Origin of the sequence: Microbacterium esteraromaticum, from assembly GCF_028747645.1 — a bacterium.
Taxonomy (GTDB): domain Bacteria; phylum Actinomycetota; class Actinomycetes; order Actinomycetales; family Microbacteriaceae; genus Microbacterium; species Microbacterium esteraromaticum_C.
In genome coordinates this window covers 1,085,860-1,143,530 of the sequence record NZ_CP118100.1, presented here as the reverse complement: position 1 = coordinate 1,143,530, position 57,671 = coordinate 1,085,860, and the positions used below count along the sequence as shown (strand labels likewise).

Annotated in this window: 50 protein-coding genes and 1 tRNA gene (2 of these 51 only partly in view); 11 read left to right on the top strand and 40 right to left on the bottom strand. The window is 67.4% G+C overall.

What is annotated here, in order from left to right:
• Positions 1-195, bottom strand: the 5' portion of a protein-coding gene (manA, locus tag PTQ19_RS05165; protein WP_274368709.1) for a mannose-6-phosphate isomerase, class I. Its footprint begins 924 nt before the window's first position; the window shows 195 of its 1,119 coding nt (coding positions 1-195); it begins with the start codon at positions 193-195; its stop codon lies off the left edge, out of view.
• A gap of 40 nt (positions 196-235) precedes the next feature.
• On the opposite strand from manA, the gene PTQ19_RS05160 reads away from it, so the two are divergent.
• Genes PTQ19_RS05160 through PTQ19_RS05140 form a run of 5 tightly spaced genes read left to right on the top strand, consistent with a single transcriptional unit; the run spans position 236 to position 6,458 of the window.
• Positions 236-1,645, top strand: coding sequence for an O-antigen ligase family protein (locus tag PTQ19_RS05160; protein WP_274368708.1), 1,410 nt, complete (start codon positions 236-238; stop codon positions 1,643-1,645).
• Complete coding sequence (locus PTQ19_RS05155; protein ID WP_274368707.1) at positions 1,642-2,961, top strand: O-antigen ligase family protein; 1,320 nt, start codon at positions 1,642-1,644, stop codon at positions 2,959-2,961. The genes PTQ19_RS05160 and PTQ19_RS05155 overlap by 4 nt, the downstream gene beginning before the upstream one ends.
• 10 nt (positions 2,962-2,971) lie before the next feature.
• A complete protein-coding gene (locus tag PTQ19_RS05150) occupies positions 2,972-4,882 on the top strand; it encodes a glycosyltransferase (RefSeq protein ID WP_274368706.1) in 1,911 nt (636 codons plus the stop codon).
• Positions 4,879-5,838: a glycosyltransferase gene (locus PTQ19_RS05145; RefSeq protein ID WP_179411293.1), complete on the top strand. Its 960-nt coding sequence runs from the start codon at positions 4,879-4,881 to the stop codon at positions 5,836-5,838. Before PTQ19_RS05150 ends, PTQ19_RS05145 begins: the two co-directional genes overlap by 4 nt.
• Complete coding sequence (locus PTQ19_RS05140) at positions 5,835-6,458, top strand: hypothetical protein (RefSeq protein WP_274368705.1); 624 nt, start codon at positions 5,835-5,837, stop codon at positions 6,456-6,458. Before PTQ19_RS05145 ends, PTQ19_RS05140 begins: the two co-directional genes overlap by 4 nt.
• A gap of 29 nt (positions 6,459-6,487) precedes the next feature.
• Here PTQ19_RS05140 and PTQ19_RS05135 read toward each other — a convergent pair whose 3' ends face one another.
• The 9 genes from PTQ19_RS05135 to PTQ19_RS05095 all read right to left on the bottom strand — a co-directional run bounded on the left by PTQ19_RS05135 (position 6,488) and on the right by PTQ19_RS05095 (position 16,235).
• Entirely contained in the window at positions 6,488-7,225 is a 738-nt protein-coding gene (locus PTQ19_RS05135; protein ID WP_274368704.1) for an ABC transporter ATP-binding protein, read from the bottom strand.
• The gene (locus PTQ19_RS05130) at positions 7,225-8,040 is read right to left on the bottom strand and encodes an ABC transporter permease (protein WP_179411296.1); all 816 of its coding nucleotides are present in this window, start codon (positions 8,038-8,040) and stop codon (positions 7,225-7,227) included. The genes PTQ19_RS05135 and PTQ19_RS05130 overlap by 1 nt, the downstream gene beginning before the upstream one ends.
• 1 nt (position 8,041) lies before the next feature.
• On the bottom strand, positions 8,042-9,190 hold the full coding sequence (gene glf, locus PTQ19_RS05125; RefSeq protein WP_274368703.1) for a UDP-galactopyranose mutase: 1,149 nt from the start codon (positions 9,188-9,190) through the stop codon (positions 8,042-8,044).
• An 87-nt stretch (positions 9,191-9,277) separates the two neighbouring features.
• Positions 9,278-10,342 (bottom strand): hypothetical protein, encoded by a 1,065-nt coding sequence (locus tag PTQ19_RS05120; RefSeq protein WP_274368702.1) that lies wholly within the window; start codon positions 10,340-10,342, stop codon positions 9,278-9,280.
• Positions 10,343-10,380: 38 nt separating this feature from the next.
• Positions 10,381-11,514 (bottom strand): glycosyltransferase, encoded by a 1,134-nt coding sequence (locus PTQ19_RS05115; protein WP_274368701.1) that lies wholly within the window; start codon positions 11,512-11,514, stop codon positions 10,381-10,383.
• Between the two features lie 9 nt (positions 11,515-11,523).
• Positions 11,524-12,819 carry a nucleotide sugar dehydrogenase gene (locus PTQ19_RS05110; protein ID WP_206823466.1) on the bottom strand — a complete coding sequence of 432 codons (1,296 nt, stop codon included), beginning with the start codon at positions 12,817-12,819 and terminating at the stop codon, positions 11,524-11,526.
• A gap of 57 nt (positions 12,820-12,876) precedes the next feature.
• Complete coding sequence (gene wecB / locus PTQ19_RS05105) at positions 12,877-13,944, bottom strand: non-hydrolyzing UDP-N-acetylglucosamine 2-epimerase (protein ID WP_274368700.1); 1,068 nt, start codon at positions 13,942-13,944, stop codon at positions 12,877-12,879.
• 12 nt (positions 13,945-13,956) lie between these two features.
• Positions 13,957-15,096 carry a hypothetical protein gene (locus tag PTQ19_RS05100; RefSeq protein WP_274368699.1) on the bottom strand — a complete coding sequence of 380 codons (1,140 nt, stop codon included), beginning with the start codon at positions 15,094-15,096 and terminating at the stop codon, positions 13,957-13,959.
• Positions 15,093-16,235, bottom strand: a complete 1,143-nt coding sequence (locus PTQ19_RS05095) for a glycosyltransferase (RefSeq protein ID WP_274368698.1) — start codon at positions 16,233-16,235, stop codon at positions 15,093-15,095. The genes PTQ19_RS05100 and PTQ19_RS05095 overlap by 4 nt, the downstream gene beginning before the upstream one ends.
• Before the next feature lie 85 nt (positions 16,236-16,320).
• On the opposite strand from PTQ19_RS05095, the gene PTQ19_RS05090 reads away from it, so the two are divergent.
• Positions 16,321-17,649 (top strand): glycosyltransferase, encoded by a 1,329-nt coding sequence (locus PTQ19_RS05090; RefSeq protein WP_274368697.1) that lies wholly within the window; start codon positions 16,321-16,323, stop codon positions 17,647-17,649.
• Between the two features lie 17 nt (positions 17,650-17,666).
• The gene (locus tag PTQ19_RS05085) at positions 17,667-18,071 is read left to right on the top strand and encodes a hypothetical protein (RefSeq protein ID WP_274368696.1); all 405 of its coding nucleotides are present in this window, start codon (positions 17,667-17,669) and stop codon (positions 18,069-18,071) included.
• Here PTQ19_RS05085 and PTQ19_RS05080 read toward each other — a convergent pair.
• From PTQ19_RS05080 to PTQ19_RS04980, 21 genes are all read right to left on the bottom strand, one after another.
• Positions 18,055-18,486 (bottom strand): hypothetical protein, encoded by a 432-nt coding sequence (locus tag PTQ19_RS05080; protein ID WP_274368695.1) that lies wholly within the window; start codon positions 18,484-18,486, stop codon positions 18,055-18,057. The two genes, PTQ19_RS05085 and PTQ19_RS05080, sit on opposite strands and share 17 nt — an antisense overlap.
• On the bottom strand, positions 18,483-19,814 hold the full coding sequence (locus PTQ19_RS05075; RefSeq protein WP_274368694.1) for a glycosyltransferase: 1,332 nt from the start codon (positions 19,812-19,814) through the stop codon (positions 18,483-18,485). The genes PTQ19_RS05080 and PTQ19_RS05075 overlap by 4 nt, the downstream gene beginning before the upstream one ends.
• Positions 19,811-21,022 carry a hypothetical protein gene (locus tag PTQ19_RS05070; protein ID WP_274368693.1) on the bottom strand — a complete coding sequence of 404 codons (1,212 nt, stop codon included), beginning with the start codon at positions 21,020-21,022 and terminating at the stop codon, positions 19,811-19,813. The genes PTQ19_RS05075 and PTQ19_RS05070 overlap by 4 nt, the downstream gene beginning before the upstream one ends.
• A complete protein-coding gene (locus tag PTQ19_RS05065; RefSeq protein ID WP_222445599.1) occupies positions 21,019-22,809 on the bottom strand; it encodes an ABC transporter ATP-binding protein in 1,791 nt (596 codons plus the stop codon). Before PTQ19_RS05065 ends, PTQ19_RS05070 begins: the two co-directional genes overlap by 4 nt.
• Positions 22,806-23,813, bottom strand: coding sequence for a Gfo/Idh/MocA family protein (locus PTQ19_RS05060; protein ID WP_274368692.1), 1,008 nt, complete (start codon positions 23,811-23,813; stop codon positions 22,806-22,808). Before PTQ19_RS05060 ends, PTQ19_RS05065 begins: the two co-directional genes overlap by 4 nt.
• The gene (locus PTQ19_RS05055; protein ID WP_274368691.1) at positions 23,813-24,910 is read right to left on the bottom strand and encodes a DegT/DnrJ/EryC1/StrS family aminotransferase; all 1,098 of its coding nucleotides are present in this window, start codon (positions 24,908-24,910) and stop codon (positions 23,813-23,815) included. Before PTQ19_RS05055 ends, PTQ19_RS05060 begins: the two co-directional genes overlap by 1 nt.
• Complete coding sequence (locus tag PTQ19_RS05050) at positions 24,907-25,518, bottom strand: acyltransferase (RefSeq protein WP_274368690.1); 612 nt, start codon at positions 25,516-25,518, stop codon at positions 24,907-24,909. The genes PTQ19_RS05055 and PTQ19_RS05050 overlap by 4 nt, the downstream gene beginning before the upstream one ends.
• A complete protein-coding gene (locus PTQ19_RS05045; protein ID WP_274368689.1) occupies positions 25,515-26,747 on the bottom strand; it encodes a glycosyltransferase family 4 protein in 1,233 nt (410 codons plus the stop codon). Before PTQ19_RS05045 ends, PTQ19_RS05050 begins: the two co-directional genes overlap by 4 nt.
• Complete coding sequence (locus PTQ19_RS05040) at positions 26,744-27,163, bottom strand: DUF2304 domain-containing protein (protein WP_261393590.1); 420 nt, start codon at positions 27,161-27,163, stop codon at positions 26,744-26,746. The genes PTQ19_RS05045 and PTQ19_RS05040 overlap by 4 nt, the downstream gene beginning before the upstream one ends.
• Positions 27,160-27,888, bottom strand: a complete 729-nt coding sequence (locus tag PTQ19_RS05035) for a glycosyltransferase family 2 protein (protein ID WP_222445595.1) — start codon at positions 27,886-27,888, stop codon at positions 27,160-27,162. Before PTQ19_RS05035 ends, PTQ19_RS05040 begins: the two co-directional genes overlap by 4 nt.
• A gap of 32 nt (positions 27,889-27,920) precedes the next feature.
• Complete coding sequence (locus tag PTQ19_RS05030) at positions 27,921-29,846, bottom strand: DUF6541 family protein (RefSeq protein WP_274368688.1); 1,926 nt, start codon at positions 29,844-29,846, stop codon at positions 27,921-27,923.
• Positions 29,846-30,583, bottom strand: a complete 738-nt coding sequence (locus PTQ19_RS05025) for an ABC transporter ATP-binding protein (RefSeq protein ID WP_222445593.1) — start codon at positions 30,581-30,583, stop codon at positions 29,846-29,848. The genes PTQ19_RS05030 and PTQ19_RS05025 overlap by 1 nt, the downstream gene beginning before the upstream one ends.
• Positions 30,580-31,515, bottom strand: a complete 936-nt coding sequence (locus tag PTQ19_RS05020; protein WP_274368687.1) for an ABC transporter permease — start codon at positions 31,513-31,515, stop codon at positions 30,580-30,582. The genes PTQ19_RS05025 and PTQ19_RS05020 overlap by 4 nt, the downstream gene beginning before the upstream one ends.
• 100 nt (positions 31,516-31,615) lie before the next feature.
• Entirely contained in the window at positions 31,616-33,688 is a 2,073-nt protein-coding gene (locus PTQ19_RS05015) for a cell wall-binding repeat-containing protein (protein ID WP_274368686.1), read from the bottom strand.
• Positions 33,689-33,790: 102 nt separating this feature from the next.
• Entirely contained in the window at positions 33,791-34,864 is a 1,074-nt protein-coding gene (locus PTQ19_RS05010) for a glycosyltransferase (RefSeq protein ID WP_274368685.1), read from the bottom strand.
• Positions 34,865-34,924: 60 nt separating this feature from the next.
• A complete protein-coding gene (locus PTQ19_RS05005; RefSeq protein WP_274368684.1) occupies positions 34,925-36,376 on the bottom strand; it encodes an LCP family protein in 1,452 nt (483 codons plus the stop codon).
• Positions 36,373-36,840 carry a 5-(carboxyamino)imidazole ribonucleotide mutase gene (gene purE, locus PTQ19_RS05000; protein WP_179411911.1) on the bottom strand — a complete coding sequence of 156 codons (468 nt, stop codon included), beginning with the start codon at positions 36,838-36,840 and terminating at the stop codon, positions 36,373-36,375. Before purE ends, PTQ19_RS05005 begins: the two co-directional genes overlap by 4 nt.
• A gap of 116 nt (positions 36,841-36,956) precedes the next feature.
• Positions 36,957-38,081: a 5-(carboxyamino)imidazole ribonucleotide synthase gene (locus PTQ19_RS04995; protein WP_206823428.1), complete on the bottom strand. Its 1,125-nt coding sequence runs from the start codon at positions 38,079-38,081 to the stop codon at positions 36,957-36,959.
• Positions 38,082-38,132: 51 nt separating this feature from the next.
• Complete coding sequence (locus tag PTQ19_RS04990) at positions 38,133-38,672, bottom strand: PH domain-containing protein (protein ID WP_179411315.1); 540 nt, start codon at positions 38,670-38,672, stop codon at positions 38,133-38,135.
• Positions 38,673-38,735: 63 nt separating this feature from the next.
• Positions 38,736-39,521, bottom strand: coding sequence for a biotin--[acetyl-CoA-carboxylase] ligase (locus tag PTQ19_RS04985; protein WP_274368683.1), 786 nt, complete (start codon positions 39,519-39,521; stop codon positions 38,736-38,738).
• Positions 39,522-40,805: a CDP-glycerol glycerophosphotransferase family protein gene (locus tag PTQ19_RS04980; protein ID WP_179411912.1), complete on the bottom strand. Its 1,284-nt coding sequence runs from the start codon at positions 40,803-40,805 to the stop codon at positions 39,522-39,524.
• A gap of 95 nt (positions 40,806-40,900) precedes the next feature.
• Between PTQ19_RS04980 and PTQ19_RS04975 the strand changes: the two genes are divergently transcribed.
• Positions 40,901-41,965, top strand: a complete 1,065-nt coding sequence (locus PTQ19_RS04975; RefSeq protein ID WP_274368682.1) for a glycosyltransferase family 2 protein — start codon at positions 40,901-40,903, stop codon at positions 41,963-41,965.
• 16 nt (positions 41,966-41,981) lie between these two features.
• Here the strand turns inward: PTQ19_RS04975 and PTQ19_RS04970 are convergent, their stop codons facing one another.
• The 3 genes from PTQ19_RS04970 to PTQ19_RS04960 are packed head-to-tail and all read right to left on the bottom strand — an operon-like array spanning position 41,982 to position 46,298.
• A complete protein-coding gene (locus tag PTQ19_RS04970) occupies positions 41,982-43,418 on the bottom strand; it encodes a CDP-glycerol glycerophosphotransferase family protein (RefSeq protein ID WP_274368681.1) in 1,437 nt (478 codons plus the stop codon).
• Entirely contained in the window at positions 43,415-44,668 is a 1,254-nt protein-coding gene (locus PTQ19_RS04965; RefSeq protein ID WP_274368680.1) for a CDP-glycerol glycerophosphotransferase family protein, read from the bottom strand. Before PTQ19_RS04965 ends, PTQ19_RS04970 begins: the two co-directional genes overlap by 4 nt.
• Positions 44,669-44,717: 49 nt before the next feature.
• Entirely contained in the window at positions 44,718-46,298 is a 1,581-nt protein-coding gene (locus PTQ19_RS04960; RefSeq protein ID WP_274368679.1) for a S1C family serine protease, read from the bottom strand.
• 96 nt (positions 46,299-46,394) lie between these two features.
• On the opposite strand from PTQ19_RS04960, the gene PTQ19_RS04955 reads away from it, so the two are divergent.
• Positions 46,395-47,612 carry a pyridoxal phosphate-dependent aminotransferase gene (locus tag PTQ19_RS04955; RefSeq protein WP_274368678.1) on the top strand — a complete coding sequence of 406 codons (1,218 nt, stop codon included), beginning with the start codon at positions 46,395-46,397 and terminating at the stop codon, positions 47,610-47,612.
• Here the strand turns inward: PTQ19_RS04955 and PTQ19_RS04950 are convergent.
• Entirely contained in the window at positions 47,588-48,394 is an 807-nt protein-coding gene (locus tag PTQ19_RS04950; protein ID WP_274368677.1) for a carbon-nitrogen hydrolase family protein, read from the bottom strand. The genes PTQ19_RS04955 and PTQ19_RS04950 overlap by 25 nt on opposite strands.
• 137 nt (positions 48,395-48,531) lie before the next feature.
• Here PTQ19_RS04950 and PTQ19_RS04945 point away from each other — a divergent pair, with 137 nt between their 5' ends.
• Positions 48,532-49,932, top strand: a complete 1,401-nt coding sequence (locus PTQ19_RS04945; protein ID WP_274368676.1) for a glutamate decarboxylase — start codon at positions 48,532-48,534, stop codon at positions 49,930-49,932.
• A gap of 64 nt (positions 49,933-49,996) precedes the next feature.
• Here PTQ19_RS04945 and PTQ19_RS04940 read toward each other — a convergent pair.
• The 4 genes from PTQ19_RS04940 to PTQ19_RS04925 all read right to left on the bottom strand — a co-directional run bounded on the left by PTQ19_RS04940 (position 49,997) and on the right by PTQ19_RS04925 (position 54,611).
• Positions 49,997-50,070 (bottom strand) — tRNA-Met (locus PTQ19_RS04940).
• A 53-nt stretch (positions 50,071-50,123) separates the two neighbouring features.
• Positions 50,124-50,327 (bottom strand): DUF1918 domain-containing protein, encoded by a 204-nt coding sequence (locus PTQ19_RS04935; RefSeq protein ID WP_179411323.1) that lies wholly within the window; start codon positions 50,325-50,327, stop codon positions 50,124-50,126.
• A 219-nt stretch (positions 50,328-50,546) separates the two neighbouring features.
• Positions 50,547-53,465, bottom strand: coding sequence for a UPF0182 family protein (locus tag PTQ19_RS04930; protein ID WP_274368675.1), 2,919 nt, complete (start codon positions 53,463-53,465; stop codon positions 50,547-50,549).
• A gap of 60 nt (positions 53,466-53,525) precedes the next feature.
• Positions 53,526-54,611 carry a YlbL family protein gene (locus PTQ19_RS04925; protein ID WP_274368674.1) on the bottom strand — a complete coding sequence of 362 codons (1,086 nt, stop codon included), beginning with the start codon at positions 54,609-54,611 and terminating at the stop codon, positions 53,526-53,528.
• Positions 54,612-54,729: 118 nt separating this feature from the next.
• Between PTQ19_RS04925 and PTQ19_RS04920 the strand changes: the two genes are divergently transcribed.
• On the top strand, positions 54,730-56,130 hold the full coding sequence (locus tag PTQ19_RS04920; protein WP_274368673.1) for a zinc-dependent metalloprotease: 1,401 nt from the start codon (positions 54,730-54,732) through the stop codon (positions 56,128-56,130).
• A gap of 786 nt (positions 56,131-56,916) precedes the next feature.
• Here the strand turns inward: PTQ19_RS04920 and PTQ19_RS04915 are convergent.
• Positions 56,917-57,671, bottom strand: the 3' portion of a protein-coding gene (locus PTQ19_RS04915; protein WP_274369034.1) for an ATP-dependent helicase. 997 nt of this gene lie beyond the right edge of the window; 755 of the gene's 1,752 nt are visible here — the last part of the coding sequence; its start codon lies beyond the right edge, outside the window; the stop codon is at positions 56,917-56,919.

Genomic DNA, 57,671 nt, shown 5'->3' with positions numbered 1-57,671 from the left:
CAGGTACGGGAGAGTCCCGCCGGTCACCTCGTCGAGCGTGCCACCCCCCGCGACGTCGGAGGGGTCACCGGGGTGATCGCCGAACCACACCTCCGCCTCGGGCGTCCCGGAGGGTGCGCGCCCTTCCAGACTCGCGATCAGCGAGGTCGATCCCCAGGCGTAGTCACGCGGTGCGTTGGTGATGGTCAGCAGCATGCTCCCAGCGTAGGACGTGCCGCGCGGTAGCCTGATCCCAATGGCCGTGTACACCAAGCATCCTGCCGCGACGCCTCCCGCCGCACCCGCCCGCGAGACGACGCGGCACCTGATGGTGCGCGCGTTCAGCGTACTTCTGCTGTTCTCGGTCTTCGCACACACCGCCATCTACAACCTCGTGGGCCCCGTCGGTGCAGTGATCGTCATGATCGTTCTGACGCTCGCGGCGCTGGCGATCTGGATCCCCGCGATCGTCCGGGGGCAGCCGAGCGTCTTCCGGTGGCGACGCCTGCCCTGGGTGGCGCTGGCGTACGGCGCGCTCGCGCTGGTGTCGACCTTCTGGTCGCGGTGGCCGGGTGCGACCCTCTTGACGTGGTTGTTGCTCGCCGCGGTGACGGTGACGGCGCTGTTCGTGGCGACAGTGCTCACCTGGAACGAGATCGCGCGCGCACTGAGCACGACGATGAAGCTCATCCTCGGGCTGTCGCTGCTGATCGAGCTGTGGGTGGCACTGGTGCGACACGAACCCCTGTTGCCAAACTTCGTCGAGATCCCCGAGAGCGGGATCGACCCCCACCTGTACTGGGTGCGCGGCAACCTCTTCAACGACGGGCGCATCCAAGGCATCGTCGGCAATGCCCATTCCCTCGCCGTGATGTGCCTGTTCGCGCTGATCGTCTTCGCCGTGTTGTTCGCCGCGCACGCACGACGTCGAACGATGCTCGTGCTCTGGAGCGCACTCGCTGCGGTTCTGCTCATCAAAGCGGCCTCAACGACGGTGTACCTGAGCATCATCGTCGTCCTCGTCGTGCTCGCCGCGGCGCTCATCGCTCGCGCGGCCTCCGGCCCAGGACAACGACGGCTGATGTACGCCGCGTTCACGGCCGTCGCCGTCATCGGCGTCACCGCCGCGCTCCTGCTACGCGACCAGCTGCTGTCGATGTTCGGCAAAAGCGGCGACCTGACCGGACGCCTGGACATCTGGCAGGCGGTCTGGGAGCGCGCGGTGACACGCCCGATCTTCGGCAATGGGTTCTCCTCTCCCTGGGTCCCCTGGGCGCCCGGCTTCGACGGGTGGATCGTGGATCATGGGCTGACCGTCTTCCACGCGCACGATATGTGGCTCGACGTGTTCCTTCAGCTCGGCGTCGTCGGCGTGGTGTTGATGGCGCTCGCCTGGCTCGCACTCACCTGGCGCGCGTGGTTCTTCGCGGTCGACCGCCCCCGTTGGGATCTCGATGCGAAGCGCCCGTATTCCCCCGTCTCTCTGCTGCCATTGCTGTTCGTCACCGTGCTGCTCTTCGAAGGGTTGGTCGAGTCCGCTCCGATCATGCTCTGGGGTTGGCTGCTGCTGGTGCTGCTGTCGTTCAAGATGAAGTCGGCACCGCTGATCGGCGTTGGTGAGCACGCCCCCGAAATGACGACGACGCCCACCCGGCGGACTCCATGACGCCGCGGCGCCAGCTGCTCTCGCTACTCGCCTCGGCCGAGTTCGCCCGCGCCTACACCCTCACGGCCCTGACGGCCGCATTTCTGTCGTTCGTGATCGCGCGGTTGATGTCGCCGGTGACGTTGGCGACGATCATCAGTGCACTGTCGATCATCGGACTGGCGATGCTGCTCGCCCGCCGCGATGAGCTCTCGCTGCTGCGCCTTGCACCGACCTCGCTGCTGGGGTTCATCGCGCTCGGGTTGGTGAGCGTGGTCTGGAGCGAGAACCGTTGGGACACACTGACTGGCTGGTTCACGCTGTTCGGGTACGCGATCATCGCCATCACGATCGGGCACGTGCGCGACACCCTGCAGACGGTGCGCGCGATCGGTGATACCTTGCGCTGGCTGCTGACGATATCGCTCGGGATCGAGATCCTGTCGGGGGTGCTGCTCGACACCCCTTTCGCGATCCTCGGTATCGAGGGCAACCTCGCCGTGGGCGGGCCGATCCAGGGGCTCTTCGGCACCCGCAACATGCTTGGCTTCATCGCCGTCCTCGCCCTGATCACGTTCGTGATCGAATGGCGGACCCAGTCGATCACGCGGGTCGTGGGAGTGCTGTCGGTGTCGCTGGGAGCTTTTCTCGCGCTCTTCTCGGCATCGCCCACCGTGCTTGTGCTGGCCGCGGCCGTCGGCGTCGCCACGAGTGCGCTGACCATCGTGCGGCATACACGTCCGGCTCGTCGACTCACGGCGCAGTGGGTTCTCGGTGCGATGGTGGCCATTGCACTGGCGGTGGCGTTCGCGCTACGTCATCAGATCATCCGCTTCCTGGACGCCGGCAGTGACTTCTCGACCCGCGCCGATCTGTGGAACGTCATCCTCGACTTCGTCGCACAACAACCGGTCACGGGATACGGGTGGTTCGGCTCCTGGGAGCGTGGCGAGTATCCGTTCACGTACATCAACTTCCTGCTCTCGGACCACCACCGCTCGGCGTTGAACGCCTACTTCGACATCCTTCTGCAGCTCGGCTGGATCGGGCTGGTGCTGTTCCTGATGATGGGCGGGGTCGCCATCGTGCGCTCCTGGCTGATGGCGAGCGTGCGGCACTCGGTGGTGTACGCGTGGACACCGCTCGTGTTGATCACCCTGGCAGTGGAGTCGATGTTCGAGAGCTTCACCCTCACCGGAGCCGGCTGGCTGCTGCTGGTGCTGTGTGTGCTGCGTGCCGGCCAAAGCCGGTCGTGGCGCGAGAACATCGACGCTGCTCAGACCGGAACCATCCCCACGTTGCGCCCCGAGAACGGCCGGTCAGACTTCGGCGGGTAGGATTTCGTATGTGACTCACGTACTGCAGAACGTCGTCTTCCCCCTTGACAGGGACCCCGATCTGCTCCCCCTTTACGCCGATCCCGAGACTTGGTCCGTGATCGATGAGGAGCCGGTGCGTGTATCGAGCCGGGCGCAGCTGGGCAACATTCTCGATCGTCGCCGCGTGCGCATTGTGTCGGGGCGACGCGTATCGTTCGGCACCTACTTCAACGCCTTCCCCGCGTCGTACTGGCAGCACTGGACCAGCGTGCGCGAGGTCACCCTCACGGTGCGCACCTCGGGACCGGCGACCATCCTCGTGTACCGGTCGAACGGATCGGGCATCCGACAGCGCATCGACACACGCGAGGTAACCGGAGACGCGACGACCTCGATCCCCCTCGCGCTCACCGAGTACAGCGACGGCGGATGGGTCTGGTTCGACATCGTCGCCGACGAGAAGAACGCAACGCTCGAGGGCGCGGAGTGGACCACCGAGCAGGATCCGGCGCGCCACGGCAAGGCCTCGCTCGGAATCACCACGTACAACAAACCCGACTACTGCGTCGACACGCTGCGCGCGTTGTCGGATGCCACGGATCTGCTCGAAGTCGTCGACCGTGTCTTCCTGATCGATCAGGGCACGCAGCTCGTCGCAGAGCAGGACGGCTTCGACGAGGTAGCCGCGAGCCTCGGGGCGACGTTGCAGGTCATCCGTCAGCCGAACCTCGGCGGCTCCGGCGGCTTCGCGCGCGCCATGCACGAGACCCTGCAGCGTCCGGACAGCGACTTCGTGCAGCTGCTCGACGACGATGTGCTGATCGAGCCGGAGTCGTTGCGCCGCTCGGTGGTCTTCGGTCGCTACGCGACGACGCCCGTGCTCGTCGGCGGCCACATGTTCGATCTGCTCGATCGCCCAAGACTGCACGGTTGGGCCGAGGTGGTCGACGAGCACCCGTTCATGTGGCGCAACCTGTACCAGGAGCGAATGCCGCACGACTTCGGTGTCGCGAATCTGCGTCAGTCGCCCCTGCTGCACATGCGCATGGACGCCGACTACAACGGCTGGTGGATGTGCCTGATCCCACTCGACGCGATCCGCAAAGTGGGCCTATCGCTGCCGGCGTTCATCAAGTGGGACGATGCCGAGTTCTGTCTGCGTGCAGGCGAAGCGGGGTTTGCCACGGTGTCGCTGCCCGGAGTAGCGCTGTGGCATGTCTCGTGGGTGAACAAGGACGACACCATCGACTGGCAGGCGTACTTCCACGCCCGCAACCGCATCGTCGCCGCACTACTGCACTCGAATGCCCCGCACGGCGGTCGGCTGTTGACGCACAGCCGCAGGGTAGATCTGAAGCACCTCATGATGATGCAGTACTACCCAGTGGCGCTGCGCGCGCAGGCCCTGCGTGACGTGCTGGCGGGGCCGGCCCATATGCGTGCCAATCTGGCCACCGCCATGCCCGCGGCGCGTGCACTTGCCGCCGGTTACCCCGAGACGGTGGTCCACCGCGATCCGAGCCGCGTGCTGCATTCTCGTCGGGGGCGCCAGGTGTACAAGCACACCAAGCAACACGAGTACGACAGCCCCACCGGCATGCGCCTGCGCTGGTTCACCCTGCGCACTCTGGTCACGCACTGGATGCGCCGGCCCGACCCCGCGAACGTCGCGCAGCCCGAGGTCGAGTTCGGCAAGAACGACGCCCTGTGGTGGCGGGTCCCAGCCTTTGACAGTGCGCTGGTCAGCTCCGCCGATGGGTCGGGCAAGAACGTGTACACGCGTGACCGCGCCAAGTACCGTCGCATGCTGATTGACACGATCAGGTTGCACCGAAGGTTGAAGCGGCATTGGCCCCGCCTGCAGGCCGAGTACCGCAAGGCGCTGCCCGACCTCGTCTCGGAGGCCTCGTGGAAGCAGATCTTCAAGGAGGACGCATGACTGCGGACCAATTCGATCCCCGGTCCGCAACGATCGTCATCGTGACGTACAACCGCTCACACTTGCTGAGCGGCCTACTCACCAGCATCCGAGCGATGGACCCGAAGCCGGGCCGCGTCGTGATCATCGACAACGACTCCGCCGACGACACCACCGCGGTCGTCGAGGGCTTCCGTGCCGACATCGGCACCGAGATCGTCTACCGTCGCCTCGAAACCAACACCGGCGGATCCGGCGGCTTCAGCGAAGGCATGCGAACGGCGTACGACCTCGGCTCGGAGTGGATCTGGCTGATGGACGATGACGTGGAAGTACTGCCCGACGGCTTGGCGAAGATGGGCCGCTGGTCACGTCGCTTCAAGAGCATCCAGGGCCGCCGCTATGACTACGATGGCAGCGAGTTCTACTGGCAGTACCGCATTGCCGAACGCATGGGAATCCCGATCCCCTTCGCGCCGTCGAAGTTCGACGCCGCAGGCTACCGCGAGATGAACAGCGGCTGCTTCGAGGGTATGTTCATCCACCGCTCCATTGTGCAGCAGGTAGGACTACCCGACCCGCGCTTCTTCATCTACTGGGATGACCAGATGTACGGCTGGCTGGCCTCGCGATTGACCACCGCCGTCATCGTCGACGAGTTCGTGCTGCGCCGCACGCGCGAGATCCGGCAGTGGGACATGGGAATACGCCACCTCAATGCGTCGAGCAACGCCTACCGGTATTACATCATGCGCAACCGCGCCTTCATCAAGCAGTACTACCGGGTGCACGACAACTACAACCCGGTACTTTTCGGGCTCGGTACTGCCGCGACGTTCTTCAAGGAGCTCATCCGGTTGGTGTTCGTCGAGCGTACCGTGCGTGGCACCAGCAACTTGTTCCGCGGGTTGCGCGACGGCGGCCGGATCGGCCGCGACCGCACGTGGCGGCCGATGCCTGCGCTGGAGACCGCATGAGCGAGCAGCAGCCCGAGTACGTCTGGGCGTTTCCGCCAGAGAAGCGTCGCGGAGGCCGAGGCTGGCTGATCGGGGTACTCGTCGTCGCGGCAGTCGTGCTCGCCGGGGCCGTCGCTCTGATGCTGATTCGACCGTGGAATGATGCCCCCGCACCGGCTGCGACGTCCTCTGTGACGCCGATGCCTACGCCAACCGCCTCGGAGTCTCTCACGCCGACCCCGATACCGACCCCGACGAGCACGCCGACGCCCCTTCCGACGGCTCCGCTCCCACCGCCGACGACAGCCGCTCCCCCGACACCTGCGGATCCCGAGCTGGGGGTCTTCCGCGGCAAAATGCAACCGCTGCTAGACGATGCGGCTCGGGGCCTCTCCTTCGCCGGCGACTCCACAGGCGCAGAGGGTGTGCAGCTGGTCGATCAGCTGCAGGGTGACGCCGGGCGCATGTCGGATGCTGTCGCACCGCGTTCCATCGCGAACGAGTGGGCAGACCGTGTCAGCGCCTATGGTGCGGCGCTGGACAAACTGCGCGCGGCTTTCGAGACCGGGACCTCGATCGGATCCCCCCTGGCGACGGCGGAGTCGGCTCAGAAGCGGCTGCAGCAGCTCCTCGACCGCTGAGCGCGCGATGATGCGGTTCGAGCCGCGGATCAGCCTCTGTTGTGGTCGGTGTTGTAGCGCTCGAGCACGTCACTGATCGGACCGTCGAGCACAAGCTCTCCCTTGTCGAGGTAGAGTCCACGATCGCAGAACCTGCGCAGGTCGCGTTCGTTGTGACTGACGAAGAACAGCGTGCGCCCTGAGGCGAGTAGCTCGTCGATACGCGTATAGCACTTGTCGCGAAACGCCTTGTCGCCGACGGCCAGCACTTCGTCGACGAGCATGATCGGCTCATCGAGCTGCGATACCACCGAGAACGCCAGGCGCACCTTCATTCCGTTCGACAGGTGCTTGTAGGGCGTGTCCTGGAAGTCTTCCAGCTCGGCGAAAGCGATCATCTCGTCGTAGCGCCGAGCGACTTCAGCCTTCGACATGCCGTGCAGGCCCGCGGTGAGGCGCACGTTCTCACGCACGGTGAGGTCGCCAACGAAACCGCCCGTCAGCTCGATCAGTGGCGCGACGCCGCCGTTGACGCGCACGCCGCCTTCATCGGGCAGCAGCACCTGGGCGACGAGCCGAAGCAACGTCGACTTTCCCTGCCCGTTGCGGCCGACCACGCCGATCGACTCACCGGGCGCGACAGTGAACGAGACATCGCGCAACGCCCAGAACTCCCCCGGGCGGGACCTGCGACTCACGCCGGCGAAGAGATCCTTGAACGTGCGGGAACCGCGGCGATTGCGCCGGAAACGCACTCCCAGACCCTGCACTTCGATGGCAGCAGACATCACAGCTCCTTCAGGACGGGACGCTCCAGGGAACGGAAGACCCAGACGCCGAGCGCGAGGATGATCAGGCTCATCACAGCACTGATGACCACGGGGGCCAGGTCCCATTGGCTGGGGAAGAACGCCATCCGGTACAGGGTCATGATGCCCGCGAGGGGATTGAACATTCCGATGGTCTCGAATGGGCCGGGCAGATCCTTGACGCTGTAGATGATAGGCGTGGCGTAGAACATGGCACGCAGGATGAGTGCCGTGGTGCGTTCGAGATCGGTGTACAGCGCACACAGCGGCGCGACCAGCAACCCAAGGCCGATCAGCAGGGTTGCCTGCAGGATGATCGCGACCGGAAGCCAGAGCACACCCCAGCTGATCTGCGCAATCTGGGCCGGATCGGTCTCTGTGAGTCGATTGACCAGAACGAAGATCAGCAGAACGGGCATCGAGAAGACGAACTCGAGCCCTTTGCTGAGGACGATCCGGTTGACCCAGATCGACCGCGGTATCGCGGTCGAACGCACGAGTCGAGCATCTTTCTTGAATGCACGAGTGAAGTCGCCCACCGCGGAGTTAAACCACACCCACGGCAACAGGGCGCTGATCAAGAAGATGATGTAGGGCTGCTCACCGACCGTCCGCTGGAACACCTGGGTGAACACGAACCAGTAAATCGCGCTCATCACCAGGGGATCGAGCACCGACCAGAGATATCCGAGGGCGCTGGTCGAGTAGCGCACCTTGAGGTCTCGCGCCGACAGCAGCCAGAGCGAGTGGAAGTAGCGCCGGGTCGTCCCCGGCGCTCCTGCCGTCGTCGCCACCTCAGTCGCTCTCGCCGGCGAGCTGGTTGCGCCACATCGACAGCGCCGACCCGATGGCCATGTGCATGTCGAGGTACTGGTAGGTGCCGAGGCGTCCACCGAAGTGCACGTCGGCCTCGCCCTGCGCAAGTTCGCGGTAGGCAAGCAGACCATCACGGTCGGCGGGGGTGTTCACCGGGTAGTACGGCTCGTCCTCGCGCTCGGCGAAGCGCGAGAACTCGCGCATGATGACGGTCTTGTCGCCGTTGAAGATCTCTTTGCGCTCGGGGTGGAAGTGCTTGAACTCGTGGATACGCGTGTACGGCACGTCCAGATCCGGGTAGTTCATCACACTCGTGCCCTGGAAGTCACCCGTGTCGAGCACCTGCTGCTCGAAGTCCAGCGTGCGCCAGCTGAGCGCGCCCTCGGCGTAGTCGAAGTAGCGGTCGACGGGGCCCGTGTAAACCACCGGAAGCTGACCCACGGTGGCCTGTTTGTTCAACGGCTGCGACGTGTCGAAGTAGTCGACGTTGAGCTTGACGTCGATATTGGGGTGGTCAGCCATCCGCTCCAGCCACGCCGTGTAGCCATCGGTGGGCAGTCCCTCCCACGTGTCGTTGAAGTACCGGTTGTCATAGGTGTATCGCACAGGGAGACGACTCACAATATCGCCCGAGAGCTTATGGGGGTCGGTCTGCCACTGCTTTGCCGTGTAGTCACGGAAGAACGCCTCGAACAGCGGCCGCCCGACCAGCGCGATGCCCTTCTCCTCGAAGTTCTGCGCCGACTTGACATCGAACTCGCCCGCCTGCTGACGCACCAGCTCACGCGCCTGGTCGGGCGTGTACGCCGACTGGAAGAACTGATTGATCGTGCCGAGGTTCACCGGCATCGGGTACACGACGCCCTTGTGGGTCGTGTACACCCGGTGCACGTAGTCGGTGAAGGTCGTGAAGCGGTTGACATACTCCCACACCGTCGGGTTGGACGTGTGGAAAAGATGAGCGCCGTAGCGGTGCACCTCGATACCGGTCTCGGGCTCGGCCTCGCTGTAGGCGTTGCCGCCGATGTGGGGCCGACGATCGATGACGGTCACTTTGCGACCAGCAGCAGCGGCGCGCTCAGCGATGGTGAGGCCGAAGAAACCCGACCCTACGACGAGAAGATCCATGGCATCCATCGTATCGGCGGCAGGCTGGGAACTCGCGACAGTGGCGCGCGGCGAGGGAGCCCCGAGCCGACAGCGAAGCCGCTCCGCTCAGGGCGAGTACGGCGCACGCACCAGCAGATATGCGCCATACCAGGCCGAGACCAGTGCCAGAGCGGTGATGATGATCAGACAGGTGCCGCGGCGTGCACGCGCCAGCCCCATCGCGACGGGGATCAGCAGCGTGAATGCGGGAACGAGCAGCCGTGCCTTGGACTGGTAGTAGCCGGCCGTTCCGACGGTCATGAACAGCACCAGCACACCGTAGAGCTGGAGCTCCCATCGAACCCGCTCGACTGCTGAGATCGCGACCAAGCCGATCGCCGCGGCGAGCACCGCCGAGACCATCATCAGCTGGAGCGTGGTCTGACCGTCCAGCAGGCCCGCGAATGTGCGCATGGTGTACAGACCGCCGTCGAAGGAGGCGCCCCATCCTCGCTGCACGGCCAGCCAGCCGTCGATGCCCCCGGTCTGGGCGGCGACCCAGGCGATGTATCCCAACCAGCCCAGCGGCGAGATCGCACCGCCCACCCATGCCCGCCAGGAGCGGCCCCGCACCCGCACGAGTTCGCCGATCGCAGCGATCCCGACGACAGCGATGAGTGCCATCGCTGTCGGGCGCGTGAGCCCCGCGAAGAACGTGAGCGTCCCCGCCAGCACCCATTGCCTGCCGAGCAGGGCGAACAGCGCCCAGGCGGCGAGGGCGGTGAACGTCGTCTCGGTGTACGCCATCGACTCGGTCACACCGTGTGGCAGAGCACCCCAGAGCACAGCGAGGATGGTTCCCATGCGGGCATCGCCCAGCCGCCGTCCGATGGCATACAGAGCGATCGCACATGCCGCACCGGCGGCCCAGCTCACGATCAGGCCCGCTGCGGGTACGCCGACCGCACCGCCGATCAGGCGCACCAGCATCGGGTACAGCGGGAAGAAGGCGAGGTTGCTGGGGACGACGTCACCGCCTTCATAGCCCTCGGCCGCGATGCGCAGCAGCGGCCCCGCGTCGTAGCGAGCGGTCAGAGAATGCCACAGCTCGGGCCACGATCGGCCGAGCGCCCACCAGAGCGCTGCGAGGCCGAGCATCCGAATGGCGAGGTAGCCGGCCAAGGCCGGCATGGCACCCCGGAGGGCCGTCCGGAAGGACGACGCCGACATCATGCTTCGGCGCCGGACGGGGTCGTTGCCGCCGCGGTCTCCTTCAGGGCGCGTCCGGTTCGGTCGGAGGGACGCGGCCGGTAGACCACAAGCGAATGGAAGACGAACCGCACGACGAAGGCGACGGCCAGCGTCGCAGCTGTGGCCAGAGCCGCGGAGATGTGCCAGCTCTCTACCAGCAGAGCCATCACGGGGATCCGGATCATCGCCTCGGCGTTGTTGAACAGGAACGACTGGCTGAACCGACGCCAGAACGGCGCCGCCTCGGCCTTCAGTTCGGAGAACACGTAGCGGTCGAGGATGAGGAAGTTCCCGACGATGGTGATCTCGGCGCCGACGATCGCGGCCCACAGGTAACCGACTTCGAGGGCGGTGAGCAGCCAGACGATGAAGACGTTGACGACCGCGCCGATCCCACCGACGAGCGCGAACGCCGGCATCTTGCCGAAGCGCAATGACGAGAGCTGACGCAGGAATCGGATGCCCTGCTTCAGCGACGCCTTAGATTCTCCCGCGTTCCGATCTGCGAAGTCGAAGGAGACCTCGGCGATGCGCAGCGTGTGGCGGGCGAGGATCTCAAGGAGGATCTTGAACCCCTGCGGACGCAGCACGCTGCGATCGATGCTCTTCAGGTCCACCAGGAAGAACCCGGTCATCGGATCACTGCAGCCGTACAGGCGCCGCGGGAACATCGCCTTCGTGAGCAGCGTCGATCCACGGGACACTGCGACCCGCGTGAAGCCGGCCAGCCCGGCGGCGGAGCCCTCGCCGGCGTAGCGCGAAGCGACCACCACATCGGTCTCGCCCTGGTCGTAGCGTCCGATCAGCTGCGGGATGACCTCAGGCGGATGCTGCAAATCGCCGTCCATGACGACGCACACATCCGACGTCGCGGCATCGAAGCCGCACAGCACCGCACCACCCAGCCCTCCGGTGGCCTCCTCACGGTGCAGCAACTGCACGTGTACGTCCGCTTCGGCTGCGATCCGCTCGATCTCAGCGGGGGTGTCGTCAGTGGAGTCGTCGACGAAGATGATCTCCGCGATGTGCGGGAGAACGCTGAGCCGCGCCACGAGGGGTGCGACGTTCGGCCCCTCATTGTAGGTGGGGACGATGACGGAGACGGCGACCAAGGGCTCGGCTCAGCCGGCGGTGCCGACGACGATGCGGGGGGTGCCGGCCCACAGGCCTGCGTCGCTGGCGTTGCGCCCGTCGACGAGCAGCTTCACCCCGGGGATGTCGGCCGGTGTCAGGGTCTTGTAGTCGGCGTGGTCGGTCTGCAGGATAGCCAGGTCGGCGGCCCCGCCGATCGCGTACGGCTCGAAGCCGAGACCGCGCAGCTCGTCGTCGGTGTACAGCGGGTCGTGCACGAGCACCTCCGCACCGCGCGAGCGCAGCGCGTCGACGGTCGGGAAGACGCCCGAGAACGCGGTCTCCTTCACTCCCCCGCGGTACGCCGCTCCCAGCACAACTGCCCGCCGGCCGGTGAGATCCCCCAGGATCCCCTCGGCCTGGGCGACCAGACGCTCCGGCATCGACGCGTTGAGCTGACGGGCGACGCGCACGATGTCAGCGTCGGGGTCCGTCGACAGGTACAGCCGCGGGTACACCGGGATGCAGTGTCCGCCGACGGCAATGCCGGGACGGTGGATGTGACTGTAGGGCTGCGAGTTGCATGCCTCGATCACCTTGTACACGTCGATGCCGTGCGATGCCGCAAACAGGCCGAACTGGTTCGCCAGCCCGATGTTCACGTCGCGATAGGTCGTCTCGGCAAGCTTCGCCATCTCGGATGCCTCGGTCGAGCCGAGGTCCCACACGCCGTTCGGCTGCGCGAGGTCGGGGCGCTCGTCGAACTGCAGCACCGCCTCGTAGAACTCCCGCGCCCGTCGGGTGCCCTCATCAGAGAGCGCGCCGATGAGCTTGGGGTACTTGCGCAGGTCTTCGAAGACCCGGCCGGTCAGCACTCGCTCGGGCGAGTAGACCACATGGAAGTCCACGCCCTCGGTCAGGCCCGACCCCTCTTCGAGCATCGGCCTCCAGCGCGTACGGGTCGTGCCCACCGGAAGGGTGGTCTCGTACGAGACCAGCGTGCCCGGAGTGAGGTGCTCCGCCAGCGACTTCGTCGCGGCGTCCATGTACTTGAAATCCGGCTCCCAGGTCTCATCGTTCACGAACACCGGTGCCACAAGCACCACGGCATCAGCACCCGGAATCGCCTCCGCGTAGTTTGTCGTCGCCCGCAGCCGCCCCGCCGGGATCAACTCCTCCAGACGCTCCTGCAGCTCCGCCTCGCCCGGGAACGGCTCCCTGGCGGCGTTGATCGAGTCCACCGCCTTCTGATTGACGTCCACCCCGATCACCTCATGACCAGACGAAGCGAACTGGACAGCAAGAGGCAGGCCGATCTTCCCAAGGGCCACAACAGCGATACGCATGATCCCTATTCTACGGTTCTCGCGGTGCCCGGCCTCTCAGCCGCGCTTCGGCTGCGATCAGCGCTGCCAGGCGAACAGCGCCTGGACGACGCGATCGGCGGCGTGGCCGTCGCCGTACGGCGCGGCATCCGCGGGCGCGGGGATGGGGCGGGTGACCCCCGCAGCGATCTCGGCCGCCGTGTTCGCCAGCACATTCCAGCCCAACTCCACCGTCTCGACCCACTCCGTCTCGGTGCGCACCGTCGTGCACGGCACCCCGAGCAGGAAGGCCTCCTTCTGCAGGCCGCCAGAGTCCGTGACGACGCCGGCGCTGGAAAGCGCCGCGGCGATCAGATCGGCATAGGCGAGCGGGGCGTGAGCGATCAGCGAGCCCTGCGTGAGAGAGATGCCATGGGCCGCCGCCTTGGCGACCACCCGAGGATGAGCGAGCAGGACCACCGGCTTGTCCAGGCCGGCAAGACTGCCCGCCACCTCCGCCAGCCGGGCCGGGTCGTCGGTGTTCTCGGCACGATGGATCGTCGCCACGTAGAACCCGCCCGGCTGCAGCCCCAGCTCCGACAGCAGCGCCGACGGGCTGCCGGCGACCTGATCGCGCACTTCATACAGCACGTCGGTCATCACGTCACCTACCTGCACGGTGCGCTTCTCAAGACCCTCGGATGCCAGGTGCTCCACCGCCACCTGCGTCGGCGCCAGCAGCAGATCCGCCGCATGATCGGTCATCACCCGGTTGTGCTCTTCCGGCATCCGGCGGTTGAAGCTGCGCAGCCCCGCCTCGAGATGCGCGACGGGGATGTGCATCTTCACCGCGCTCAACGCGGCAGCAACCGTCGAGTTTGTGTCGCCGTACACCAGCACCCAGTCGGGACGGTGCTCATCGAAGACGGCATCCAGAGCCGCCAGCATCGCACCGGTCTGCACCCCATGCGAACCACTGCCGACCCCAAGATGCACATCAGGAGCGCCGATGCCCAGATCCTCGAAGAAGACGTCCGAGAGCATCGGATCATAATGCTGCCCGGTATGCACGATGACATGCTCCACACCGGCGGCGAGTGCCGCCTTGTGAATGGGAGCAAGCTTCACGAACTGCGGGCGCGCGCCCACCACACTGACGATCTTCACAGTGGCTCCAGTCTACGAAGTGGAGAGCACGGTGCGGAGCATCGCCAACGCGGCCGCACCCTCGTGCTCGAAGCTCAGTTCTTCAGCGCTCGCGTCCGATGCCCGCTTGAAACGCATGATGTCGTCGGGGGTCAGGGCTCGGAGCGATTCGACGCAGCTCTGCACGTCGAACCCGGCGCTGATCACGCCGAGTTCGTGCTCTCGCACGACGCGCTCCATCTCGATGGTCGGGCCGATCGCCAGCGCCAGACGTCCCTGCACGTAGTCGAACAGCTTGTTCGGCAGCGTCAGACGCGCGTTCGTGTGCACGGGCGGGATCCAGAACACGCCCACGTCATACGCGTTGAGAGTGGCGGGCAGCATCGACGGTGCCACCGGCTCGTGAAACACGACCCTGGGGTCTCCGCCGGCACGCTCCTTCAGCGAGCGGAGATACTTGCCCCCGTCCGCAGCCGGCACGAGGTACAGATCGAGCGAGAAGCGGTCGTCGAGTTCCTTCACCGCGTCGATCATCGCCTCGAGGTTGCGGCCGTGGACCGCTCCCCCGCTGTGCACGAGCCGGATCCGACCGGCCACCATCTCACTCGGGTTCAGGTCCGCGAACGGCGCCGCGTTGCGCATCACTTGAGGCGTGACCCCGAAGTCGCGCTGGTAGAGCTCAGCGATCTCCCCACCGACCGTGGTCACCGCGGCGGCGCGCGGAAGATACTTACGGCAGAGATGAACCATGAACGGGGCGACGAGAAGCCGCCAGGACAGCACATGCGTGCGCTCCTCAGGAGCCCACTCGTGCATATCCGCCCAGACGGGCGCGTCGCCGGCGACCTCGAAGGCAAGACCCAGCACGCGCGCGTCGTTGGCGACGACCAGATCGAATTCCCGTCCGCGCAGCTGCTCGAGCGCATACGACACTCCCGGCGCCGCCAACTCGACCGCAGAGAATCTGCGCAGACCGAGATTCAGCACTCCCCCCGGAGTCTGGGGCAGTGACAGTCGATCATCCGGCACGCGGATGTGCTCGATGACGCCATCGGGCTGCTCGTCGTAGCCGACGGTGACGACGTCACCCAACTCGCGAAGCACACTGATCTGGCGCAGCACTCGCGCATCGCGGCGGATGGGCGACAGGGAGATGCAGAGGATGCGGGTCACCGGCGGATCTCCTCGTAGATGGCGGAAAGCTGACGAGCGCTCGCCGTCAGGCTTCGATGTTCGACGACGAAGGCCCGGGCGCGACGCCCCATATCCGCGCGACTCGACGCGGTCTGCGAAAGGGACTCGGAGAGCCGCGCCTGCAGAGACTCCACATCGCCTTCGGGGGCGAGCCAACCGGTCTCCCCGACGTTCATCATCTCGGCAGTGCCGCCACTGTCGTATGCGATCACCGGGACTCCGCATGCCTGGGCTTCGAGCAGGACGAGCCCGGCGGCTTCCCGCGCGCGGCCGTTGAGCCGGGTGGGAAGCACGAGCGCGTGCGCAGTGCGCAGCAGGTCCCGCACCTCCGAGCTCGGCAGGGAACCCGCCACGCGAATATGCGGCGACGCCTGCGCCGCGGATTCCAGGCGTGTGCGTGCGGGTCCATCGCCGACGAAGACCAGTTCGTGTGGCTGCTCTTCCACGAGAGCAGCCGACGCCTCGAGCAGATCGAACACGCCCTTGGCGTCGACCAGCCGACCGACGAAGAGCACCCGGCGCACGCTCGCGGTCATCGGCTCTTCGGGGGGTGTGAAGACATCCGTGTCGATCCCCTGATAGTGCACGCGAACGCGTGCGGGATCCGCTCCGCCCTGCACCGCGATGCCCGCGATGTACTCACTCACCGCGAGGATCAGATCGGCCCTCCGGTACACCGCCCTGACCTCGCGCTGCATCGCGAACAGCGCCGGACGCGCCCGCAGGCCCCGCTCGCGCAGCGGGGTGAGCGGGACGAATGCGTCTCCGCCGTGCACAGTGACGGCCAGCGGCCGTCGCGCTCGCTTCGCGGCCGATACCGCTGCCCGCGCCCCATACGCGAAATGCTGATGGATGACGTCCGGCGCCCATCGTCTGATGCGCCGGGACGTGGCGCCCCACAGCAGAGCCCCGACCTGCTCCCGCCTGCGGATGGGCCAGCGATCCGTGAACGGCAGCACCTGCGGGAGAGTCTCGTCCAGTTCGATTCCGTCGAGGGCATGCGGGTCGGTGACCCTGGCCGCACCGGCGAATATTCTCACGTCGTGCGCTGCTCCCAGAAGCCGCGCGTGCGAGACCGCGAAGTACGTCGGCGGTATGAGGATGGATGCTTTCGTCACCGCTATGCGCATCTGCCCCTCCAAGGACCGGTGTTATGGTTAGGCGTTCTCGCCCTCTGATCGCCACTTCTCAGCAGGTTCGCCTTTGTCGCACGTATCACCGCCTCACCTACTCTATGTCGCCTGGGGCTTCCCGCCGTCACGCAGCGGCGGCGCGTACCGCCTGCTGGCGACAGCGAACGCGTTCGCTCGCGAGGGCTGGGATGTCACGGTTCTGACCGTGCCGCGCGAGGTCTTCCTGCGCAGCACCGGAGTCGACCCGTCGATGGAAGAGCGTGTGGATCCGAGGATTCGCATCGAGCGCATCCCGTTCCCGCACGATGAGACCGTCCTGGATCTGCGCACCTGGGGCAGCTTTCGCGCACATGCGCCCGAACTGTGGAACGGCTGGCGCGGCTGGCGCACCTCCCGGGTGTTCCCCGAACCGCGCTATGGGCTGTGGCGCACGAATCTGGAGCAGGCCGCGACACGCATCCATCGCGATCACCCGGTCACGCTCACGATCGGCTCGGGGAACCCGAACGTCGTGCACACCGCCGGCTTTCATCTGAAGAACACTGCGAACGTCCCGTTCGTCATGGATTATCGCGACACCTGGCAGCTGGACATGTACTCAGGGCGGCGCACGCTCACCGACCGCCATCCCGGGGCGCAGTGGGAGAAGCGGCTGATCGAGTCGGCAGATGAGGCGTGGTTCGTGAACGAGCCCATCGCGCAGTGGCATCGCGACCTGTACCCGCAGGCGGCAGAGCGCATCCGGGTCGTCTCGAACGGGTTCGACCCGGAGTTCGTGGGCGACGTCGCCGCCCCTCGCGCCGATCGCGACGCCGAGCTGGTCTTCGGGAACATCGGCACGATGACGTCGCAGACGCCGATCCCGCAGCTCGTCGACGGGTGGCTGTCGGCCAGAGCCAGGGGCGCGCTGTCGGATGCCCGGATAGACCTCTACGGCTATCTCGGTCATCAGGGCGACGATGAGGGGAACGTCCTGGGTACGATCGCCGCTGCCGTCGACGGTTCGGTGCGTTACAACGGCCCGGTGTCCAAGGCCGAGATCGCAGACACCTACGCCGGTCTCGACGCGCTGATCCTGCCACTTGGCACCAGCCGCTTCATGACCAGCGGAAAGGTCTTCGAGTACATGGCCACCGGGCTTCCGATCGTGTCGGTCCACGACCCGGTGAACGCAGTCAGCGACACCCTGCGCGGCTATCCCGCGTGGGCTCCGGCCGCTTCGCTCGAGTCGGAGGACGTCGCTGACGCGCTCATCCGCGCCGCCGATATCGCGGCACAGCAGACCGTCGCCGACCGGCGAGCCGCGCGGGAATGGGCGAATCGCTATGAACGAGCGCGCGTCCTGGAGCCGATCGCTCGGCAGTGGCGCGAGCGCCTCGTCGAAGTCGGGGGTGCCTGATGCGCGTGGTGGCGATCATGTCCAGCGATCACGAGACGCCCGCTCTCGCCGATCTGGCCGCACGAGCCGAGGTCGTCCGCGTTGGACCCGCGTCGAAGGGCGCGCACTCCGTGACGCACGTGCTGACGCCCGCTGCCCCCCGCGGGCTTTCACAGCGCATCGAACGCCTGGCCTGGCGGTCCGCCGTCGGGCGGAATGCGATCCGCATCTCTCCGCTCGACCGGTCGCGCCGACTGTGGCGAGCTGCGAAGCGGGACCGTGTGCTACACGCGCTGGTGCGCGATGCGGACGTGGTCGTCGCTCTCGATCGGGACGCGATCCTGACGGTGTGGAAGCTCTCGAGGATGCGAGATCTCGGCGATTCCTGGGACGCCGTCTACGGAGGCTCCGCCGCGTTGTTCGCCCTCACGAATCGCGGCTGAACCGGCCCGCCGTCACTCGCGCCGCCGGAAATCCAACGACCGCCGGCACGGGGGCCCCTTGCCGTCTGCGGCGCCTGGCCTCCCGCCACACGGCGTAGTGGGCGTCGCGCTCGACCGATACCAGCAGGTCCGCCGCGGAGATCGCGGCCTGCGCCTGCGCAGACCGACGCGCGCGATGCGCGAACATGGCTCCGGGATCGAGCGGTGTCAGCCGCCTGAGTGCGCGGCCCGGGGGCGTGCGGCGCGCGAACTCCGACAATCGCAGGCGAAGCGGCGAAGTGCCTACCGCCAGCGAATCGGCATCGGGCCACTGCGCCGGCATAGTCGAGACGACGGTCACCTCCGCATGGGCGGCGAGAGACTTGAGGCCGCCGGCGATGTCGCCGGCAGACGGTGCGAAGACGACGATTCTCATGCGCGCGCCTCCATGCCGAACTCGGTCTCGATATCGGCGACGGCCGTCGCCAGGATGCCCAGCCGCTCCCAGCGGAGGCCGGCGGCGATCGCGCGCTGACGGACGCCCACGGTGCTCAACTGCACCTGGCGCGCGGCATCGATCAGCGATTCAGCGATCGCTTCAGGCTCGAGCGAGCGGGGTGCATGCCAGTGATCCGTGTCGCCCAGCACCTCTGCCACAGGGGTCTCCGGCGTGTGCACCGAGACGATCGGCAGACCCGTGGCCGCGTACTCGTACACCTTGCCGCTGGTCACGCCAGGGCCGCTGGGCAGCGCCAGCAGCAGTGCGTCGAACTGTCGATAGACCTCGGTGAGCCGGCTCCGACTCACCGGCCCCTCGTAGACGATGCCAAGAGGTTCAGCCTCGGCCAACGCCGCGAGGAGCTGGGGGCTGCCCTCGCCCGTGCGGCCCAGGTGACCGCGCAGCACGAGACGAGACCCCTCGGGGAGCTGCATCCGAGCAATCCGCCAAGCCTCGACGACCTCGTCGAGCGGAAAGGCTCCGAAGTTGATGGTTCCGATGTATCCGAAGGTCAGTGGACCGTCTGCGGCATCGCGAAGCGGAACGCCGAACGCCGCCGCGTCGGTGGCCTGAGCGGGCAGATCGAATCCGTTGCGCACCGTGCGCATCTTCGCGGCGGAGTCGGGATACTGCCCGGCGTGCCAGCCGCGGATCGGGTCGTTCACGAACCACACCTGGAACGCCTCGCTCATCAGGGCGCGCTCTCGATCACGGACCGCATCGGTGAGCCCAGCCGGCGGCGTGCCGGTGAAGGTCAGGAACGTCCACGCATCCCGGTAGTCGAGGATGTAAGGTACGCCGTGCTGGGCACGCAGGTGCTCCCCCGGGACGAAGTCGACGTACGGTGCGGCTGTGCCCAGTGCGAGATCGACCGGTCGGCTCTGGTGCACAGCATCCGCTGCCTCGCGCAAGGCAGGCGCCCACGATCCATACCAGGCCTCGGGGAACTCATGACGATCCCGCTGAAGCCTGCGGCGCGTCCACAGCTCAGGCTGGCGGGCGCGGGTGCGCGACCATGTGGTGATGTCTGTGGAGAGCTCGTGATGCTCCAGCGGCACCTCGACGATCTCGATGCGCGGATCGACGGTCTCGAGCAGCGTCTCGTCGGCCACCTCGTTCGCCCGGAACAGCGATGCGGGTCCGGTGAGAACCGTCACGTGCCAGCCCGCACGAACGAATGCGTCGGCGATTCCGGCGGCGCGGTACACGCCGCTCGTCCGAGCTGGCGGGAACGCCCACGCGGTGAGAAGCAGGTGCCTGCTCATGCCGTCACCCCCAGAAAAGGCGCGAGCACTCGCGCCGAAAGCGCTCCGTCGTGGACAGCCCGCACGAAGTCGGGTCCGCGGCGCGCCACCTCGCGGTAATGCTCGGGGCGAGTGCGGATGTCGTCGAGCACGTCATGCAGCGTATCCGGCGTCGCTTCGACCACGGGCAGCTCCAGTCCGGTCGTCTCACGGACGTGGTCGCGCACCTGGTCGTGCACGTGCGCGATGGCGATGCGCCCGGCGGCCATCGCCTCGACCGAAGTGACCGAGTACATCCCCAGCGCGAACTGCTCGAGCACCACGTCCGCGCCGGCGTACAGCGCGGGCATCTCTCCGGAGGGCACGCGGACCACGCGACGGTAATCGATCTGTCGAGCCTCGTGCAGCCGCTGCACGATCGGCTCGATCAGAGCGGTGCCCTTGACGAGGGGGTTCGTCGGGGCGTGCAGTACGACCGGTCGATCACTGGTGAGGATCTCTGTCGACGTCGCCCACCGCTCGATGTCCACCACGATCGGCAGCCACTGCGCACCGGGGCGATCCAGCAGCATCTCCGGCGTCGACACGAAGACCGGTGCAGCGACGCGGTCCAGGACCTGCTGATTGAACGAGGCGCGGGTCTGGAGCCGGTTCACCCAGTCGGCCGGGGCGTCTCGGAAGGGCGACCATTCATCGAGCTGCGCATGACGGTCGGGCAGCCGGATGTCAGTGCCATGGCACAGCATCGCGACCTGCACGCCCTGGGCACGCAGCCATTCGACTTCGCGTGCGACGACCTTGTCGCTGGCCGCGCCGAACATCGACGACACCGCCTCGATCATCACGTGCGTGAACCCGGCGCCGACGGCGCCGCGCTGCCGGATGCCCCAACGCCGCGAGTTCGTGTAGACAGCATCCGGCACCCCGTAGTCCACGGGGAAGTCGAGCCCGCCGTTGTCACCCGCGATCATCGAGACCGCGCCGACGCCCGGCAGCCGCTCGGCTGCGCGCGCCCAGCGATCTCCCTGTCCCGCGAAGTTGCGCGGTCCGACAAGCAGTCGAACGTCCGTGGCCGGAGCGGCCACGGGTGCGGGCACGTCCTGCGGGCGGTAGCGCGCCGTCGCCGGTCCGATTCGAGAGGTGATCGCCTCCGGCATGCGGGAGCGCACCAGGCGCTTCGCCATGCGCCAGCGTGCAGCCACCATCGACGACATTTCGGACATACTCATGCCAGCCCTGAGAGCCGCGCCTGGAGCGCGAAGTCCTCGTGTTCGGCGACGACCTCATCGAAGGTGCCTGTCGCCGCGATCCGGCCGTCCTGCATGAAGAGCACCTGATCAGAGGCGCGGATCGTCGACAGACGGTGGGCGACGGCGATGACCGTGACTTCGCCGTGCAGCTCGTGGATCGCCTCGGTCACGTTCGCCTCGGTCTTGCTGTCGAGCGCGCTCGTGGCCTCGTCGAGGACGAGGATCAGCGGGTCGGTGTACAGCGCGCGAGCGATGCCGAGACGCTGTCGCTGCCCTCCGGAGAGTGTCATGCCGCGTTCGCCGACAGTCGAGTGCACGCCGCCGTCACGATCCGAGATCACGTCCCAAAGCTGCGCACGACGCGCTGCGCGCTCGACCCGCTCGAGGTCGTAGCTGTCGTCCCACACCAGAGCGATGTTCTGTGCGATGGTGCCGTCGAACAACGCGACGTCCTGCGGGACGTAGCCGACATGCTGGCGCCAGGCCGCGAGCACGTCCTGCAGGGGCTTGTCGTCGATGAGGATCTGTCCTGAGCTCGGCGAGATGAGCCCGAGCAGCAGGTCGACGAGAGTCGACTTGCCGGCGCCGGACGGTCCGGCGATGCCGACGGTCGTCCCCATGCGGATGTCGAGGCTCAATGCTTCGACTGCAGGCGTGGACGAGCCTGGGAACGTGAACCCGACGTTGTCGAGAGTGAGCACCTGCGGTGCTGACGGCAGCGGCTCGCGGCCGAGCCGCTCCTGCGCCTTGAGATAGTCGTCGGCCGATTCGATGTCGGCGATGACCGTGTCGACGTAGGGCGCGGTGGTGACGGTGCGGGTGATCACCGACTGGAATCCGGTGAGTGCAGGCACCAGCCGGAAGCCCGCGATGCCGAACAGCGCCACTGCGCCGATGGCATCCTGAGGGCCATTGACCGGACCGCCGACGAAGTAGGCGACACCGCCGGTGAGCAGGAAGCCGCCGATGACGGCCGAGTCGAAGATGAAGCGAGGCACTGCTGAGAGGAAGTTCGAGTTCGACCGGGCGCGTGCCGACAGCGAACGCTGCTTCTCGACGACGACCTCGACCTCGGCGGCTTTGTCGCGAAGGGTGATCTCCTTCAGAGCCGACACCATGCCGGAGATCAGGGCGGCGGCAGCCATCTGCGAATCACGCGCGACCCGAGCCGCCTGGCGGGTGCGCCCGCCCAGCACATAGTACTGGAGCGCAGCGATTCCCACCAGGTACACGGCCGTGATCAGCGCGGTCAGGGGCTGCGCGACGACGATCACTGCCAGCACGCCGATCGACGTGACCAGCAAGCCCGGCAGGGTCGTGATGGGCAGCAGGAAGCCGCTGGTCACGTTCGCCACGCCCGTATTGGCCATCTGAACGACCTGAGCAGAGTTGCGGCCGAGACGATCGGTCCAGGGTGCACGCAGGTAGGCGGCGAGCAGCTGCGCGCCGACCCGCACCTCGAATTCGGCGAAGCGGCGGGTCGCGATCCACTGCAGACCGACGTTCGCAGCGGACTTGGCGATCACGAGCGCCGACAGTCCCGCGATCATCCAGACCAGCGCCGACTCGGGCATGGAACCGACGATCGGCAGCGAGATCGCGCTCCCGGTCGCGGCCGCAGCCAGTGTCAGTGCGAGCAGCATCAACGCCAGCACATCGACGATCGACAGCAGGGCTGCGACGATCGAGTACCAGAGCAGGAAGCGGCGCGCCGACGGCGGAAGGTACGGAAGCAGACGCCGCAGCAGGACGGTGATCTGCTTCATCGGTCTGCGAAGTCCGCGAGCTCGATCGACGTGTGCGTGCGGGCTGATTCGAGTGCGGCTTCGACGACGGTGAGGGTGCGCTGGCCCTGTTCCATGGTGACGAGGTCGGTCTGCTGTCCGAGAACGGCGTCGCGGAACGCTTCGTGCTCGACGCGCAGCGGCTCGCGCTTGGGGAACGCGTACCGGGTGACGTCGCCTTCGGAGACGCCGCGGAACGAGGAGACGGATTCCCATTCCAACGGGATGGTGCCGTTGGCGTAGAAAGTCAGGTCCCCGGTGGAAGTGTCGGCGACGAACGCGCCCTTCTCCCCCGTGACGACCGTGAGCCGTTCTTTCATCGGGCTCAGCCAGTTGACGATGTTGTTCACGATCACCCCGGACTTGGTCCGCCCGGTGATGGTGATCATGTCCTCGTACTCGCGGCCGGACTTGAACGCGGTCTGCGCGAACAGCCGGTCGTAGTCGGACTGCACCACCCACGCGGTCAGGTCCACGTCATGGGAGGCGAGGTCTTTCGCGACCCCGACGTCGGCGATCCGAGATGGGAACGGGCCCTGCCGGCGGGTGACCACCTGATACACCGCGCCCAGCTCGCCCGCCTCGATCCGCCGGCGCAGCTCCTGCAGCGCGGGGTTGAACCGTTCGATGTGCCCGACCGCGCCGACCAGCCCCGCAGCGGTGAATGCGTCGACCATCCGCTGCCCGGCCTCCAGGCTGTGCGCAATCGGCTTCTCCACCAGGGTGTGCACGCCGGCCAAAGCCAGCTTCAACGCCGCATCCTCATGGAACCGGGTCGGCACGGCCACCACCGCGATGTCCAGGCCCTCCGCGATCAGCGCGTCGATGTCCGGCAGCACCTGCAGGTCACCGGCCACCCCGTGCGGGTCACCGCCCGGGTCGGCGATCGCGACCAGGTCCACCCCGTCCAGCTCCCGCAGCACCCGGGCGTGGTGGCGGCCCATCATGCCGACGCCGAGCAGACCGGCACGCAGGTTCTCGGCCATCAGGCGCCCGCCCCCGCCGCCGCGTTCACCGCGGCCACGATCCGGTCCAGATCCGCCTGGGACAGTGACGGGTGCACCGGCAGCGATGCGACCTCACGCGCCGCGCGCTCCGTCTCCGGCAACTCCAGTCCGGGAGCGTACGGGGCCAGCGACGGCAGTCGGTGGTTCGGGATCGGGTAATACACACCCGCGCCGACGTTGTGCTCCTCCTTCAACGCCGCAACGAACCCGTCCCGATCCTCCGGCACGCGGATCGTGTACTGGTGGTACACGTGCACCGCACCCTCGGCGACCGGGGGCACCACGACACCCTGCAGGTTCGCGTCCAAGAACGCCGCATTCGCCTGCCGCTGCGCCGTCCACGCGTCAACCTTGGTCAGCTGCACGCGGCCGATCGCCGCGTGGATGTCAGTCATCCGGGCGTTGAACCCCACGATCTCGTTCTCGTACTGCCGCTCCATGCCCTGGTTGCGCAGCAGCTTCACCCGACGCGCGATCTCATCCGTGGCGCAGGTGACCATACCACCCTCACCACTGGTCATGTTCTTCGTCGGATACAGGCTGAACATCGCGAAATCACCGAACGAGCCCACCGGGCGACCATCCAACGCCGCCCCGTGCGCCTGAGCGGCATCCTCATACAACGCCACCCCCCGCTCAGCGGCCACCTTCTCCAGCTCCCGCATCCGGGCCGGGTGACCATACAGGTGCACTGGAAGGATGCCCTTCGTCCTCGGGGTGATCGCCGCAGCAACCGCCTCCGGATCCAGAGTGAACGTCTCCGGCTCGATGTCGACGAACACCGGCGTCCCACCCGTCAACGCCACCGAGTTGCCCGTCGCCGCGAAGGTGAACGACGGCACGATGACCTCATCCCCCGGCCCGACACCCGCGGCCAGCAGGCCCAGGTGCAGACCAGCCGTGCCCGAGTTCACCGCCACCGACGGCCGACCCGACACGAAATGCGCCGAGAACTCCGCCTCGAACGCCGCCACCTCAGGGCCCTGCGCCACCATGCCACTGCGCAGCACACGGTCAACCGCCGCCCGCTCGTCGTCACCGATGATCGGCTTTGCCGGGGGAATGAACTCGCTCACGCGGACTCCTTGGTCAGGGTTTCGTTGTTCTCAATGAAGCGATCACCCGTCACCGGGCAGATCCAGGTCGATTCGTCATCGCCACGGGTGAGCGGAACACCCGACTCCCCCACCCAGCCGATCCGCCGAGCAGGAACACCCGCGACAAGCGCATGCGCAGGCACATCCTTCACGACCACAGCGCCGGCGGCGACCGTCGCCCATGCGCCGATCGTGACCGGTGCGACGCAGGTCGAGCGCGCGCCGATCGCCGCGCCCTTCTCGATCGTGACGCCCACCGGCTCCCAGTCGTGGGCGCTCTTCAGCGAGCCGTCGGCGTTGATCGCCCGCGGATAGGTGTCGTTGGTGAGCACCACCGCTGGACCGATGAACACGCCGTCGGCGAGCTTGGCGGGCTCGTAGACGAGTGCGTAGTTCTGCACCTTGCAGTTGTCGCCCATCTCGACCCCGGTGCCGATGTACGCGCCGCGTCCGACGATGCAGTTCTGCCCCATCCGCACGCCCTCGCGCACCTGCGCGAGGTGCCAGATCGACGAGCCATCGCCGATCGAGGCATCGGGCGAGACATCAGCGGAGTCGACGACCCGCACACTGATCGAAGATTTCACTGAGTTGGCCTTTCGGTGCCGGATGATGATCGGCGGGAACTGGTTTCGAGTTTACGCTCACGCGCCGCTGCGGCCTGGGTGACCGCCCTCGCGACCCGCTCGGCGACAGCACGGAGGGAGACGTTCTGCTGGGCCCACGCTGCGCGGCGGGGCCGCATCAGCGCGGTCGTGCCGTCGTGCGCCTCAGACAGCAACTGCCGCATCGCGTCGGCGACGGCCTCAGGTGTGAAGTCGACCGCGAGGCCGAGCTCGCCGGTGCGCACGAGATCGGCCCCGGCTGCGGGGCCCGCGAAGAGAACCGGGGTCCCGGTCGCGGCTGCCGCATAGGTCTTGGTCGGCTTGGCGAAGTCGTAGCCGATCCCGGGGACGATGCTTACGAGCGCCGCAGCCGCGCCACGGATCCACGACGTCGATTCAGCGGGGCTGACCACGCCGCCGAACTCGACACGACCGGGAGCGAGTTCCTCTGCGACCTGCTTCAGCTGCGCTTCTACTGCGCCCTGACCGAAGAATCGAAGGCGGACGCCAGGGTTCTCCTTCGCGATCTGCGCGAAGGCGCGAATGAATATGTCGGGCTGCTGCCACTCCGACATGGTGCCGGTGTAGACGAAGTACTCATCGTTCGAGGCCGGCTCGACATCGGGGCTGAAGATCTCGGTGTCGATGCCGTTGCCGACCGTGACGATGCGGTCGGCCGCGGCGCCGAGCAGCACGAGCCGCTCAGTCACCTCGTCGGAGACCGAGATGATCGAGCGCGCGCGCCTGAGCACCGCGCGCTCCATCCAGCGCATGACGGACACGACGATGCCAGGGGCCCCCATCGAAATGACTCCGTCGGTCCACACATCGGCCGCGTAATAGACGAGCGGCCGCCGTTTGATGGCCGCGATGATCGCAGCGACGAGCCCCGTGGTGGGCGGCGACTCCGCGACAGCCACGTCGAATCGCGTGCCGATCAGTCGCGCCAGCAGCGGGATGTCGAAGCTCATGTACTGCATGTAGCCGCGCACGTTGCCGCCGGAGTCGCGCAGCACGGGCCAGCGCCGAACATCGACCCCAGGTGCATCCGGGGTCGCCGGGGCATGGGCCGGCGGTGTGGTGGTGAGCACGACGACGTCATCACCCTGCTCCGCGAGCAGGCGGGCGAGCGCTCCCAGCCGGAAGGCGCCGGCGCTGACCTCGGGGGGAAAGAGTCTTGAGGCGATGACGACCCGCACAGGAGCGGTCATGACTCCTCTCCGTCCGGTCGCGGAGGGGTTTCGTCAGTGATCGCATCCTCGCGAATGTCGAGGCGCTGCTCGATCTGCGCGATCCTGCGCTCATGGAATGCCGACTGCTCGGCGAGCACCCGCAGCTTCTCCTCGATGCGGGTCAGCTCGGCACCGTACTGCAGGCTGACCAGGAACAGCAGCGCGATCGCGACGAAGAACACCAGGTTGACCGGCACGACGATGCCCAGGGCCGAAGCCGCCCACCCCAGCATCTGCGGGAACACGGCGATGACCAGTGCCAGCACCCCTCCGACGAACCACCAGCCCGCATGGCGCTCGCGCAGCGTGCCGCGCCGCATCAGTTCAATGATCGCGATCAGCGCCAGCACCGCCGCGACGATCCCGAAGATGTAGGTGATGATGCTCATGTTCATGCGTCGCTCCCCACTCGTGCCCGAGGGCGGATCATCGCAAGCCCGAACGCAGCGCAGGCCCGGAAAAGATACGCGGCGGCTTTGAGAGGTCTGTGCGATGGCTCACCGCCCTGTCGTACGCGCATGGCCACCGGCACCTGCCGGATGCGAAGGCCCGCACGTGCCGCGATCACGAGCGCCTCGATGGTGTCGCCGAGGTACTCGGCGGGGAACTCGTCTGCGAAGAGGTCGACGGCCCGGGGCCCGGCAACCTTGAACCCGCTGGTCACATCGGTGAGCGGGGTCCGCGCGACACGGCTGATCACCGCTGCCAGCAGACGCATCGCCCAGCGGCGCGGTCCCCGAACCCCGTAGTCGCCCGCGCCCGCGAATCGCGCGCCGATCACCAGGTCGGCATCCGCGAGGCGTGTGATCATCTCGGCGATCATGACGGGGTCGTGCTGCCCATCGGCATCCACCTGGATCACGATCTCGTGCCCGTGCGTGCGGGCGAATCGATAGCCGGCACGCATCGCGCCGCCGACACCCAGGTTGAACGGCAGGCGCAGAACTTCCGCTCCAACCGCTTGCGCTCGTGCGCCGGTGGCGTCGTGGGAGCCATCGTCGATCACGAGGCACCTTGCCGACGGGTAGGCCGCGCGTACGTCGCGAACCACGTCCGCGACGGACTCCTCTTCGTTCAACGCCGGAATCACGACGAGAACGGACTGATCAACCGGGCGCATCACAGCAAATCATAGCGAGCCGGTTGAGGACTCTACTGAGCGCACGCCGTGATCCGCCAGAGCGAGGCGTCGTCGCCGACGGAGTTGACGAGCTCGAATCCGGGCTGCCCGGCGAAATCGGTCATGCCCGGCATGATGTACCTTCCGGGGCCGTCCTCGCCTGCGCCGAAATCGACGACGTACTGCGGATTGCCGTAGGCCATGAGCGCGCTGCAGACCGCCGGGTCGGTGGCAGCGTCGCGAAGACCAACTGCCAGAATGTTCCAGTCGGGTGTCCGCGGGGCAGCCCAGGTGCGCGGATAGACGTCGATGCCGCTCAGGAAGTAGCCGAAGCCCGAACCGGTGGATGGGTTTCCGATCACCCGAGCATCAGCCGGAACAAGCTCATCCAGCGACTCGAGCAGCTCGCGCTCGTCCGGATTGAGGTACGCATCGGCGGCAGCGACATAGCGCGATTCACGGTCGTACGTTCCCTGCGTGACGGCCGGCATGGCGACAGGTCGCACCGTGATGAGCACGATCATGAACACGACGCTCGCTGCGAGGCCCACGAGGGTCGACATGGGTTCCGTAGGGCGTCGCATCCTCGCCGCGACGGCCCGAGTCACGGCGTCTGCTCCGATGGCTGCGATCGGGATGACCACGATAGGGGCGAGTGCGGCGATCCGATAGGGATCGGCGTACCAGGCGCCCAGAAGCCCGACCCGGACCATCGGTGCGCCGACGGCGGCGACGAGAAGGTAGAGGGCGGAGATCCCTGCCCATGCGAAGACGAACCAGCGCAGCGTTGCGACACGGGCAGCGACGACGAGGCCGATCAGCATGAGGATGCTGATGCCGAAGGCGAACGGGATCAGCACCTGCCCGTTGAACAGCACGTCCAGGAAGACTTCGAGCTTGCCGCGGAACGGCGCCCAGTGCGACCCGGATGTTCCCTGCGCGAGATACAGCCAGACACCGCCCACGACGGCCCACAGCACCACGAGAGCGCCCACCACACGCGTCGCGCCCCATTCGGCGCGACGCACGAAGATCTGGAATGTCACCCACCCGGCGCTGATCGCCATCCACGGCAGGATGGCGGCGGGCTGGGCGAGCAGGATCGCCGAGACCGCCACCAGGATCAGCAGCGCGATGCGGACGACGTGCGCGACGGGACGAGTCGCGCCTATCCAGCGCGGCACGGTGATAACGAGAGCGACCGCCGCCGGGATCATCGCCGTCGACAGCGCGTTCGGGAACAGCACGCCCCACTGGAACATCAGCAGAGGGAAGGTCTGCAGCGCCCCGGAAAGGACCGCCGCATATGCCGCGACCGTCGATGAGGTCGTTACGGCTCGGGTGAGCCACGCGATCCCGAGGGGCCAAATCATCGCCGCGATCACGAGCGTGAGCATGTTGGCCGCGGTCGTGATCTCCGCGCCGGTCAGCAGCACGATCATCGATACGACCGCGTGCCAGGCCGCCGGGTAGAAGCCGCGTCCGCCGATGACGGAGTTCACGTGCAGAGATGAAGCGTTGTCGGTCTCGAGGATGTACCGGACCGCGTTCATGTGGAAGACGGCATCGTTGGTCTGGGAGACCCCCGAGGGGTCCTGCACGTATGCAACGACGCGCCAGGTCGACATCGCGACCCCAACGCCGATCGCTGCGGGAAGCAGCCACCGCACCGGCGACCGCGCTCCCTCATCAAGCCTGCCGACGGCCCAGCGCCCGACCAGCGCGGCCAGCAGGATCAACGCTGCGATGGCCGCAGCCCATGGCAACGGCCCCCAACCGACGCCGACCTCGCCGAGCAGAAGCGCGATCACTGCCGTCGCCGCCACCGTGAATATGGGGGCGGACGCCAGCAGCGGCAGCCCGCGCAGCCCCACGAACCACAGTGCGAGAACCCCGGGTACGAACACCAGACCCGCTGTTACCAGCAGGACGGGCAGCTGCACCAGCCACTCCAGCATCAGGCGACCTCCACGAGTGCGATCGCTCCCTCGAGTTCACCGTCGTAGACGACCTCGCCCTTGCTGATTACCACACCGCGCGTGCAGAGGTCCCTGACCATCTCCATGTCGTGGCTGACGACGACAAGGGTCTTGCCCGCGGCGATGAGCTCCTCGAACTTCTTGCGGCACTTCTCACGGAAGGGCACGTCGCCCACGGAGAGGATCTCGTCCATCAGAAGGACGTCGAGTCGTACGTGGATCGCGACGGCGAACGCGAGCCGAAGGAACATGCCGGAGGAGTAGTGCTTGACCTCTTGGTCGATGAACTCCTCGATCTCGCTGAATGCCACGATCTCGTCGTAGAGCTCGTCGATCTCCCGCTTCTTCATTCCCAGGATCGCCGCGTTCAGATACACGTTCTCGCGGCCGGAGAGTTCGGGGTGGAAGCCTGCACCGACCTCGATGAGTCCGGCAACGCGGCCTCGGGTGAGCACTTCGCCGGCGTCGGGCTCCATCACGCCCGAGATCAGCTTGAGCAGGGTCGACTTGCCTGAGCCGTTCATGCCGAGGATGGCCACCGACTCACCCTCGTTGATGACGAGATCAACGCCCTTGAGTGCCTCGAAGGTCGACGTGAGCTTGCGACGTCGGATCCATGAGACGACCGTGTCCTTGAGCGAGAACGCATGGTTGAGCGTGAACTTCTTGTGCACGTCATCGACGATGATGCTCGGACGCTTCGCTGTCTGGTTCATAGGTCCTGGGCGAACTTTCCTTCGAGGCGTCGGAACGCCATCTGGCCGAGCAGCAGCGTGGCCACGGCGATCAGCGCTGTCCACAGCGTGTTGATGCCGAAGTTCGGAGACAGCGGCATGAGCGGGTCGCCGATGTACTTCGACGCGTTCACCAGCTCCTGCGTCGCAGGTCGCCAGAAGGCGTAGTGAAACAGCTGCACTCCCTGGGTGATCGGGTTGAGCAGGTATACCTCGAGCAGCCAGTGCGGCCACTGCAGCTTGTCGACGATCGCGGCCTGCACCATCGTCCAGGAGTACAGCACCGGAGAAGCCCAGGTGGCTAGCAGCAGGAACAGCTCGACGATGTTCTCGGCGTCGCGGAACCGCACGTTCACCGCACCGAACAACAGACCGAGCCCCAGGGAGAAGACCATGACGATCGCAATACCCGCCAGAGCGGCGAGTGCGCCAAGCACTGTGATGTGCGCCGCCCAGCCCATGAGCAGGCAGACGAACAGGAGCAGTCCAACCTGGGGCAGGAAGTGGACGAGCGAGACCAGCACCGCGGAGACCGCGAACAGCTGCCGCGGGAGGAAGACCTTCCGCACCAGCGCCGCATTCCCGACGATCGATGTCGTCGCGTTCTTGAAACCCTCGGAGAACAGGTTGATCACGACGATGCCCGAGAACAGGTAGACCGCGTAGTTCGGCACGCGATCGAGGTCCATGAAGATGCCGAGGACGATCCAGAACACCAGGAACTGGGCGGCCGGCCGCACGTAGGACCACAACCAGCCGAGAACGGAGTTGCGGTAGCGCGTCGTCACGCCGGTGCGCACCAGCAGGCGCAGCAGATAGCGCCAGCGCACGACATCGATCAGTCCATGGCTCTTGCCGGGAGTGTCGAAGTCGGAGCGCGGCACGGTGATGAAGAGATCTCGGGTATCAGTCACGGGCCTACTCACTCGAACGGCGACGGTGGCGACCGCCGCGGCCTCATCATCCTATTGCACCCGACCTGATGGCTCACGCAACGTCGATGCGCTCTCACGCCTACATGAGGGCGCTGAGCTGCCGCTCCACGGCCGTCGAGACCACACCCGCTTCCCCGAGGATCACCACGCGCTGCGGAGCCAACCGCTTCAACTCCGCGACCACCTCAGCAGGCAGGGCATCCGGCCTCGTCAACAGCACCGGACCACCCAGCACACCCGCCGCTGCCGCACCCGCCAGAGCATCCGGGAAGTCCCGTCCGCTGGAGACATACGCCACCGGAACGCCCGCAGTCGGGAACGCCGCCTTCGACACAGCCACCGCCGTCTCATAGCGCGACGCACCACCCTGACGCGTCACCGATGCCGCGATCGCGCGCACCTGCTGCTCGACAGCCGTCGAGACCACACCCGCTTCCCCGAGGATCACCACGCGCTGCGGAGCCAACCGCTTCAACTCCGCGACCACCTCAGCAGGCAGGGCATCCGGCCTCGTCAACAGCACCGGACCACCCAGCACACCCGCCGCTGCCGCACCCGCCAGAGCATCCGGGAAGTCCCGTCCGCTGGAGACATACGCCACCGGAACGCCCGCAGTCGGGAACGCCGCCTTCGACACAGCCACCGCCGTCTCATAGCGCGACGCACCACCCTGACGCGTCACCGATGCCGCGATCGCGCGCACCTGCTGCTCGACAGCCGTCGAGACCACACCCGCTTCCCCTAGGATCACCACGCGCTGCGGAGCCAACCGCTTCAACTCCGCGACCACCTCAGCAGGCAGGGCATCCGGCCTCGTCAACAGCACCGGACCACCCAGCACACCCGCCGCTGCCGCACCCGCCAGAGCATCCGGGAAGTCCTGACCGTTCGCCACGTACGCCACAGGGACACCCGCAGTCGGGAAGGCCGCCTTCGACACAGCCACCGCCGTCTCATAGCGCGACGCACCACCCTGACGAGTGAGGGCCGGTGACTGCGGCGTGACAGCAGCGGATGCGCTCGACGCCGCCGAGGTTCCGGCGATGTTCGTCGCCCTCACGGTGAACTTGTACGCAGTGCCGTTCGCCAGGCCCGTCATCGTTGCCGTGGTCGCACCGGTCGTGCTCACAGTCTTGCCACCCGGCTGCGCCGTGACCGTGTACGCAGTGATCGGAGCGCCGCCCGTGGCACCGGGTGCCGCCCAGGAGACTGTCGCCTGGCGATCCCCCGCGGAAGCTCTGATGCCAGATGGCGCTCCGGGCACGGCCGCTTTCGCGGGCCCGAACCAGTCAGTGAAGTAATTGTAGAAGTTGCGGTTGCCGTACGCCGAGCACGAGTCACCGGTGCCGTAGCCCGCCTTCATCGCTGCGGCGTTCGGCTGGTAAGGCGTGTAGTAGTACAGCGCCGACGTCGCCTTATTCTCGACTCGAACGGGCGAGGAACCGCACGACTTGTTTGGGTTGTACTGGATGTTCCACGTCTTACCCGGCGCATACCAGGTGAAGTAGCGCCCCTCCATGTAGAGCTGCATCTGGCGGGCAGCGCCGTAGATCTGGTGGAAGAAGCCGACGAACTTCGGATCACACGGTGCGGTGTCTGGGCACCCCTGCCCGAGGGCGATGTCGTAGCGCCACTTGCTGGGCCACGTGTGGGTGACCAGCCCCTGCTCTTTCTGCAGCATGACGATGAGCACCTGGGGGTTGATGTCACATGCCTGCGACACCCGGTAGATGATGCGGGCCGCGCTCTCGTTCCTCGCCCCCGTATAGCCCTTGCAGTACTTGTCGGCCGGCATCGAAACGGAATCGATGCGGAAGTCCTTCAAGCAGATGATCGGCCCGTACTGATCGCTGCCGCCACGGCAGGTCGACACCTTCGAGTTGAAGAACGACTGGATCTGCGATTCGGTCATGGTTGCTTCGTTGGTGAAGACCGCATCGCTGATGATGTTCCCGGCGTTCCAGCCCACAAGAGACGTCTTCACCGGTCCAGCTGCCAGACCGGCCGCCGCCGGGGCCGGCGCAGCCACCGGCACGGATGCTGCCGAAACGGGCGCCGCGGTGCCGATGACAAGACCGAGAATCGTCAGCAGCGTCACCGCCCAGCGCACTGATAGAGTCGCGCGCGCGCTGCGGATGCCAGGTGAAGCCATGTTATTAGTGTGACTGAAGTTGCACGATCATGCCACTGATGCAGAATATCGGGCGATTTCCGCGGCGTGTCCCCCGCCCTGTCAGGCGCTTCGCAGACTGGCTCAGAGGTCGGCGTGCAGCCCCCACACCCGCTCAGCGGAGCTCGCCCACGAGAACGCACGTGCACGGTCGGCGGCGAGTACCCGCTGCCGCTTCTCCCCCGCGCCGAGCGCATCTTCGAGGGCATCCGTGATCTCATCCGCCGGCACCACCAGTCCGCCGTCGGCGATGACGTCGAGGTGAGTCCCCGAGTCGACGGCGACAACGGGCACGCCCAGTGCCATCGCCTCGACCGCACGCCACGGCCACGCCGTCGAGGTGGAGGTGGCGACCACAGCGGCCGCTCCGGCGAGAACAGATGCCCGGTCGGCGTCGTCGAGGCGTCCGCGGATGTGCGCGCGCCGTTCGGCCAACCCGGCAGCTGCAGCCGCATCCGCGATCTGCGGCTCGGTCCCGTCGGCAGCATCGAGCACCACGACGTCGATATCGGCTCGCGCGGCTGCGGATAGTCCGCCAGTCATCGATTCGACATCACCCGTCACGACCACGTAGCGTTCGGGCAGTTGCAGATCGTCGCGGCGCTGCGCCGCATCGGCCGGCTCCGCGAAACCCTGCGGAGCAGCGCCGGCGATGACCCGGATGCGGTCCGACAACCGCCCCAGGCCCGCGACGCGCTCGGCCATCGTGTGCGAGGGCACAACGACGGCGTCCGCGTGCTTCACCGCCCGTTTGAGCATCGCCTTGTGCCAGCCGACCACAGACTTCGACAGCACGTGCGGCGCCTCCCACGCATCCAGGTCCCACAGCGTGACGGTGGTCTGGTCGTTGTCGTGCAGCCGGTCGTGACGCACCAGCGGCGCCATCAGACTCGGGGAATGGATGAGCCCACCTCCGACGCCGGGGGTGATTCCCAGTTGCCACGCGCCGGCCAGTTCACGGCGCCCGAGCGCCAGCATCCGCACGTCCTGCACGCCGGGCATCTGCAGGTCGGTGCCGCTCGGCACGATCGCCGATACGGCGCAACCGCGCGGCGCTGTCTGCACCAATCCGACGGTCAGTGCCAGCGCCGCACGCGCCTGATCGGCGTCGACGACCTGCACCGTCTGATCGAGAACAACCCGCAACTGCACACTCATGTCGTCATGCTATCGACGCCTTCCTGAGAGCCTCCGACGCACCGCCGCGGGCGCGTGAGGTCACTCGGCAGGCGCGTCCGTTTCTGGCGGATGAAGGGCATCGCGCACCATCTGACGAATCAAATCGAAGTCGGGGTCGCCCTCGACGATGCCGTTGTCGGGCACGAGCTCGATCTCGGTGACGGGCTGCTCCTTCGCCTTCATCATCAGGTCGAAGAACTCGGGCAGCTTGTCCTGCGGAAGGTCGGTCTCCATCAGCTGCGTGCCCGCGGCCGCGATCTCGTTGAACCGTGTCACCACCGTCTGCGGGGTGAACTGTTGCAGGATGGCGACCTGCAGCTCGCGCTGACGCCTCATGCGGTCGTAGTCGCTGGTGGTGTACCGCGAACGGGCGTACCACTGCGCCGTGTCACCGTCCATGTGCTGATCGCCTGCCTCGATCCACCCGATCGCCCAGTCCGCGGCGGGCTGGTTCGGGTAAGCCGGCCCGCCCCCCTTGGGCAGCCGCTCGATGACAGTGATGTCAACCCCACCCAGCGCATCGATGAGCGCTGCGAAACCATCCATGTCGACGAAGACGTAGTACGGAATCTCGATGCCGAGCACACCCTCGGCAGCGTCCTTCGTCGCCTCGATACCGGGAGCGGACCCGTGCGTCGCCGCATCGGGATACAGCCCCGTTCCCTTATCGTCCCGACAGACCTCGGCGGCATTGCGGATGTGGTTCATCCACGGCTCCCAGCCGCAGGCCTGGTCCGAATGCCCTTCGAAACCATCCGGGTACAGCTCACGCATGGGGCTGCCCTCGCTGAACGGCGCACCGGCGAGCTCGCGTGGGATGCCCGTCATCGTGACGGCACCGGTGTCGGCGTTGACCGAGACGACCGAGATACTGTCGAAGCGCATCGAGTCGCGCCCGTCGCCGCTGTCGGCGCCGAGTAGCAGGATGTTGTAGTAGCCGTCGCTGGGCGGCAGGCTGGGCCCGCCGCTGCCGAACAGCGTCGTCAGAGCCCCGCGCCCCGACGCCACCGCCGACGAGGCATACACCGTCGCCGACGCCACCAGGGCCAGTACGAGAACGGATGCCAGCGGAATCGCCCACCGCGAGATCGGTGGCACCTTGACCAGGCGCACCTGCCGCAGGGTGTCGATCGTCAGCACGACCCACAGCACCACATAAGCCAGCAGCAACACCTGCACGAGCGTCAGCATGAACCACGCGAGCGGTCCGGCGAAGAGCCAGACCAGCGCGGGCCGGGCGAACAGACCAAGGCCCGCGGCGACCAGCAGCAGGAACCAGCCGAACAGGGTCGCACCGAGTCCGAAGCGGCCGAGCCTGCGGTTGCCGGCGAGCACCTGCGCCGAGCCCGGGATAAGTACGTTCAGGACGACCAGCCACCAGGCACGCCGACCCATCAGGTCGGCATCAGAGGCATCGGGGTTGAGCAGCGGCCGCGTCTCGATCAGCGGGCGTGCGCCCTGATCGGAGGCACGCGGTGCTGCCAATGTCACAGCGAGTCCTTCAACCGCTGGTTCTTCTGCTCCACCTGGCCTTCGAGTTCACGTGCGTACGCCTCTACGCGGTCGGCGAGTTCCGGATCGGACGTGCCCAGGATCCGTGCGGCGAGGAGCCCTGCGTTTCGCGCCCCGCCGATCGACACGGTCGCGACGGGGATTCCGGCCGGCATCTGCACGATCGACAGCAGCGAGTCCATGCCGTCCAAGTACGCCAGCGGCACGGGCACACCCACGACGGGCAGCGCGGTCACCGAGGCGATCATGCCCGGCAGATGAGCGGCTCCTCCGGCGCCGGCGATGATGACGCGGATGCCACGGCTGCGCGCTTCCCGGCCATAGCTCATCAGCTTGTCGGGTGTGCGGTGGGCCGAGACGACCTCGACCTCGTGCGGGATGCCGAAGTCGGTGAGCGCCTGGGACGCGTCACTCATCACCCGCCAGTCGGAATCGGAACCCATCACGACGCCGACCAGCGGCGAGCTCGAGGAATGCAGCGGCTCAGTCACTCGTACAGGCTAGTGCGCGCCGCTGGGAGAACGGCGCAACGGCGCGCACTCGCAGCGACGCGGATCACTCACTCGAAATGCACTGCGGCGGCGCGGGCGGTGTAGACGACGTCATCGAGATCAGCGCCGGCGACGTTGATGTGGCCGACTTTTCGTCCCGGACGCGGCGCCTTGCCGTAGGTGTGGATCTTGGCCTCGGGGTGCTGCTCCATCGCCGGTGCGAAGCACGAGGTGAGCGTGCCCTCGGCGGGTCCGCCGAGGATGTTCACCATCACGGTCCAGGGTGCTCGAGGTGCGGTGCTGCCCAGCGGCAGATCGGCGACGGCCCGCAGGTGCTGCTCGAACTGGCCCGTCACGGCACCGTCCTGGCTCCAGTGTCCGCTGTTGTGGGGACGCATGGCCAGTTCGTTGACCAGAATGCGCTCATCGTCGGTCTCGAACAGTTCGACAGCCAGCATGCCTGTGACGCCGATTCCCTCGGCGATCTGCCGTCCGATCTGCTCGGCGACCTCGGCCAGACGCTCCGTAGCGTTCGGCGCGGGGGCGATGACCTCTGCGCACACGCCGCCGCGCTGCACCGTCTCGACGACGGGGTACGCGACCACGTCGCCGCTCGGGCGCCGCGCGATCTGCTGCGCGAGTTCACGGGTGAACGACACCATCTCCTCGGCCAGCAGCGCCTCCCCCTCCGGCACCTGCTCGAACCAATCGGCGGCCTCGAGGCCCGCGCGTACGACGCGTACACCTTTGCCGTCGTACCCGCCCCGCGGAGTCTTCACGACGGCTCGGCCGCCGTGATCGTTGATGAACGCCTGCAGTTCGCGAGCATCGTGCACCGCGGCCCAGTCCGGCTGCGGCACACCGAGCTCGGCGAGGCGGGCACGCATCACGAGCTTGTCCTGCGCGTACTGCAACGCATCGGGCCCCGGGTGCACCTGCACACCGTCGGCGACGAGGGCGCGCAGCACCTGCTGGGGCACGTGCTCGTGGTCGAAGGTGATGACGTCGACGTCACGCGCGAAGGCGCGCACCGCGTCCAGGTCGCGATAGTCACCGACGGCCGTCGCTGCCAGCGCGGCCGACATCCCCTCGTCCTCGGCGAGCACACGCACGTCGAGTCCGAGTTCGACCGCCGGAGCAATCATCATCCTGGCGAGCTGTCCACCACCGATCACACCTACGCGCACCGACATCCGCGCCCCTTTCGTCGTTCCCATTCTCGCGTACTCCGAGGGCGCGGATGGTCAGAACGTTCCGGGCTCCGCGTCGCGGTGGGCGAGGATCTGGTTGACCTCGACCTGATCAGCCAGTGCCTCATGCACGAGATTGACGCTGGGGACGTTCACCAGGCGCAACGGTGCGTCGACGCCGTTGCTGAGGACGACCGTGCCGGCGCCCCACAGACGCTGCAGAAGTCCGCGGCGCACGGCGATCGAATAGCCGCGCGTGTGCGAGAGCTCCTGACGGCTGCGCGCGCCGAGCCCGTCGCGGACGATCACTCGCCGGGTGGTGATCGTGTACGTACGTGACAGCCAGCGCAAATACGGCGCGACGACGAGAAGCAGCACCAGCAGGCCTGCCGCGGCGAGCAGCATCCAGTTCTCATACGGAGAGGGCAGGTTGCCATACAAGTAGGCTGTCGCGCCGAACACGGCGATCAGCACGAGTGCCGACCAGAACAGCCGCCGGGCATGGCCACGGAAGCGCGCGACGATCAGTTCCTCGGCGGGCGCGCCAGGCGGGGGCATCATCGGACGCCCTCCGAGCATCACCGGCTGAGTCATGCCTCCATTGTGCCGTCAGGATGCGACATCCCCGGCACCCGCAGGGCGTGTCAGCGTGCCGCGTCAGGCCAGCCGCGCGTGCACGACATCGCCCGACGACACCGCACGTTCGCTCTCTGCACAGCCCGCCTCGGTGGATTCCTCGGCGACGACGAGTCTGCCGTCGTCGGCCAGGCGCACCGCGCGTCCGTGCATCGATGTGCCGTCCGGCAGCGATACGTTCACCGCGCGTCCCAGCGTGATGCACCGCGCGGTCGCCTCGGCGTGCAGACCCGATCGGATCGCGTCGCCCGCTCTGCTCAGCTCGCGCACGATCGCGTCGAGCCGGTTCAGATAGTCGGCCACCAGCCGATCGGCATCCGCAACGGCATCCTGGCAGGCGAACGACGTCGCCGTTGGAACCGGCAGCTGCGCGTGTGTCATCGCGGTGTTCACCCCAGCACCGACGATCACCGCGTCACCGACGACCTCGGCGAGGATGCCACAGATCTTGCGGCCGTCGACGAGCACGTCGTTGGGCCATTTCAGGCCCACTTCATGGCCGGGCAGCTGTGCGGCGACGGCATCCGTCATCGCCACCCCACCGGCCAAAGGCAGCCATCCGCGCGCGTCGACACTCTCCGGCAGGTCGCGCAGCAGCACCGAGATTGCCAGCGCGGCTCCGGGAGGCGTGTCCCAGGTGCGGTCGAGCCGCCCCCGCCCCGCGGTCTGTGAGTCGGTGACCAGCACCGACAGATGCGGCCAGGCGGTGGCATCCGACGCGCGCCCACGCAACTCGGCGTTCGTCGAGCCGCACTCGGGCAGTACCAGCAGACGACCGGCGATCCCCGAGGCGCGTTGCAGGTTCATTCAGACCGCGTCCTCGTCGAGATCTGCGGTGTCGTGTTCCGATGCTTCCGCGGCCGGCATGTTGTCACGCGCGTGCCAGTGATCCCACTTCTGCATCAGCTGCTCGATGGCGGCATGGAACTTAGCCGTCGCCGCCCCCGGCGTGGTGTCACCGAAGTAGTGCGTGACCCAGGTGTCCAGACGCTCGATCGCCGCCTCGTCGCCGCGCACACGATCGACCTCGGCGACGATGTCGCCGGCGCCATCGACCGTCAGCCATTCACACGCCGACAGATAGCCCTTGGTGTCGATCGAAGCGCGCTCATCGTCAGGGCGGGTAATCAGCAACGGCTTACCCGAGGCGAGTCGGTCATAGACCATCGCCGAGATGTCGACGATCGCGACATCGGCAGCGGCGAGCTGCCAGCCCAGCTCGGGACCGTCGTCGTAGATGTGGTGAGCGGTCGCGTCGGTCGCGTTTGCCTCGGCGATCGCGGTGAGAATGCGCTGGTGCGCCGCACCGTACGCATCGTCGACCACACCGCTACGCGGGTGCGGCCGGTAGATCAGGCGGTGCCGGCCCGTTGCCAGCAGCCCGCGAACGAGCGTCTCGCCGTGAGTGGCGATCGATCCGTAGTGCGCAGAAGGGCGATCGCCCTCCCAGGTCGGCGCATATAGCACGACCGTGCGCTCGTCCGGGGTATAGGGAAGGGTGCCGGAGTAGTGATCGGCCTGCGGACGGCCGATCTCGATCGTGCGCCGGTCGATGTCGTAGTCCCACAGGGTGCGGCTGAGCCGGTCGCGGGCGGCCTGACCGGCGACCAGGGCGTAGTCGTACGCCTTGTACTGGTTGGTGGTCATGTACATCTTGTCGGACTCACCGTGGTTGATGAACACGTGCCAGCGGCGGCCGTACCGGAACATCTGGAAGTTGCGGGTGTTCTGGTTCACATACAAGACGATCCGGATGTCTTGCTTCGCGATGAACTTCTCGAGGTTGCGCACCGTCGGCACGAACGCGACCGGCGGCCCGTCCTCAGCGATCAGCTGCTCGGCGCCGGTCGCGCTGCGCGAGAGCACGACCACCGGCCAGCGTTCAGCCAGCTGTGCCAGCGGGCGGTACCACTGCCGCATCTGATACATGTTGACCGCGCCGTCGGCGAAGTACACCGCGATCTTGTACGTGTCGCGCGGGTGCGGCTCGCGTTGCGCCAGAGTTCGCCTGACCCGCTGCACCGCGGCGCGAGAGGCGAGTGCCTTTCTCAGCAGCCGGTAAGCCTTCTTTCCATCCGAGACGACACCCATCCCTCCAGAATACGGCGCTTCCCCGAACACCATCGCCTCGGCCGTGCCGGTGCCGGCATCCGGGCGCGGCGCCCACCGCATGACATGATCGAATCGTGCACGAGACAGACCATCCATCGCCCGACGGGGTCTCCTTCGTCATGCCCGTGCTCAACGAACGCGACTACCTCGAGCACGCCGTGCGCTCCGTGCTCGAACAGGACGTCGACGGCCCGACCGAGCTCGTGCTCGCCCTGGGCCCTTCTACGGACGGCACCACCGAGCTCGCGCAGCGCCTCGCCGCCGCCGACACACGCGTGCATCTGGTCGACAACCCCGCCGCGCACATCCCGGTCGGTCTGAACGCCGCCATCCGTGCCAGCCGCTACCCCACGGTCATCCGCGTCGATGCGCATTCCGAGCTCTCGCCCGGCTATGCACGGCAGGCGCTGGAGACGCTGGAGCGCACCGGCGCGGCGAACGTCGGTGGCGTGATGCGCGCCGACGGGCGCACCCCGTTTCAGAGCGCCGTGGCGCGCCTGTACAACTCCCCCGTCGGGCTCGGCGGCGGCGCCTACCACGGCAGCGAGCGCGAGGGCGAGGCCGAGTCCGCCTATCTCGGTGTGATGCGCCGCGAGGTGCTCGACGAGGTCGGCCTGTTCGATGAGTCGATCCGTCGCGGCGAGGACTGGGAGCTGAACCTGCGCATCCGTGAGGCGGGTCATCTGGTCTGGTTCGACCCGCGACTCTCGGTCACCTACTGGCCGCGCGAGAACTGGTGGCGCCTGGCGCGCCAGTTCCGCGCCACCGGGGCCTGGCGCGGCGAACTGGTGCGTCGTTTCGGACGCAGCAACGGCCTGCGGTTCTTCGCCCCACCCGCGTTGGTGCTCGTCACGGCGCTTGCTCTGATCGTGGGCGTGCTGCAGCTGACGGGCGTGCTGCACGGCCTTCCGGGTGTGCTCGCCTCGATCGTGTACGTGCCCTTGATCGCATACGCCGTACTCGTGCTCGTTGTCGCACTGTCGGGGCACCGCGGACTGCGAGAACGCCTCTGGACGCTGGCCGTGCTACCGACCATGCACTTCGCCTGGGGGCTCGGCTTCCTCGCCGGGGTGCTGCGCGGCGCCGGCGACACCGTCGATGCCTCACGGCTCGGCGACCGCAATACCCCGCTGCCCTGAGCGCCGGCGGGCACCGTCAGGCGGTCAGCCACCCCTGGTCGAGGATGCGCGCGACGACACGCTCGGCCGCTTCGCCGTCGTCGAGCCGGTTGAACTGCGCCCGCCATGCGCCATACCGACGTTCGTACGCAGACGGCACGTCGGCATCTTCCAGGGCCCGCACGAGCTCTTCCTGCGAGTGCACCAATGGCCCCGGCGCGCGCTCGGCCAGGTCGAAGTAGAACCCGCGCAACTCGCCGCGGTAGTGCTCCAGGTCGGGCACCAAGAAGTAGATCGGCCGGCCGGTGACACTGAAGTCGAACATCACCGACGAGTAGTCCGTGATCAGCGCGTCGGCGATCAGCAGCAGACGCGAGGTCTCGGGGTACCCGGTGACGTCGATCACGCGCGCGCCGGCGTGATCACGCCCGGGCTTGATGGTGCGCGAGTGACCACGCACGAGCACTACCGAATCGGTGTCGACCGCGAGTTGCTGCGGGTCGATGAAGTCGACCATCTCGGAACGGTCATCGCGCCAGGTCGGCGCGTACAGCAGCACGCGCTCATCGGCGTCGATGCCGAGCGCGGCGCGGATCGGAGCCGGATCTGCTGTGGCGAGCAGATCGTTGCGGGGGTAGCCGTCGACCCAGATCGGCTTACCGAAGAACGCGTATGCCTTCTTCAGGATGCGCGCCGCGTACGTGTTCTGCGCCAGCAGCACGTCCCAGCGACGCGACTCCTTCACCACGGCAGCCATCCGCCGCGGCGCGAATCCGGGCCGGTGCAGCGCGAGGCGCTTGAGCGGCGTGCCGTGCCAGGTCTGCAGCACACGCTGGCCGGGCTTGCGCACGAACCTGTGCCGCAGCCAGTCGTTGACGATCAGCATCCGCGACTCGGCACGCGCCCGCCACCACTCCGGTCCGCCCTCGATGACGGCGATGGCGCCGTCGGGCACTTCCACCGACAGATCGGTGACACTCCAGTAGCGGGTGACGGCCGGGGCGCGCTCGGCGAGCACCCGATCGATCGCCCGCGGGTTGCACCCCGCGGTCTGCCCGTAGAAGCTCTCGAAGAAGACCGCGTTCTCGCCGGCGCCGATCTGCGACGCATAGCGCTCCTCGAGCGTGCGCTGCCCTTCGGGAGTCTCGTAGATCGGCGCGATGGCCGGGGCGATCGTCACGTCGGCGCCGTGCACCGAGACGCGTAGCGAGGGCAGCAACACCGGCTCGACGGCAAGGTCGTCGACATCGATGCCGTCGACGCTGAGCGCGTACTGCCCCGAGGGCAGCGGCAGTTCTGCGCCGCCCCACCGCGAGACGCGCAACGGAAAGGTCGCCTTCCACGTCTTGCCGCCGCCGGTCATCTTCGCGTCCAGGCGTGCGCGCGGTCCGTCCAGGCTCGCGGCGGCCGGCCGCGCGCCCGTGCCCGCGATGATCAGCGTCTGCGCGTCCTCGTCGATCCGAGCGGTCGTCATCGTGCTCCCTTCGGCGCGGGGATCCCCCGCGCGCGGATGGCCTGGTACACGCGGTGCGCATTGCGCCCGTCGCGATGTGCGTGCATGTGCGCGCTGAGCGCGGCAGAGCGATCGGATGCCCGTGAGTACGCCGCCGGATCACCGAGCATCTCGTCGATCCGATCGATCGCTGTCTCCCAGTCGTGGGCGTAGTCCTCGCCGGCGACGTCCTCGTAGCGTCCGTAGAACCCCCGCGTCGCGGAGTACTCGGCGACGTCCGGTGCCAGGTACACGACCGGCATCGACAGCAGCCCCACGTCGTAGGCCATCGACGAGTAGTCGGTGATCAGCACGTCGATCCGGGGCAGCGCCGGGGTCACATCCGGCAGCAGCTCTGCTCCCAGCATCCGCACCCGTCCGCTGGACCACGGCGGGGCGTACGCTCCCTCGCCCAGCGGATGCGAGCGGATGAACAGCACGGCATCGTGCTGTTCGAGCAGCCGCACGATGCGCACCCACTGCTCGGCGGTGGGCACGGCGGGATCTGCGGCGCCGTCGCGCCAGGTCGGCGCGTACAACAGGGCGCTCTGCTCGGACAGCAACGGCCCGGTGCGCGTCAGGACGGCGGTCGCGTCGGCGACGCGCTGTTCGGCGGTGCCCGTCGAGAGAACATCGACCCGCGGTTCGCCGGTGACGATGACGCGGTCATCCCCCAGCCCGAACGCCGATTCAAGGCGTCCGCGAGAGCGGTGCGAGGCGGCGGGGAGGATGCGGATGCGCTGCGCCGCACGGCGGTACATTCCGGTGAGCACACGGCCCAGCAGGGCTGCGCCGGGGATACCCTTCGGCACCTGGACGGTGACGGGTGAGTCCAGTCCGATGCGCTTGAGCGGAATGCCGTGCCACAGCTGCACGACGAACCCGTCACTGCTGCCATAGCGGTTCACATCTCCGAGGCCGTGTGTGACCACCAGCACGCCGGCGCGGGCGGTCGCCCACCAACCGCGCAGTCCGTCCCGCCGGCGCGTGCGGATGCCCAGGGCTTTCGCGTCGGCCTCATCGCGGGCATCCCGGGTCAACCAGATCGTGCGGTGCCCGGCATCCGACGCCTCGCGCTGCAGGGCAAGCGCGCCGTCGCCCACGCCAGCGCCGCATCCGAACACCCAGGTGTCGCCGCGTGGCACCAGGAACGTACCTATGCGTCCGAGGGCATACAACGGCAACCGGACCAGCTTGGCCGCGTTGCCGGTTCCGAATGAGAAGGACGCCACCCCGCGAGCCTATCGCGGGGTGGCGTCCTGATCTGAGAACGAACCGGGGTCAGAGCACCAATTCGCCCACGGTGACCTCGGCGGTGTAGGTCTGCCCGGAACGGACGTAGGTCACTTCGGCGGTGCTGCCGGCAGCAGCGGCACGCACCTGCGCGGTCAAGTCGCTGGCGCTGGTGATCGGCGCCCCGTTGAACTCGGTGATGATGTCACCAGCGCGCAGGTCGGCCGTTGCTGCCGCACCGCCTGGCGTCGGCTCGACGATCACTGCGCCGGCGACCACGGCGCCTTCGACGGTCGAGGCGTCGCGCACCGTCGCACCGAGCAGACCGTGCGTCGCCTCACCGTTCTCGATCAGCTCGTTCGCGACGCGTTCGGCAATGACCGACGGGATCGCGAAGCCGAGTCCGATCGACCCGGACTCGTCGGCGCTTCCTGCGGTGGCGATGGCGACGTTGATGCCGATCAGGCGGCCCTGACTGTCAACGAGCGCACCGCCCGAGTTGCCGGGGTTGATGGCGGCATCGGTCTGGATCACGGCGATCGAGATCGACTGCTGTGCCTGCTGCGCGCCCATGCCGGGGATGTCGAACTGGAACGGGCCGCCCTCGCCGTTCTCGGAACCGTCGCCGGGCTGCTCGGACTCGTCGGCGTTGTCGGGCAGCGCCGAGGATGCGACCTGGATGCTGCGGTTGAGCGCGCTGACGATACCGGTCGTCACCGAGTTCGACAGTCCGAGAGGAGCGCCGACGGCCACGGCCGTGTCGCCGACATTCAGTTCACCCGAGTCGGCGAACTCGATCGGCGTGAGGTCTTCTGCCCCTTCGAGCTTGATCACGGCGAGGTCGTAGATCGGGTCGGATCCGACCAGGGTCGCCGAGTAGATGCGTCCGTCCGAGGTGGTCACGCGGATCGTCGGGTCGGCGACGGCGCCACCGAGCGTGGCGACGTGCGCGTTGGTGAGCACGTGCCCCTCGTCGTCGAGAATGACGCCCGAGCCGCTACCGGCCTCTTGGCTGCCGGCCACCTCGATCGTGACGACCGACGGCAGGACCTGAGTCGCGATGGCGGTGGTCTCGTTGACAGAACCGGGGTTGTTGACCGTCACCGTCTGCGGCCCGGTCGCCGACTGCGACACCGGCTGGTTCAGCATGGCCGAGCTCAGCGCGCTGCCGCCGAACCCGGCAACGCCGCCGACGATGGCCGCGGCGAGCAGCAGGCCGGCGAACTTGACGGTGCTTCCGCCCTTCTTCGGCGCCTCAGCAGTGGCGTTCCCGTCGGGAACGGGCTGCGTGGCACCGTACTGCGGCACGTGCGACGCCTGGGGGCCCTGCGGGGTCTGCGGTGCCGCGCCGAAGGCGGCGCCCTGCTGGGGTGCGCCGTGCTGGGGCGCCCCCTGCGAGGCCTGCCAGGTCGGGGCCGGCTGCTGGTGGGAGCCGAACGTCGGCGGGATACTGTGACCGCCGGCGGCGGGCTGAACCGGCTGCACGGGCTGAGCCGGCTGAACAGGCTGAGCCGGCTGAACAGGCTGCACGGGCTGGGCGGACGCCTGGGCGTCCGGGGGCGTCGGGGTCGCACCGACACTCGGCTGCTCGGGGGTGGAGGCTTCGCCGGAGGTGTTGTTGTCGTTCATATCTGCTCCTTCACAACGCCCCACTAGCGTGACAAGTGAGTCTGTGCGTTTGGTATGGCGAAGATGGATGTCTCCTATGGTCTTAGCCTGTTCTGCATGGATATCATTCCCGGCGCTTGGCGACGCACGGCAGCAGGGGCAGGCCTGCTCTCCCCGCAGGGCGAGGTGGCGCCCACAATCTTCGCAGAGATGTCTGCCGCGGCGGTGCGCACCGGTGCGATAAATCTGGGGCAGGGCTTCCCCGACGAAGACGGCCCCTCTGTCGTGCTCGACGCCGCGCGAGAAGCCATCGCGCAGGGTGCGAACCAGTACCCGCCCGGCCGTGGCATCCCCGATCTGCGGGCGGCGATCAGCGAGCATCAGCAGCGCTTCTACGGCCTCGATGTCGATTCCGACACCGAGGTGATCGTCACGGCGGGCGCCACCGAGGCGCTGACCGCGGCTCTGCTGGCACTGATCGACGGGCCGGACGACGAGGTCGTCGTCTTCGAGCCGTATTACGATTCCTACGCCGCCGCGGTGGCGCTGGCCGGTGCACGACTGCGTACCGTGGCGCTGCGCGCCCCCGGCTTCCAGCCCGATCTCGACGAGCTCGCGGCGGCGGTCACTGATCGCACCCGCATCATCCTGGTCAACGACCCGCATAACCCGACCGGCGCGGTCTTCACCCCGCAGGTGCAGGCCGAAGTGGTGCGCCTGGCTGAGCGGCACGATGCGATCATCGTCACCGACGAGGTGTACGAGCACCTGTCTTTCGACAGCCCGCACGTACCGATCGCGACGCTGCCCGGGGCCGCCGAGCGCACGCTGACGATCTCGTCAGCGGGCAAGACCTTCTCGGTGACTGGCTGGAAGATCGGCTGGGTACACGGACCCGCCGCCCTGATCACCGCCGTGCTGACCGTCAAGCAGTACCTGACGTATGTGAACGGCTCACCGTTCCAGCCGGCGGTCGCGGTCGGATTGCGGATGCCCGATGCCTACTTCTCGGATGCCCGTGACGCGCTGCGCGCGAAGCACCGACTACTGGGCGATGCGCTGTCGGCAGCGGGCTTCACCGTGCACACCCCGCAGGGCGGATACTTCACCGTCGCCGACGCCACCGCGCTCGGCGGGACCGATACCGCGGCGTTCTGCCGTGCCCTGCCCGAGCGGGCGGGCGTGGTCGCGATCCCGCTGAGCGCTTTCGTCTCTGCGGGCCACCGCGCCGACTACGCCGGGCTGGTGCGTTTCGCCGCGTGCAAACGCACCGAGGTGCTCAAAGAAGCGGCCAGGCGCTTGGGCGCGCTTCACTCCACGGGTTCTACCCGGTAGCGGCGCAGCGCCAGCGCAGGATTCGTCGTGCGCGTCCGAGCGATCAGCTCGGGGTCGACGGGCGCCACGGCGATCCCCTCCCCCGAGCTGACGCCGGCGACGACGACTCCCTGCGGGTCAATGACCTGCGAAAGTCCGACTCCGACACCGCCCGGATGGTCTGCCGCGACCACATAGGCGGTGTTCTCGATGGCGCGTGCCGTCAGCAGCGTCGACCAGTGGTGCTCCTTGAGCGGCCCACGCACCCATTCGGCGGGCACGATCATGGCATCCGTCCCGGCATCCGCCAGGGTGCGCGCCACCTCCGGAAAACGCAGGTCGTAACAGGTCATCAGTCCGAACCGCACGCCGTCGACGTCGAACACGGCGCTCACGCCGACCGGGCCCGGCGCGACCCAGTCGGACTCGCGCTGCCCGAACGCGTCATACAGGTGCTGCTTGCGGTAGACGGCCAGCACTCCGGCATCCGACACCGCGACGACGGTGTTGTGCACCCGCCGGCCTTCCGCCGGCTCGATCATGCCCGCGATCACGACCACGCCGTGTGCGGTGGCCGCCGCGCGCAGGGCGGCGACGAACGCACCGTCGACCGACTCGGCATGCGTAGCCAGGGTGTCATCGAACGACGGGATGAAGTAGTTCGAGTACTCCGGCAGCACGACCACGCGCGCGCCGCGCTGCGCCGCCTGCGCGATGAGCGCGGCGACGCGCTCGCGATTGCCCGCCGGGTCGGCCCCGGGCGCGAACTGGCAGACGGCGACGAGCGGGGCGGATGCTGACATGTGCCCATCCTGGCACGCGGCAGCGACCACTTAGAAGGTCGAAGCAACCGCCGACCCGTGGTCAACGCCTGCGCTCAGCACTAGGGTGTTGACCAACGACCGCAGGACCGCCCCGTTGACGACGCCGGGAGGCACACATGTCTGAGCTTTACCGTGCTGCGATTGCAGCGGATGACTCCGCGGAGTTCGCGATCAACCCCGTGTTCACGCGCCCCGGCGAGGCGACGACCCTGGCGAAGTACGAAATCCCCGAGGGGATGATGGACCCCGACACGGCCTATCAGATCGTGCACGATGCCGCGATGCTGGACGGCAATGCACGCCTGAACCTTGCGACCTTCGTATCCACCTGGATGGACGACAACGCCAAACGGCTGCATCTGGAGTCAGCCGACAAGAACATGATCGACAAGGACGAGTACCCGGCGACTGCCGAGATCGAGGATCGTTGCTGGCGGATGCTCGCCGATCTGTGGAACATTCCCGACAAGTCCGACATGATCGGCACATCGACGATCGGCTCGTCGGAGGCATGCATGCTCGGTGGCCTCGCGTTGAAGCGCCGGTGGCAAGAGCGCCGACGTGCGGAAGGCGCGTCGACCGAGCGCCCGAACCTCATCCTGTCGGCCGGGGTGCAAGTGGTCTGGGAGAAGTTCTGCAACTACTGGGACGTCGAGGCGCGCTACGTTCCCGTCACCGAGGATCATCTGGTGCTCGACGGCTTCGAGCTTGAGAAGTACGTCGATGAGAACACGATCGGCGTCGTGGCGATCCTGGGTCAGACCTACACGGGCCTGTACGAACCGGTGCAGCAGATCGCGGCGAAGCTCGACGAGATTCAGACGGCCACAGGTCTTGACGTGCGGATCCATGTCGACGGGGCATCGGGCGCGATGGTCGCACCGTTCTGCCAGCCGGATCTGGTTTGGGACTTCCGCATCGATCGGGTCAACTCGATCAGCACGTCCGGGCACAAGTACGGTCTCGTCTATCCCGGTGTCGGCTGGGTCGTGTGGCGCAGCAAGGCCGCCTGCCCCGAGAGCCTCATCTTCCACGTCAGCTACCTGGGCGGTTCCATGCCCACGCTGGCGCTGAACTTCTCACGCCCCGGCTCACAGGTGCTGCTGCAGTTCTACCAGTTCTTGCGCCTGGGACGCGCGGGCTACCGCGCTGTTCAGAAAGAGGCGATCGATGTCGCGACGTATCTGTCCGGTGAGATCGCGAAGATGAACGACTTCGCCCTGATCAGTGCGGGCGACACCATTCCCGTGTTCGCGTGGAAGCTCACGGCAGGCTCGCGCTACTGGGATCTCTACGACCTTGCCGACCGGTTACGCATGCGCGGCTGGTTGGTGCCGGCGTATCCGATGCCCGATGACCTGGCCGACGTGGTCGTGCAGCGCATCGTCGTCCGGTCGGACCTGAGTCGCGACCGGGCCGAGTACCTGCTGACCGCGATCCGTGAAGAGGTCGCGTTCCTCGACGGACTCACGGCGCCGCTCCCCCGCGAAGCGAAGCGGCAAGGATTCGCGCACTAGAACGCCCAGACTGCCGCGAATGCAAGAAGACCCGGCCTTTTTCGAGACCGGGTCTTCTTCTTTGTTGCGGGGGCAGGATTTGAACCTACGACCTCCGGGTTATGAGCCCGGCGAGCTACCGAACTGCTCCACCCCGCGGCACATCTATAGCCTAACACGGGTGTACAGACGGGGCGAATCGAGCGGGCCGCTCAGCCTCCGCCGGGCGTGTCGCCGCGGTGCTCGATCTGAAGATCCGGCCCCGGGAACAGCAACGTCTCGCTGCCGTCGTCAAAGCGGATGAGGAACGGGGCTCCCCCGTCGTCGCCCCGCACCTCCAGCACTTCGCCGTGCCGCTCGGCATCTCCCACATGTGCACCGTGGATCACGATCCGCGATCCGACTGCCACCTGCATCCTGACCACCTCCGTGCCCTCATTCTGCGGTGTGCGGCGCTGATGCGCCAGGGGTCTCGCGATGCATCCTCGGAGATCTGCACAACTTCGGACGCCTCCGGCTCGGGCATCCGAGATTGCGCAGAAGTCCGACGTTGCGCCGGCCCGGGCGCGAACGCGCCCCACGCAAAAGAGGTGGACGCCCCGTCAGGGACGCCCACCTCTCTCACACAGCGGATGCTACTGCTGAGCCTGCTCCTCCAGAGCGAGCAGTCGCTCGATCGCAGCGGTCAGCTTCTTGTCTTCGATACCGAACTGCTCCAGGTCGCCGGCCTTGAGAGCGGCTTCGCGTGCCGTGAGCGCGTTGCGTGCATCTTCCAGGGCCGCGGCCATGGCATCCGACGGCGGCGCGGGCGTGCTGCCCTCGTCCGGGTCCGCGGGCTCGGTCGGCTCGGTCGGGGCATCCGGATCGGCCGGAAGCACGTCCTCATCACCACCGGTGGCGCCGGCGTCACCACCGAACAGGGCATCGAGCGCCTCGGTCAGCGTGTCCTCGAACGCGACCCGGTCACCGAACGCGACCAGGATCTTGCGCAGGTTCGGCAGCTTCGTGCCCTCGGACGACTGCACGAACACCGGCTGCACATAGAGCAGACCGCCACCGACCGGCAGCGTCAGCAGGTTGCCGTACTTCACCTCGGAGTTACCGAGCGTCAGCACGTTGAGCTGATCGGCGATCTGGGTGTCGGAGTCGAACGTGTTCTGCACCTGGCCGGGGCCGGGCACCGTGGTGGCCGCATCGATCTCCAGCATTCGCAGTGTGCCGTAGCTGTCGGACTTCACACCCGCTTCCGACCCGGCATCCGAGTCGACCGCGAGATAGCCCATCAGCACCTCACGGCTTTCACCCTGCTGCGCGGCCGGAATGAACGTCGAGAACATCGAGAAGCTGGGCTCGTCCTGGCCCGGCATCTGCATCGACAGGTAGTACGGCGGCTGCAGGCGGTCCTGCGCCCGCGGGTCGTTGGGCGTCTGCCAACGGTTGACTTCCTGAGCGAAGGCGTTCGCGTTGTCGATGTGGTAGACGCCGAGAATCTCGCGCTGCACCTTGAACAGGTCGGTCGGGTAGCGCACGTGGCTCATTAGCTCGCCCGACATCTCACTGATTGGCTCGACCGTGGTCGGGTAGATCTTTGTCCACGCCTCCAGGATCGGGTCCTCTTCATCCCACGCGTACAGCGTCACCGAACCGTCATACGCGTCAACGGTCGCCTTGACCGAGTTGCGGATGTAGTTGATGTTGTCGAACGCGACGACGGATGCCGGCGTGCGCGAGTCGGCGATGGCCTCCTGCAGGCTGACCGTCGTCGAGTACGGGTAGGTCGCACTCGTGGTGAAACCGTCGACGATCCACACGATCCGCCCATCGACCACGCTGGGGTACGGGTCCTGGTCGAGCTTCAGGTACGGTGCGACCTTCTGCACGCGCTCACGCGGGTCGCGGTCGTAGAGGATCTGCGATTCCTCGTTGACGAGGTTCGAGAACAGGATCTGCTCGGACTGGAACTTCATCGCGTACAGCAGCTTGCGGAAGGTGCTGCCGATCTGCGGGCCACCGTCTCCGTCGAAGGTCGTCTTCGTGTCGCTGGCGCCGTCCTGTCCACGCGGGAAGTCGATCTCGACCGGGTCGGCGCCCTCGGGCGCACCCACGATGGAGTACTCGGGCGAGGACTCGCCGAAGTACACGCGGGGCTCGTAGTCCTGAATCTCGGTCAGCACACCCTGCGTCGGGATGCCGCGCTCGAGGAACACCGGCTCGCCATCGTCGGTGCGCTGGTTGCCGGCCATCGCGACCAGGCCGTAGCCGTGGGTGTACACCGCGGCACGGTTGTTCCAGCTGTCACCGCCACCGAGGCGGGTCATGTCGAGGTCTCGCACCGAGACCACGGTGTCCTGCATCTCGCCGTCGATCTCGTAGCGATCGACATCCAGCTCGGGGGCGAACTGGTAGTACGAGCGGTACTGCTCGAGCTGGCGCACCGTGGGGCTGATCACGGCCGGGTCCATGATGCGAACCGATGCCGTCGTGTCGGCGTCGGCTCGCAGCTGGCCGGGCTCGGTGTCGGTCGTGGCCTTGAACGGCATGACCTCCATGTCATCGACGCCGTATGCGGCCTTGGTGCTGTTGATGTTGCGCTCGTAGAACTCGGCCTGGTAGGCGTTCTCGTTCGGCGCGACCTGGAAGGTCGTGACAACCCACGGGTAGCCGACTCCGACGACGAGCGACGCGACCACCAGCAGCGCCGTACCCACCAGCGGAAAGCGCCAGCGTCCGATGATCGCGGTCACGAAGAACAGCACCGCGACGACGGCGGCGATGATCGACAGCACGGCGAGACCAGGAATGGTGGCGTTCACGCCGGTGTATGCCGCACCGGTGATGCGTCCCTCGGGCTGCACGAGCGTCAGGTAGCGGTCGAGCCACAGGCTCACCGCCTGCACCAGCAGGTACAGCCCCGCGAGCACGGCGAGCTGAATGCGCGCCGGCTTCGAGATGCGCAGCTCACGCTGACCGATCTGCACCGAGCCGTACAGGTACGACACGAGAGCCGTGATCACCAGGCTCAGCAGCAGCACCGCCGAGACGAACGCGAGCAGCATCGAGTAGAACGGCATCGCGAACAGGTAGAAGCCGGTGTCGACGCCGAACTCGGGGTCGACAGCGCCGGTCGAGACACCATTCGCCCAGAGCCACACCGTCTCCCAGTTGCCCGCGGCGGCGAAGCCGGCGAACACACCGAAGAAGATCGGCAGTCCCCACATCGCCAGGCGGCGCAGCGGCTCGATGACCTCCTGGTAGCGATCGAGCTGCGAGCTCAGCCGCACGTACACCGGGCGAAGCCGGTACGCGAGCTGGATGCACAGGAAGATCGGCACCGCCATCCCGAGGAACCCGATGACGAACATGGTCGCCGTGGCGAGCCACTGTGTCGTCAGAACCGACGCGAAGTCGAGCTGATCGAACCACAGATATTCGGTGTACAGGGAGGCGAACACGAAGAACCCCGCGATGAGGGCGGCGATCACTGCCACCGAGATCACGAGGATTCTTCGGGAGGTGCTTGGTGTGGCCGGCTGGGGCGCTGAGGTGGTGGTCACCGTCCCATCCTATGAGGCGCCCCTATGCTGTGGCCGCGAGTACGCTCAGCGCGGACGCCCTCAGGGTGTGCAGGTCGCCAGTTGCGCCGTGTCATCGCCCTCGGCGACGACTTCCAGGATCTCCAGCGACTGCTCCAGCGAGTCGGTGCTGTACACGTCGAGCCCCGCGGGCACATGCCCGACGACCTCGTCGCAGTTGCTCGCCGGTGCGAGGAAGACGGTGGCGCCGCCGTCGCGCGCCCCGTGCATCTTCTGTCGGATGCCGCCGATCGGCCCCACGGTGCCCGCGGCGTCGATCGTGCCGGTGCCCGCCACGTTCTCTCCGCCGTTGAGTTTGCCCGGTGTCATCGTGTCGATGATTCCGAGCGCGAACATCATGCCGGCACTGGGCCCACCGACGTTGTCGAGCTGCAGGTGAACGTCCACCGGAAAGTCGTACTCGGTCGTCAAAGAGACACCGATCAGCCAGAAGGGGTCGCCTGCGGCATCCGTCGTCTCGTCGGGAGTGAGAGTGATCTCGATCTGCTCGCCGTCGCGATCGACGACGAGGTCGACCGCGTCGCCCTCACCCTGCTGGATCCTGTCGCGCAGCACGCTGGCGGAGTCGACGTCGATCCCGTCGACCGAGATGATCGTGTCACCCGCTGCGAGCACTCCCTCGGAGGGGGTGTCCACGAGCGCCTCGACCACTTTGACCTCGGCGCCGACGTCATAACCGAGCTCGATCAGCGCTGCCGCCGTCGCCTCGTGTTGCGAATCGACCATCAGATCGGCGTTGCGCGCATCGCGCTGCTCGGTCGTGACGCCCGCGGGGAAGACGGAATCGAGAGGGACGACCGCGCGAGACGGATCGAACCACGCGATCGCGAGCTCGAACCAGGTGGGCGTGCGCTCGCGGTTGCCGACCACCTGCAGAGTGGTGAGGTCGAGCGTTCCGGCGGTGGGATAGGTACGGGCACCCTCGACCTCGATCAACGGCACCTCCTCGCCGTCGGCGTTCAGCGCCGTGCCAAGGGTGTCGTAGATCGGGCCGGGGCGCTGAATCACGTACTGGGTCGGCATGAACGTCAGTCCTACGAGGGCGACCAGCGCGACACTCAGTGCCACGACACCGGTGATGGTGCCGTTGTTGCGGCGTGATGACACGAGACCTCCGGGCGTTCGCGAGCGGCGTACAGGGATCCGGGGCCTTTGGGTCCGAGCACAGGATCGTGTGACTAGCGTAGAACGCACACGCTACGGGCATGCTGAAAGGGCTATCCGCATGGCACAGGACGATCAGGATCCATCGGACTTCGAAGAGATGCTCCGACGCATGATGTCGGGCGGCCAGGTCGACCCCGAGGCACTGCGCGACGCGCTGTCGAACATGGGTGGCCCTGGCGGCATGCAGTTCGACCCGGCGCAGATGGCCGGCTTCATGTCGCAGATGCAGGGCATGTTCGGCGGCGACCCCTGGCAGAACGCCGAGCGCCAGGCGTTGCACATCGCCAACCGTGACGGGCTGGGCATCACCGACGGCTCGCGGTCGTCGCTGGTCGAGGCTTTCGGTCTGGCGAACCTCTGGCTGAGCGAGTCGACCACCATCTCGGAACTGGCTTCCGCGCCGCAGGCGATGACCCGCGGCGAGTGGGTGGAGCGCACCCTGCCGGTCTGGAAAGAGATCGCCGCCCCCGTCTCGACCTCGATCGCGGATGCCCTCACGGGCGCTCTCGAGACCCAGGTGCCCGAAGAGATGCAGGGCATGGTGCAGGGCGCAGGGCAACTGATGCGCGGTCTCGGCGGTTCGCTGTTCGCCGCCCAGTTCGGTCAGGTGCTCGGACGCCTCTCGCTCGAGGTCGTCTCAGGCGGTGACGTCGGGATCCCGGTGCTTCCGGCCGGCACCGCCGCCGTGATCCCCCAGAACATCGCCGCCTTCGGTGAAGGGCTGGAGATCCCCGAAGACCAGATCGCCCTCTACCTGGCCGTGCGCGAACTGGCATACGCGCGTCTGTACCGCCACGCCAAGTGGCTGCACCTGCACGTGCTGTCGCAGATCACCGATTTCGCGCGTGGCGTGACCGTCGATATCGACGCCCTCGAAGACGTCGCGTCTCGCTTGGACCCGTCCAACCCCGAAGAGCTCCGCGCAGCCATCGAGGGCGGTGCTCTGCTGCCGGCGCAGTCCGAGGCGCAGCGTGAAGCCCTCACGCGCCTCGAGAACCTCATCGCGACGATCGACGGCTGGGTGGATGTCGTCACCGAGCAGGCCATCGCTCGACTGCCCGACGGTGCCCGTCTCGGTGAGGCCGCACGGCGTCGCCGTGCCGTCGGCGGCCCGGCCGAGGATGCCCTGGGTGCACTCGTGGGGCTCAAGCTGCGTCCGCGACGCCTGCGCGAGGCCTCTGCCATGTGGCGCGCTGTGACCGACGCCGTCGGCGTCGCGGCTCGCGACGCACTGTGGGACTACCCCGACATCATGCCGCAGTCCTCGGATATCGATGATCCGACGGCGCTGATCGCCCGGCTCGAGGCGATGCAACGCGGCGAGGCGCCTGCCGCCGACGAACTCGACGAAGCACTCGCGCGCCTGCTCGACGGCGAGGACTTCAGCGACGATAGCCCCGGTCGTGGTGGCTCGGGCGATTCCGGTGACGAGCGCCCCGAGGGCGACCGCCCGGTCTGACCGCCGGTTGTCCCCAGTTCGACGCCAACAGGAATCCATCCACAGATCCGCGGAACTCGCCCCAGGCGCCGCGGCACATGGTGAGAATCGGTGGCATGAGTCGCCTGACCCCGCAACCGCTCACCCGTCTGGACCCGCGCCACCCCCTGCTGTGGCGCGATGAGAGCACCGTGCAGTTCGGGATGGAGGGGCAGTTCGGTATGGAGGGCGCCGTGCAGGTGGCGGTCGACGAGCCCTGGGTCGAACCGCTGCTGCAGAAGTTGGTGACGGGCATCCGCGCCGGCTCGTTCGACGTCGTCGCGCACGGCGTCGGTGCCCCGCGCCTCGCGGCACGGCGGATGCTGGAGACTCTGCGTCCCGTGCTCGAGCGCGAATCGCCCACCGCTCCCCCGGTGTGGATCGACGAGGTGAACATCGCCGACGGCCGAGTGCCCTGGCGCATGCAGCAGGCGCTCATCGATGAGGGGGTCGAGCTTGCCCCGCGGGGCACCGGCGACGCGGTGTCGGTCGTCGTGATCGGCGGTGCGGCCGCCGCACTGCAGTTGACGCCCTATCTGCGCGATGACGTTCCGCACCTGCCGGTCGCGTTCGAGCAACGGGCGACCGTGGTCGGTCCACTCGTCGTTCCGGGGCGCACGCCCTGCCTCTCATGCCGTGACGCGCATGAACGCGATCGGGATGCCGCCTGGCCGGCACTGCACGCGCAGCTGGTCGGCCGGTCGGCAGACATCGGCACGGCGCGCATCGCGCACGCCGCCGCGCTGGTCACCCGACTGCTGCGTACACCTACGCCGGGGGCGGGGTTGATGGTGCGGGGCGAGCCTGACGGACGGAACGCCTGGCGCTCGGTGCGGTATCACGAAGAATGCCGGTGCCGCGAGACGTCGTTCCGATCTCAGCCAGAAAGCGCGATGGAGCCCGTTCCCCTCGACCTGCCGAGCGCGACCACGACACCCCCAGCGTTCGCGCGGCCCGCGTGATGCCGACGTACGCGAGCCGGCGTTCCTCGTCGACCTGCTCGAATGTCGAGGCGTACGAGATCGGCAGCGCACCCTCGGCCCAGCCGGCCAGCAGCACATGCGGCCATTCCAGTCCCTTGGCTGCGTGCAACGTCGACAACGTCACGGTGTGCAGCACCGGTTCGTGCTGATCCTGCGCGCGCGCCATCAGGTCGTCGGCGAAGGCCCGCAGGGTCGTGCCGACCGGTGCCTCCTCAGCCAGACGCAGGATCGCGCGGCGCGCCTCCCAGCCGTCGCGTTGCGCCCCACCGGCCGCGGGCGGTTCCTCGGTCAGGCCGAGGCCGCGCAGCACGTCTCGCACGGTCGGCAGGAATCCCGTATCCGTTGGCGCAACAGCCGCTCCCCGTAATGCCAGCAGCGATTGACGCACCTCGGGCATGTCGAAGAAGCGGGTGCCGCCGAGCACGCTGGTCGCGATGCCGCGCGCGGCGAGCGCCTGCTGCAGCACCGCCGACTGGGAGTGCGCGCGGTAGAGCACCGCGATGTCGGCCGGTGAGGCGCCGGTGCCGATGCGCTTGATGA

Bases quoted from the DNA above. Each gene is read 5' to 3' on its own strand.
- PTQ19_RS05160 (WP_274368708.1), top strand. From the start codon at position 236: ATGGCCGTGTACACCAAGCATCCTGCCGCGACGCCTCCCGCCGCACCC.
- PTQ19_RS05155 (WP_274368707.1), top strand. From the start codon at position 1,642: ATGACGCCGCGGCGCCAGCTGCTCTCGCTACTCGCCTCGGCCGAGTTC.
- PTQ19_RS05145 (WP_179411293.1), top strand. From the start codon at position 4,879: ATGACTGCGGACCAATTCGATCCCCGGTCCGCAACGATCGTCATCGTG.
- PTQ19_RS05140 (WP_274368705.1), top strand. From the start codon at position 5,835: ATGAGCGAGCAGCAGCCCGAGTACGTCTGGGCGTTTCCGCCAGAGAAG.
- PTQ19_RS05135 (WP_274368704.1), bottom strand. From the start codon at position 7,225: ATGTCTGCTGCCATCGAAGTGCAGGGTCTGGGAGTGCGTTTCCGGCGC.
- glf (WP_274368703.1), bottom strand. From the start codon at position 9,190: ATGGATCTTCTCGTCGTAGGGTCGGGTTTCTTCGGCCTCACCATCGCT.
- PTQ19_RS05120 (WP_274368702.1), bottom strand. From the start codon at position 10,342: ATGCCGGCCTTGGCCGGCTACCTCGCCATTCGGATGCTCGGCCTCGCA.
- PTQ19_RS05110 (WP_206823466.1), bottom strand. From the start codon at position 12,819: ATGCGTATCGCTGTTGTGGCCCTTGGGAAGATCGGCCTGCCTCTTGCT.
- PTQ19_RS05085 (WP_274368696.1), top strand. From the start codon at position 17,667: ATGTCCAGCGATCACGAGACGCCCGCTCTCGCCGATCTGGCCGCACGA.
- PTQ19_RS05080 (WP_274368695.1), bottom strand. From the start codon at position 18,486: ATGAGAATCGTCGTCTTCGCACCGTCTGCCGGCGACATCGCCGGCGGC.
- PTQ19_RS05075 (WP_274368694.1), bottom strand. From the start codon at position 19,814: ATGAGCAGGCACCTGCTTCTCACCGCGTGGGCGTTCCCGCCAGCTCGG.
- PTQ19_RS05070 (WP_274368693.1), bottom strand. From the start codon at position 21,022: ATGAGTATGTCCGAAATGTCGTCGATGGTGGCTGCACGCTGGCGCATG.
- PTQ19_RS05065 (WP_222445599.1), bottom strand. From the start codon at position 22,809: ATGAAGCAGATCACCGTCCTGCTGCGGCGTCTGCTTCCGTACCTTCCG.
- PTQ19_RS05060 (WP_274368692.1), bottom strand. From the start codon at position 23,813: ATGGCCGAGAACCTGCGTGCCGGTCTGCTCGGCGTCGGCATGATGGGC.
- PTQ19_RS05045 (WP_274368689.1), bottom strand. From the start codon at position 26,747: ATGACCGCTCCTGTGCGGGTCGTCATCGCCTCAAGACTCTTTCCCCCC.
- PTQ19_RS05040 (WP_261393590.1), bottom strand. From the start codon at position 27,163: ATGAACATGAGCATCATCACCTACATCTTCGGGATCGTCGCGGCGGTG.
- PTQ19_RS05035 (WP_222445595.1), bottom strand. From the start codon at position 27,888: ATGCGCCCGGTTGATCAGTCCGTTCTCGTCGTGATTCCGGCGTTGAAC.
- PTQ19_RS05030 (WP_274368688.1), bottom strand. From the start codon at position 29,846: ATGCTGGAGTGGCTGGTGCAGCTGCCCGTCCTGCTGGTAACAGCGGGT.
- PTQ19_RS05025 (WP_222445593.1), bottom strand. From the start codon at position 30,583: ATGAACCAGACAGCGAAGCGTCCGAGCATCATCGTCGATGACGTGCAC.
- PTQ19_RS05015 (WP_274368686.1), bottom strand. From the start codon at position 33,688: ATGGCTTCACCTGGCATCCGCAGCGCGCGCGCGACTCTATCAGTGCGC.
- PTQ19_RS05010 (WP_274368685.1), bottom strand. From the start codon at position 34,864: ATGAGTGTGCAGTTGCGGGTTGTTCTCGATCAGACGGTGCAGGTCGTC.
- purE (WP_179411911.1), bottom strand. From the start codon at position 36,840: ATGGGTTCCGATTCCGACTGGCGGGTGATGAGTGACGCGTCCCAGGCG.
- PTQ19_RS04995 (WP_206823428.1), bottom strand. From the start codon at position 38,081: ATGTCGGTGCGCGTAGGTGTGATCGGTGGTGGACAGCTCGCCAGGATG.
- PTQ19_RS04990 (WP_179411315.1), bottom strand. From the start codon at position 38,672: ATGACTCAGCCGGTGATGCTCGGAGGGCGTCCGATGATGCCCCCGCCT.
- PTQ19_RS04985 (WP_274368683.1), bottom strand. From the start codon at position 39,521: ATGAACCTGCAACGCGCCTCGGGGATCGCCGGTCGTCTGCTGGTACTG.
- PTQ19_RS04980 (WP_179411912.1), bottom strand. From the start codon at position 40,805: ATGGGTGTCGTCTCGGATGGAAAGAAGGCTTACCGGCTGCTGAGAAAG.
- PTQ19_RS04970 (WP_274368681.1), bottom strand. From the start codon at position 43,418: ATGACGACCGCTCGGATCGACGAGGACGCGCAGACGCTGATCATCGCG.
- PTQ19_RS04960 (WP_274368679.1), bottom strand. From the start codon at position 46,298: ATGAACGACAACAACACCTCCGGCGAAGCCTCCACCCCCGAGCAGCCG.
- PTQ19_RS04955 (WP_274368678.1), top strand. From the start codon at position 46,395: ATGGATATCATTCCCGGCGCTTGGCGACGCACGGCAGCAGGGGCAGGC.
- PTQ19_RS04950 (WP_274368677.1), bottom strand. From the start codon at position 48,394: ATGTCAGCATCCGCCCCGCTCGTCGCCGTCTGCCAGTTCGCGCCCGGG.
- PTQ19_RS04945 (WP_274368676.1), top strand. From the start codon at position 48,532: ATGTCTGAGCTTTACCGTGCTGCGATTGCAGCGGATGACTCCGCGGAG.
- PTQ19_RS04935 (WP_179411323.1), bottom strand. From the start codon at position 50,327: ATGCAGGTGGCAGTCGGATCGCGGATCGTGATCCACGGTGCACATGTG.
- PTQ19_RS04920 (WP_274368673.1), top strand. From the start codon at position 54,730: ATGGCACAGGACGATCAGGATCCATCGGACTTCGAAGAGATGCTCCGA.